General features: G+C 60.5%; 51 protein-coding genes, 9 tRNA genes, 2 pseudogenes and 1 other annotated feature (2 of these 63 running past the window's edge). Of the genes and pseudogenes, 35 read left to right on the forward strand and 27 right to left on the reverse strand.

Annotated elements, in window-relative coordinates; all coding sequences use genetic code 11:
- On the reverse strand, positions 1–609 hold the 5' portion of the coding sequence (locus PM3016_RS05255) for an FMN-dependent NADH-azoreductase (RefSeq protein WP_013917302.1). It extends 27 nt beyond the left edge of the window; the window shows 609 of its 636 coding nt (coding positions 1–609); the start codon lies at positions 607–609; its stop codon lies beyond the left edge, outside the window.
- Positions 610–853: 244 nt separating this feature from the next.
- Between PM3016_RS05255 and PM3016_RS05260 the strand changes: the two genes are divergently transcribed.
- Positions 854–1,831 carry an aldo/keto reductase gene (locus tag PM3016_RS05260; protein WP_014368665.1) on the forward strand — a complete coding sequence of 326 codons (978 nt, stop codon included), beginning with the start codon at positions 854–856 and terminating at the stop codon, positions 1,829–1,831.
- A gap of 184 nt (positions 1,832–2,015) precedes the next feature.
- Here the strand turns inward: PM3016_RS05260 and PM3016_RS05265 are convergent, their stop codons facing one another.
- Positions 2,016–3,020, reverse strand: a complete 1,005-nt coding sequence (locus PM3016_RS05265; RefSeq protein ID WP_041619034.1) for an oxidoreductase — start codon at positions 3,018–3,020, stop codon at positions 2,016–2,018.
- 489 nt (positions 3,021–3,509) lie between these two features.
- On the opposite strand from PM3016_RS05265, the gene PM3016_RS40685 reads away from it, so the two are divergent.
- Positions 3,510–3,635, forward strand: coding sequence for a hypothetical protein (locus PM3016_RS40685; RefSeq protein WP_013917306.1), 126 nt, complete (start codon positions 3,510–3,512; stop codon positions 3,633–3,635).
- A complete protein-coding gene (locus tag PM3016_RS05270; protein ID WP_013917307.1) occupies positions 3,632–4,429 on the forward strand; it encodes a lipid II flippase Amj family protein in 798 nt (265 codons plus the stop codon). Before PM3016_RS40685 ends, PM3016_RS05270 begins: the two co-directional genes overlap by 4 nt.
- A 130-nt stretch (positions 4,430–4,559) precedes the next feature.
- Here the strand turns inward: PM3016_RS05270 and PM3016_RS05275 are convergent, their stop codons facing one another.
- Positions 4,560–4,796 carry a glutaredoxin family protein gene (locus tag PM3016_RS05275; RefSeq protein WP_013917308.1) on the reverse strand — a complete coding sequence of 79 codons (237 nt, stop codon included), beginning with the start codon at positions 4,794–4,796 and terminating at the stop codon, positions 4,560–4,562.
- A 218-nt stretch (positions 4,797–5,014) separates the two neighbouring features.
- Entirely contained in the window at positions 5,015–7,102 is a 2,088-nt protein-coding gene (locus tag PM3016_RS05280; RefSeq protein WP_014368669.1) for a LuxR family transcriptional regulator, read from the reverse strand.
- Positions 7,103–7,228: 126 nt separating this feature from the next.
- On the opposite strand from PM3016_RS05280, the gene ilvB reads away from it, so the two are divergent.
- From ilvB to PM3016_RS05295, 3 genes are all read left to right on the forward strand, one after another.
- Positions 7,229–8,995, forward strand: coding sequence for a biosynthetic-type acetolactate synthase large subunit (gene ilvB, locus PM3016_RS05285; RefSeq protein WP_014368670.1), 1,767 nt, complete (start codon positions 7,229–7,231; stop codon positions 8,993–8,995).
- Positions 8,992–9,501: an acetolactate synthase small subunit gene (ilvN, locus tag PM3016_RS05290; RefSeq protein ID WP_014368671.1), complete on the forward strand. Its 510-nt coding sequence runs from the start codon at positions 8,992–8,994 to the stop codon at positions 9,499–9,501. Before ilvB ends, ilvN begins: the two co-directional genes overlap by 4 nt.
- 152 nt (positions 9,502–9,653) lie before the next feature.
- Complete coding sequence (locus PM3016_RS05295) at positions 9,654–10,016, forward strand: ArsR/SmtB family transcription factor (RefSeq protein ID WP_014368672.1); 363 nt, start codon at positions 9,654–9,656, stop codon at positions 10,014–10,016.
- A gap of 304 nt (positions 10,017–10,320) precedes the next feature.
- Here the strand turns inward: PM3016_RS05295 and PM3016_RS05300 are convergent, their stop codons facing one another.
- On the reverse strand, positions 10,321–11,232 hold the full coding sequence (locus tag PM3016_RS05300; RefSeq protein WP_014368673.1) for a LysR family transcriptional regulator: 912 nt from the start codon (positions 11,230–11,232) through the stop codon (positions 10,321–10,323).
- A 200-nt stretch (positions 11,233–11,432) separates the two neighbouring features.
- On the opposite strand from PM3016_RS05300, the gene PM3016_RS05305 reads away from it, so the two are divergent.
- Positions 11,433–11,900 carry a DinB family protein gene (locus PM3016_RS05305; RefSeq protein WP_014368674.1) on the forward strand — a complete coding sequence of 156 codons (468 nt, stop codon included), beginning with the start codon at positions 11,433–11,435 and terminating at the stop codon, positions 11,898–11,900.
- Between the two features lie 117 nt (positions 11,901–12,017).
- The gene (gene yunB, locus PM3016_RS05310) at positions 12,018–12,770 is read left to right on the forward strand and encodes a sporulation protein YunB (RefSeq protein WP_014368675.1); all 753 of its coding nucleotides are present in this window, start codon (positions 12,018–12,020) and stop codon (positions 12,768–12,770) included.
- 220 nt (positions 12,771–12,990) lie between these two features.
- Here yunB and PM3016_RS05315 read toward each other — a convergent pair whose 3' ends face one another.
- Entirely contained in the window at positions 12,991–14,043 is a 1,053-nt protein-coding gene (locus PM3016_RS05315; protein ID WP_013917317.1) for a M23 family metallopeptidase, read from the reverse strand.
- Entirely contained in the window at positions 14,040–14,264 is a 225-nt protein-coding gene (locus tag PM3016_RS05320) for a hypothetical protein (protein WP_041619035.1), read from the reverse strand. Before PM3016_RS05320 ends, PM3016_RS05315 begins: the two co-directional genes overlap by 4 nt.
- Positions 14,265–14,303: 39 nt before the next feature.
- On the opposite strand from PM3016_RS05320, the gene larC2 reads away from it, so the two are divergent.
- Positions 14,304–14,789 (forward strand): nickel pincer cofactor biosynthesis protein LarC2, encoded by a 486-nt coding sequence (larC2, locus tag PM3016_RS05325; RefSeq protein ID WP_013917319.1) that lies wholly within the window; start codon positions 14,304–14,306, stop codon positions 14,787–14,789.
- Between the two features lie 175 nt (positions 14,790–14,964).
- On the opposite strand, the gene larC is transcribed toward larC2, so the two are convergent.
- Complete coding sequence (gene larC, locus PM3016_RS05330; protein ID WP_013917320.1) at positions 14,965–16,005, reverse strand: nickel pincer cofactor biosynthesis protein LarC; 1,041 nt, start codon at positions 16,003–16,005, stop codon at positions 14,965–14,967.
- Positions 16,002–16,889: a nickel pincer cofactor biosynthesis protein LarB gene (larB, locus tag PM3016_RS05335; RefSeq protein ID WP_014368676.1), complete on the reverse strand. Its 888-nt coding sequence runs from the start codon at positions 16,887–16,889 to the stop codon at positions 16,002–16,004. Before larB ends, larC begins: the two co-directional genes overlap by 4 nt.
- Before the next feature lie 177 nt (positions 16,890–17,066).
- Here larB and lipA point away from each other — a divergent pair, with 177 nt between their 5' ends.
- From lipA to PM3016_RS05350, 3 genes are all read left to right on the forward strand, one after another.
- Positions 17,067–17,942 carry a lipoyl synthase gene (gene lipA / locus PM3016_RS05340; protein WP_013917323.1) on the forward strand — a complete coding sequence of 292 codons (876 nt, stop codon included), beginning with the start codon at positions 17,067–17,069 and terminating at the stop codon, positions 17,940–17,942.
- 21 nt (positions 17,943–17,963) lie between these two features.
- The gene (locus tag PM3016_RS05345; protein WP_014368677.1) at positions 17,964–18,692 is read left to right on the forward strand and encodes a YutD family protein; all 729 of its coding nucleotides are present in this window, start codon (positions 17,964–17,966) and stop codon (positions 18,690–18,692) included.
- Between the two features lie 197 nt (positions 18,693–18,889).
- Positions 18,890–19,117, forward strand: coding sequence for a hypothetical protein (locus PM3016_RS05350; protein ID WP_014649543.1), 228 nt, complete (start codon positions 18,890–18,892; stop codon positions 19,115–19,117).
- Positions 19,118–19,323: 206 nt separating this feature from the next.
- On the opposite strand, the gene PM3016_RS05355 is transcribed toward PM3016_RS05350, so the two are convergent.
- The 4 genes from PM3016_RS05355 to ylbJ form a co-directional block, all read right to left on the reverse strand.
- On the reverse strand, positions 19,324–20,139 hold the full coding sequence (locus PM3016_RS05355) for an NAD kinase (RefSeq protein WP_013917327.1): 816 nt from the start codon (positions 20,137–20,139) through the stop codon (positions 19,324–19,326).
- 28 nt (positions 20,140–20,167) lie between these two features.
- Positions 20,168–20,851 carry a PilZ domain-containing protein gene (locus PM3016_RS05360; RefSeq protein ID WP_013917328.1) on the reverse strand — a complete coding sequence of 228 codons (684 nt, stop codon included), beginning with the start codon at positions 20,849–20,851 and terminating at the stop codon, positions 20,168–20,170.
- A 199-nt stretch (positions 20,852–21,050) separates the two neighbouring features.
- Positions 21,051–23,585 carry an alpha-glucan family phosphorylase gene (gene glgP / locus PM3016_RS05365; protein ID WP_014368679.1) on the reverse strand — a complete coding sequence of 845 codons (2,535 nt, stop codon included), beginning with the start codon at positions 23,583–23,585 and terminating at the stop codon, positions 21,051–21,053.
- A gap of 225 nt (positions 23,586–23,810) precedes the next feature.
- Positions 23,811–25,058 carry a sporulation integral membrane protein YlbJ gene (ylbJ, locus tag PM3016_RS05370; protein ID WP_013917330.1) on the reverse strand — a complete coding sequence of 416 codons (1,248 nt, stop codon included), beginning with the start codon at positions 25,056–25,058 and terminating at the stop codon, positions 23,811–23,813.
- A gap of 487 nt (positions 25,059–25,545) precedes the next feature.
- On the opposite strand from ylbJ, the gene PM3016_RS05375 reads away from it, so the two are divergent.
- Both PM3016_RS05375 and PM3016_RS05380 read left to right on the forward strand, forming a co-directional pair.
- A complete protein-coding gene (locus PM3016_RS05375; RefSeq protein ID WP_014368681.1) occupies positions 25,546–25,926 on the forward strand; it encodes a globin domain-containing protein in 381 nt (126 codons plus the stop codon).
- Between the two features lie 36 nt (positions 25,927–25,962).
- A complete protein-coding gene (locus PM3016_RS05380; RefSeq protein ID WP_013917332.1) occupies positions 25,963–26,661 on the forward strand; it encodes a DUF2225 domain-containing protein in 699 nt (232 codons plus the stop codon).
- A gap of 182 nt (positions 26,662–26,843) precedes the next feature.
- Here PM3016_RS05380 and PM3016_RS05385 read toward each other — a convergent pair whose 3' ends face one another.
- A complete protein-coding gene (locus tag PM3016_RS05385; protein ID WP_013917333.1) occupies positions 26,844–27,089 on the reverse strand; it encodes a hypothetical protein in 246 nt (81 codons plus the stop codon).
- 8 nt (positions 27,090–27,097) lie between these two features.
- Positions 27,098–27,289: a YycC family protein gene (locus PM3016_RS05390; RefSeq protein WP_014368682.1), complete on the reverse strand. Its 192-nt coding sequence runs from the start codon at positions 27,287–27,289 to the stop codon at positions 27,098–27,100.
- A 211-nt stretch (positions 27,290–27,500) separates the two neighbouring features.
- Between PM3016_RS05390 and PM3016_RS05395 the strand changes: the two are divergent.
- The 3 genes and pseudogenes from PM3016_RS05395 to PM3016_RS05405 all read left to right on the forward strand — a co-directional run.
- A pseudogene (locus PM3016_RS05395) lies at positions 27,501–29,292 on the forward strand (M3 family oligoendopeptidase).
- A 129-nt stretch (positions 29,293–29,421) separates the two neighbouring features.
- Complete coding sequence (locus PM3016_RS05400) at positions 29,422–29,817, forward strand: VOC family protein (protein ID WP_014368683.1); 396 nt, start codon at positions 29,422–29,424, stop codon at positions 29,815–29,817.
- 157 nt (positions 29,818–29,974) lie between these two features.
- Positions 29,975–30,355, forward strand: a pseudogene (locus PM3016_RS05405) (KGG domain-containing protein); the annotation flags it as partial.
- A 433-nt stretch (positions 30,356–30,788) separates the two neighbouring features.
- Here the strand turns inward: PM3016_RS05405 and PM3016_RS05410 are convergent.
- Positions 30,789–31,016 (reverse strand): alpha/beta-type small acid-soluble spore protein, encoded by a 228-nt coding sequence (locus PM3016_RS05410; RefSeq protein WP_014368685.1) that lies wholly within the window; start codon positions 31,014–31,016, stop codon positions 30,789–30,791.
- 95 nt (positions 31,017–31,111) lie between these two features.
- On the opposite strand from PM3016_RS05410, the gene PM3016_RS05415 reads away from it, so the two are divergent.
- Positions 31,112–31,603, forward strand: a complete 492-nt coding sequence (locus PM3016_RS05415; protein WP_014368686.1) for a hypothetical protein — start codon at positions 31,112–31,114, stop codon at positions 31,601–31,603.
- Here the strand turns inward: PM3016_RS05415 and PM3016_RS38420 are convergent.
- The 5 genes from PM3016_RS38420 to PM3016_RS05435 form a co-directional block, all read right to left on the reverse strand.
- Positions 31,593–31,745, reverse strand: a complete 153-nt coding sequence (locus PM3016_RS38420; protein ID WP_013917340.1) for a hypothetical protein — start codon at positions 31,743–31,745, stop codon at positions 31,593–31,595. The genes PM3016_RS05415 and PM3016_RS38420 overlap by 11 nt on opposite strands.
- A 397-nt stretch (positions 31,746–32,142) precedes the next feature.
- Positions 32,143–33,342 (reverse strand): CapA family protein, encoded by a 1,200-nt coding sequence (locus PM3016_RS05420; RefSeq protein ID WP_014368687.1) that lies wholly within the window; start codon positions 33,340–33,342, stop codon positions 32,143–32,145.
- Between the two features lie 195 nt (positions 33,343–33,537).
- Complete coding sequence (locus PM3016_RS05425) at positions 33,538–34,491, reverse strand: aldose 1-epimerase (RefSeq protein WP_013917344.1); 954 nt, start codon at positions 34,489–34,491, stop codon at positions 33,538–33,540.
- Between the two features lie 89 nt (positions 34,492–34,580).
- Positions 34,581–35,570 carry a TIGR03943 family putative permease subunit gene (locus PM3016_RS05430; protein ID WP_013917345.1) on the reverse strand — a complete coding sequence of 330 codons (990 nt, stop codon included), beginning with the start codon at positions 35,568–35,570 and terminating at the stop codon, positions 34,581–34,583.
- A gap of 46 nt (positions 35,571–35,616) precedes the next feature.
- Entirely contained in the window at positions 35,617–36,774 is a 1,158-nt protein-coding gene (locus PM3016_RS05435) for a permease (RefSeq protein WP_014368688.1), read from the reverse strand.
- A 123-nt stretch (positions 36,775–36,897) separates the two neighbouring features.
- Positions 36,898–37,196: a binding site (T-box leader), on the forward strand.
- A 51-nt stretch (positions 37,197–37,247) separates the two neighbouring features.
- Between PM3016_RS05435 and trpS the strand changes: the two genes are divergently transcribed.
- Complete coding sequence (gene trpS / locus PM3016_RS05440) at positions 37,248–38,237, forward strand: tryptophan--tRNA ligase (protein ID WP_014368689.1); 990 nt, start codon at positions 37,248–37,250, stop codon at positions 38,235–38,237.
- A 652-nt stretch (positions 38,238–38,889) separates the two neighbouring features.
- Here trpS and PM3016_RS05450 read toward each other — a convergent pair.
- Positions 38,890–39,075, reverse strand: a complete 186-nt coding sequence (locus tag PM3016_RS05450) for a DUF5325 family protein (RefSeq protein ID WP_014368690.1) — start codon at positions 39,073–39,075, stop codon at positions 38,890–38,892.
- Between the two features lie 147 nt (positions 39,076–39,222).
- Between PM3016_RS05450 and PM3016_RS05455 the strand changes: the two genes are divergently transcribed.
- Positions 39,223–39,447, forward strand: coding sequence for an alpha/beta-type small acid-soluble spore protein (locus tag PM3016_RS05455; protein ID WP_014649553.1), 225 nt, complete (start codon positions 39,223–39,225; stop codon positions 39,445–39,447).
- Between the two features lie 170 nt (positions 39,448–39,617).
- Here PM3016_RS05455 and PM3016_RS05460 read toward each other — a convergent pair whose 3' ends face one another.
- The gene (locus PM3016_RS05460) at positions 39,618–40,601 is read right to left on the reverse strand and encodes a metal-dependent hydrolase (RefSeq protein WP_014368692.1); all 984 of its coding nucleotides are present in this window, start codon (positions 40,599–40,601) and stop codon (positions 39,618–39,620) included.
- A 105-nt stretch (positions 40,602–40,706) separates the two neighbouring features.
- Between PM3016_RS05460 and PM3016_RS05465 the strand changes: the two genes are divergently transcribed.
- From PM3016_RS05465 to PM3016_RS05475, 3 genes are all read left to right on the forward strand, one after another.
- A complete protein-coding gene (locus PM3016_RS05465; RefSeq protein ID WP_013917352.1) occupies positions 40,707–41,003 on the forward strand; it encodes a hypothetical protein in 297 nt (98 codons plus the stop codon).
- 91 nt (positions 41,004–41,094) lie between these two features.
- The gene (locus PM3016_RS05470) at positions 41,095–42,918 is read left to right on the forward strand and encodes an ABC transporter ATP-binding protein (RefSeq protein WP_014368693.1); all 1,824 of its coding nucleotides are present in this window, start codon (positions 41,095–41,097) and stop codon (positions 42,916–42,918) included.
- Complete coding sequence (locus PM3016_RS05475; RefSeq protein WP_014368694.1) at positions 42,915–45,053, forward strand: ABC transporter ATP-binding protein; 2,139 nt, start codon at positions 42,915–42,917, stop codon at positions 45,051–45,053. Before PM3016_RS05470 ends, PM3016_RS05475 begins: the two co-directional genes overlap by 4 nt.
- A gap of 163 nt (positions 45,054–45,216) precedes the next feature.
- Here PM3016_RS05475 and PM3016_RS05480 read toward each other — a convergent pair whose 3' ends face one another.
- Entirely contained in the window at positions 45,217–46,209 is a 993-nt protein-coding gene (locus tag PM3016_RS05480) for an AraC family transcriptional regulator (RefSeq protein ID WP_051044957.1), read from the reverse strand.
- Positions 46,210–46,525: 316 nt separating this feature from the next.
- Between PM3016_RS05480 and PM3016_RS05485 the strand changes: the two genes are divergently transcribed.
- The 12 genes from PM3016_RS05485 to PM3016_RS05540 all read left to right on the forward strand — a co-directional run bounded on the left by PM3016_RS05485 (position 46,526) and on the right by PM3016_RS05540 (position 53,274).
- A complete protein-coding gene (locus tag PM3016_RS05485) occupies positions 46,526–47,785 on the forward strand; it encodes a glycoside hydrolase family 1 protein (protein WP_014368696.1) in 1,260 nt (419 codons plus the stop codon).
- A gap of 39 nt (positions 47,786–47,824) precedes the next feature.
- A complete protein-coding gene (locus tag PM3016_RS05490) occupies positions 47,825–49,207 on the forward strand; it encodes an MFS transporter (RefSeq protein WP_013917358.1) in 1,383 nt (460 codons plus the stop codon).
- 44 nt (positions 49,208–49,251) lie between these two features.
- Complete coding sequence (locus PM3016_RS05495; protein WP_041619385.1) at positions 49,252–52,146, forward strand: alpha-L-rhamnosidase; 2,895 nt, start codon at positions 49,252–49,254, stop codon at positions 52,144–52,146.
- 354 nt (positions 52,147–52,500) lie between these two features.
- Positions 52,501–52,576, forward strand: a tRNA-Ala gene (locus PM3016_RS05500).
- Between the two features lie 16 nt (positions 52,577–52,592).
- Positions 52,593–52,664: transfer RNA gene (locus PM3016_RS05505), tRNA-Glu, on the forward strand.
- 12 nt (positions 52,665–52,676) lie between these two features.
- Positions 52,677–52,752: transfer RNA gene (locus PM3016_RS05510), tRNA-Val, on the forward strand.
- Between the two features lie 16 nt (positions 52,753–52,768).
- Positions 52,769–52,845: transfer RNA gene (locus tag PM3016_RS05515), tRNA-Asp, on the forward strand.
- Between the two features lie 17 nt (positions 52,846–52,862).
- Positions 52,863–52,938, forward strand: a tRNA-His gene (locus PM3016_RS05520).
- Positions 52,939–52,947: 9 nt separating this feature from the next.
- Positions 52,948–53,022, forward strand: a tRNA-Gln gene (locus PM3016_RS05525).
- A gap of 9 nt (positions 53,023–53,031) precedes the next feature.
- Positions 53,032–53,104, forward strand: a tRNA-Lys gene (locus PM3016_RS05530).
- An 8-nt stretch (positions 53,105–53,112) separates the two neighbouring features.
- Positions 53,113–53,199 (forward strand) — tRNA-Leu (locus PM3016_RS05535).
- Positions 53,200–53,202: 3 nt separating this feature from the next.
- Positions 53,203–53,274, forward strand: a tRNA-Gly gene (locus PM3016_RS05540).
- Between the two features lie 169 nt (positions 53,275–53,443).
- Here the strand turns inward: PM3016_RS05540 and PM3016_RS05545 are convergent.
- The 3 genes from PM3016_RS05545 to PM3016_RS05550 form a co-directional block, all read right to left on the reverse strand.
- Complete coding sequence (locus PM3016_RS05545; RefSeq protein WP_013917360.1) at positions 53,444–54,229, reverse strand: YheC/YheD family protein; 786 nt, start codon at positions 54,227–54,229, stop codon at positions 53,444–53,446.
- Between the two features lie 310 nt (positions 54,230–54,539).
- Entirely contained in the window at positions 54,540–54,698 is a 159-nt protein-coding gene (locus PM3016_RS38425; RefSeq protein WP_013917362.1) for a hypothetical protein, read from the reverse strand.
- Between the two features lie 335 nt (positions 54,699–55,033).
- On the reverse strand, positions 55,034–55,913 hold the 3' portion of the coding sequence (locus PM3016_RS05550) for an NAD(P)/FAD-dependent oxidoreductase (protein WP_014368698.1). The gene runs 557 nt beyond the window's last position; the window shows 880 of its 1,437 coding nt (coding positions 558–1,437); its start codon lies beyond the right edge, outside the window; its stop codon occupies positions 55,034–55,036.

A 55,913-nucleotide genomic window follows, 5' to 3' on the forward strand; every position in this document is an offset into this window, starting at 1 on the left:
GCGGGCCATCGCGTCTTCCTTGATTTGCTGCGCGCGGTCCTGGAACTGGTTGTGGCCTTCCACGAACAGACCGTCGAACGATGGGATGCCGAAGAACTGCATGATCACCCCGAGGTAGCGGTGGCCCATCTCCATCTGGGCTGCCGGCCCTTCGGAGTAGATGCCGCCGCGGGCCTGGATGTGCAGAGCTTTCTTGTCGGTGAGCAGGCCCACCGGTCCCTGCTCGGTATAACGGAACGTTTTGCCTGCCGTGCAGATCGAGTCAATGTAGGCTTTCATCACCGGTGGGAAGGAGAAGTTCCACATCGGCGTTACGAAGACATACTTGTCGGCGGCTACGAACTGGTCGGTGAGTTCGCCGAGACGGGCCACCTTCGCTTTCTCTTCCCCGGAGAGGGCGCCAAAGTCCTGCCCGGAGCGCAGCTTACCCCAGCCGCTGAATACATCTGCATCAATATGGGGGATATCCGCTTTGTAGAGATCCAGCGTCACCACTTCGTCTCCGCTGTGCGATTCCCGGTAGCTTTCGATGAAAGCCTGGCCTACCGCCATGGAGAAGGATGTCTGGTGATCGTGGGGATGAGCCGTAATATACAGGAGAGTTGCCATGAAATCCTTCCTTTGCTGTGAGGTTTTTGCGGCTTTGGAAGCACACCGTAACAGTATTCGCCTTGGGCGTCAGGCTTATTACAGCATTCCGCTGCCGTTAAGACCGGCGGGCCCAGTTACGCAAAGGTAAGCAGGTTACAAGCATTTCAGTTCTATTCAGGTCCGGGGGCTTGGTCTATACTAGGGGAGTCCGGTTGTCCGGGGAAATGTACATACAGGATTTCAAATAGATGGAGGATGGACCATGGGAAAAAGGTTGGCACTGCAGCATCACGGCATCGAAGCGAGCCGGCTCGTACTTGGCTGTATGGGGCTCGGCGGAGGCTGGGACCGGGAGCCGGTTACGCAAGCGCATGTGAAGCAGGCGCACGAAGCGGTGGAAGCCGCCCTTTCGGCGGGCATCAACATGTTCGACCATGCGGATATCTATACGCTGGGCAAGGCGGAGGAAGTGTTCGGCCGGGTGCTGAAGGAGCGACCGGGACTGAGGGAAGAGATCATCCTGCAGTCCAAATGCGGCATCCGCTTCGAGGAGGGGCCGGGCCGCCCGGGGCGCTACGATTTCTCGAAGGAGCATATCCTCTCCTCGGTGGACGGCATTCTGCAGCGGCTCGGCACGGAGTATCTGGATATTCTGCTGCTGCACCGCCCCGATCCGCTGATGGAGCCGGAGGAGGTGGCGGAAGCCTTCGCGCAGCTGAAGCGCTCGGGCAAGGTCAAGGGCTTCGGCGTCTCGAACATGAGCGGCGGGCAGATGCGCTTCCTGCAGTCGGCGCTGGACGAGCCTCTGCTCGTCAACCAGCTGGAGCTCAATCTGGCGAAGCTGGACTGGGTGGATGCCGGCGTGCATGTGAACCAGGCGGCGGGCACCGGGGTTTCGTTCCCGGACGGGACGCTGGAGTACTGCCGCAGCGAGAAGGTACAGGTGCAGGCGTGGGGCCCGCTGGCCCGCGGCCTGTTCACGGGACGCGACCTCGCGGGCGAGTCGGATGCGGTCCGTGCGACGGCCGCCCTGGTGGCGGAGCTGGCCGAAGCCCGCGGCGTGCCGCGCGAAGCGGTCGTGCTCGCCTGGCTGATGCGCCATCCGGCCGGCATCCAGCCGGTGCTCGGCACCGTGAAGCCGCAGCGGATCGCTGACTGCGCGGAAGCGCTGAAGGTGGAGCTGACGCGCGAAGAATGGTATTCGCTGTACGTGAGCTCCCGCGGGGAGCGGCTGCCTTAAGCGCAGCGCCGGACGGTGACATAGGAAAGGCCGGGTTCCGTAAGGAGGAACCCGGCCTTTTTTGGCGATGGCAGGAGACGGAGCGCTGGCGCTGGTTTGGGCGTGACACCACCGCGGCAGCCGCTTGGTTGGCGTGGCCTGCGGGGCATGTGCGCGTCCCCCTCGGGTTCGGGGTGCGACGCGGTCACGCCTCCCCGCCGGCCACGTTCACAAGATAGCGGCCCTGCACGCCGCCTTCGAGGACGCGCTCCAGCGCCGCGGGAAGCTCCTCGAGCCCGATCTCGGCGTGGACCATGCGCTCCAGCGCGGCAGGCTTCAGGTCCGAGGCCATCCGGAGCCAGAGGGCTTCGCGCAGCTCCCGCGGGCAGTAGACCGAGTCGATCCCCAGCAGGCTGACGCCCCGCAGGATGAAGGGGAACACCGAGGCGGTGAAGTCCGCGCCTCCGGTCATCCCGCTGACGGCCACGGAGCCGCCGTAGCGGATCTGCGAGAGCACGGCGGGCAGCTGCGCTCCGCCGACGGGATCGACGGCGGCGGCCCAGCGCTCGCCGCGCAGCGGCCGGCCGGCGGCGGCCAGCTCCGCGCGGTCGATGACCGCCGAGGCGCCGAGGGACGCCAGGTAGGCGTGGGCGGAGGCCTTGCCGGTGGAGGCGGTCACCTCATAGCCGAGGCCGGCCAGCATGGCGGCGGCATGGCCGCCTACGCCGCCGGTGGCGCCGGTGACGAGCACGCCGCCCGCCTCCGGGCGCAGCCCCGCCGCCTCCAGGCGGTGCACGGACAGGGCCGCGGTGAAGCCGGCCGTGCCGAGGATCATCGCCTCGCGCAGCGTCAGGCCTGCCGGCAGCGGGACGAGCCAGTCCCCGGGCAGCCGGGCTTCTTCGGCGAAGCCGCCGAAGCGGCCGGTGCCGAGCTCGTAGCCGGTGGCCAGGACAGCGTCGCCCTCGCGGAAGCGCGGATGGGAGGAGGCGGTGACCGTACCCGCCAGGTCGATCCCCGGGACCATCGGGTAGCTCCGGACTACCTTCCCTGATGGCGTGGATGCCAAGGCATCCTTGTAATTGATGCCGGAGTAGGCCACCTTCACCGTGACCTCACCCTCCGGCAGTGCTTCCCGGTCGATCTCCCGAAGTCCGGCCGTGAACGTGCCGTCCTCCGTCTTGCTGACCATCCATGCGCGCAGACGCGTCATCCTCTCCAACTCCCTCTGCAAGAATGAGTTACGTGTTTCTATGACCTGCTTGTATTGTACCACTTTTTGGGGTGGAGTGACTTTGAAAGGAGGGAGGGGAATGGAGAGGAAGATACGGTGGACGGTTCCGGCGAAGCCTGGCATATAGGTCATGGGAAACCGCTTGCCTCCAGGAGTGACGGTCACGTAACTTGTTACGATTCGTATCTGACCTGGGTCATGGTATACGGGAAAACCGGGACCATTCATCTAACGAAAATGGGTAAATAAGTAAATTAAGGACGTATTTCAGGATATATTCATAGAAAAACAGCATAATTCGACTTTTCTAAAGAAAATTTTAGTTGATGACGAACTGGGACTATAGTACGATTTGTATCATCCATATTACAGAGGTCTTGGATGAAAACAGGGCGCATTCATACCGAGATTTATGTTGTATATATGCGACGTTTGGACAGAGGACGAATACATACAAAGGGGTCGTACATGTTGAAACTGATCTTGTTTGGTGCGGTTGCGGTCATTGTTTTTGTAGTGGCAGTTTCCCTGGTTTCCATCTCCATGATGAAACGAAATAAAGACGACGGCTACGACTATGATATTTTCTCATGAGCCTGCAGATTATTATTGTTACCCTGCTGACTATGGCGATCCATGCTTCCGATACGGTCTCCTTCTCTGTGCGCCTGGCCGGAATTCGTGTCGGGAAGCTGGCCGTAGCGCTTTCCCTTAACAGTATCGTGGCTCTGGTGGCCCGGACCTCCAACCTCCTTCAGGCCCCGCTGACCGGCAATATGGTCGATAGTGCGAAGGCGGGCGGAGGAGAGACCCTGCTGGCCAGTCTGCAGACAATCCTGGTCGGGGCCACCTTGGGAACCCTGCTGGCCATCCTGCTCTCGCCCACCATTGTGTCGGGCGGCATGATGTTTCTCCGGCGTCTGGATACGGCCGGTTCCGTCTTCTCGGCCTTCAAGGGGTTCCTGCCGGAACTGCGGCAGGTCCCCTTCCGTATGCCGAGTCTGCGTATGCTTCGTTCCCTGGGTACCGGGGGGGTTCCGGTGAAGCTGCTGCTGCTCAATATGTTCATTACCGGAGCCTATACCGTGGGTGTTCTGTCTGCACAGTACGCTTCGTTCCTGGTTCCCGAGAACAGCACGATGGCCGCTTCCTCCGTGGGTTTGATCAACGGGATCGCCATTATTTTATTGACGGTATTTATCGACCCGAAGGTAGCTTTGCTGTCGGACAAGGTTAATAATGGGCAGTCCCCGGCCGCCGAGATTACCAAAGTGTTCGGATTGCTGATGATCTCCCGGCTGGCAGGGACGCTGCTTGCCCAGATCCTGCTTTTTCCGGCAGCTTACCTGATCACCACCTTCTGTTCCGTGATCTCGAGCCTGCTGTAACGACGGGACTTGGATGTCACTCCTCCACCTCCGCCGCACGAACCAAAAAACCTCCGTCCCGGGATGATCCCAGGATGGAGGTTTTATTATGCAGGCCGTACGGAAGCCAAGCCTCCTGGAGCATGCAGGATTACTCCGCGCTCAGCGCTTTCTTCAGACGGGTCGTGTTCATGCCGAGAATCTTGTGCTCGCCGATCACCGTGACAGGGACGGATTGGAAGCCCATGCCGGTCAGCTCGTCGAAGTACTGGTCGTTGTGGGCGATGTTCCGCTCTTCGAAATCCACGCCCTGCTCTTTCAGGAAGCCTTTGACCTGTTCGCAGAACGGGCAGTTTACGTTGGAATATACAATTACCGGGGTAGACATGGGAAAGATCGCTCCTTTTGCCATAAGTAAGGTTATTCAATATGCCTGATTATATCACGACGATTATAATAATCAATACTATTTTATAATCATTATAAATAACTCGACGATCTTGGGCCGCCGAGCTTCCCTCTTTAACTTGCTTGGGTGACGGCTTCCGGGGGATCGGCAGGGGACGCAGCAGATTAGCTTTCCAAGGCAAGCCTGCCTAACCTTCCTTACTTCTCCTGATCCAGCTGCGGAGCTTCCAGCAGGGCTTTGGCCAGCTGAGTACGATTCTTGGCGCCGTACTTCTGCAGCATGGCATTCACATGCTTCTTCACGGTCGCTTCGCTGATGAAGAGTCCGGCCGCGATCTCGGGGTTGGTGCGGCCCTGAATGAGCTGCTCGGCGACTTCCCGCTCACGTGACGTGAGCAGAGAGTGGGCCGGGCCGGGCTGGACGGCTGCGCCAGCCGGCGTATTCCGCGGGGTGAGATCCGTGCTCTCCATCATCCGGTGGAGGAAGCCCAGCTGCTTCTCCCGCCGGGTATCCAGCAGGTACGTATAAGAGGGGGTTACCCCGTCATGGTCCGTATGCACAACCCCCTCCGCCTGCCGGAAGCCGAGCGCTTCGACGGCCTGGATGAAGTAGGGGAGCGGCGGGGGCGAAGTGATGAGCAGCTGCCCGCCGAGGATCCACTCGAACTGCAGCCGGATCGAATCCGACCGGAGCTCCTCCGATTCGAGATTCTCGACATCCGTGGTGAAGAGGAAGGCGCCCGCCTTTTTCTCGGGCGGCACGTCGTAGGCCTGGAGCTGCTGGGGGGTCAGGGAGCGAAAATAAGCCCTGGAAAGCGGAGCCTCCAGCAGGAACGGCAGCGTGCCGGAGTGGATCGGCAGCAGCGCGGACAGCCCTGCGGTCTCCCCGCCGGGCCGGCGCAGCAGCTTCACGGCCCCCGGATCGAGCCTTACCAGCTCCTCCAGGCGAAGCCCCGCCAGCCGGTACAGCGTCTCCTCCGCCGAGAAGGAGAAGCGGTAGACGGACTCCAGTCCGGGGGTGGAGCAGCGCACGTTCCACCCCCGGGCCTGTTCCCTGCGCCGGCGGATGTAGTCTTCGGCCTCCGCGAGATTGTGGAGCCCCACGCTCTCGTAGTAGTTGAAGGTCGTTCGAGAATGGCGGTAGTGCGCGCGCAGCACCGGAGGACCGGCCGCCCGCAGCAGCTCGGCGATGTCCCAGGAGGCGTCCTGTCCGCGTTCCAGCGCTCGGCGTGCCGAGGCGTAGAAGGCGGCGGCCGTCCGCCGCCGGTACTCCTCGTAAGCCGCAGGCATCCGCGTCTGGAGCACGCGCGAGGCCGTCTCCCGGACCAGGCCGTGCAGCTGCCAGCCCTCCGCCGTTTCCTCGACGAACGAGAGGCGGATGAGCCTCTCGAAGAGCGGGGAGGGGACGGGCTCGCCCAGCAGGCCGGAGAGAAGCTCCTGGTGGAAGGACCGGGGAACGGAGGCGGCGAGAACCAGCTCGCGCAGCTCCACTCCGGGCGCCTCCCTCAGCCAGTCGGTCAGGAGCGATTCGAAGTCTCCGGCCGGAATATCCCCGGCCGAGGGGCTCTTCCGGGCCTCCCGGGTGAGGGGAGTGAAGAGCGACAGCGAGAGCGGATGGCCGAGCGTCCGCAGCCAGAGCCTGTCGATGTCCGCTTCGTCCGTCATCCCATGCAGCTGCGCGTAAGCCCGGCATTCCTCATAGCCCAGCTCCCGGAGCGGAATCGGAAGCACGAGCCGGCGCCAGCCCGGGAGCCGCTTCCACGGCCCTTCGAGCGGGAACCGTCCGGAGGTCACGATCAGCACGTTCGCGTGCAGCGCGGGCAGGAAGCTCTCCCGGAACCAGCTGTCGAGGCTTCCCGCCTCTTCGTAATGGTCGAAGGCCAACACAAGCGGAGCGTCTGCCGCCAATCGGTTCAAGGCCCTGACGCAGTGCTCCTGCTCAGGAAGGCCAGGGGCCGCCCCGCCTTCCCCCAGCAGCAGAAGCAGCCGGGCGCAGATGCGCTCGGGCGTATTGGTGTAGTCCCGCAGATCGGTGAGGAGGAAGGGGATGCCTTTCTCCTCCGCCGTCCGCCGGCAACGGGAGAGCAGGAAGGTTTTGCCCATCCCGCCGGTTCCGTAGATATGCAGAATGCGCTCGGTGTACATGGACAGGCTCTGCAGATACTGCCCGAAGAGCTGCAGTTCAAACGAGCGCCCCACAAAGGAAGCCTCGTTCCAGGCCAGCAGCTGATCCGCCAGGCTGGCCCCGGGCAACCCGCTGCGGTAAGTGATCCGTTCCAACGTCATCCGTCCCTTCCTCCCCCAAATGTAACCCAAAGTATACTACCAAAGTCATCCAATGGGTAGTGTTTCCCGGACAGGCCGCCATGCTAGGGTTAAAAGGGAGATGCGAACCAGAGGAGGCAGAGAAAGATGAGGATGTATACTACGAAGGATGAGGGTCTGGCCAGCCCGGCCGTCCGGACCGCCCTGCTGAAGGAGGACATTATCCCGGGCTCGGAGATCCTGCTGCGGACGCTGCTGCTCGAAGGGGTGGAATGCGTCTTCGGCTACCCGGGCGGCGCGCTTCTGTATATCTACGACGCCATGCACGGCAGCCGGCACTTCCGCCATATTCTCACGCGGCACGAGCAGGGGGCGATTCATGCGGCGGACGGTTATGCCCGCTCCACCGGGCGGACCGGCGTCTGTCTGGCCACCTCGGGTCCGGGGGCGACGAACCTGGTCACAGGCATAGCTACGGCATATGCCGATTCGGTGCCGCTGGTGGTCATTACCGGCAATGTCGCCACCTCGCTCATTGGCACGGACGCCTTCCAGGAGGCGGACATCATCGGCATGACCCAGCCGATCACCAAGCACAGCTACTTCGTCCGCCGGGCGGAGGACCTGGCGCAGACGCTGCGCTGCGCTTTCCACCTCGCGGGGACGGGGCGCAAGGGGCCGGTGCTCGTCGACATCCCGAAAGACGTCTCGGCGGAGCTGGCGGCGTTCCGCTATCCGGAAACGGTGGAGGTGCGCGGCTACGAGCCCTATCCGGAGCCGGATTCCGAGCGGATTGCGGAGCTGCTGGACGCCCTTGCTTGTGCGGAGCGGCCCCTCCTGCTGGCGGGGGGAGGCGCCGTGCGGTCGGGCGCGGAAGAGGCCCTGCTGGCGTTCGCCGGGCGGTCCGGTATCCCCGTGACGACCACGCTGCTCGGGCTGGCCGCCTTCCCCGGCGGGCATCCGCTGTGGCTCGGCATGCCGGGCATGCACGGCACGTATGCGGCCAACCGGGCGCTGCAGCACTGCGACCTGCTGATCTCCGCCGGCGCCCGCTTCGACGACCGCGTGACGATGAAGCTCGAAAGCTTTGCGCCCAAGGCTGAGGTAGCCCATATCGATCTGGATCCCGCGGAGGTGGGGAAGCTCGTTCCGGTGTCGATCCCCTTGATCGGGGATGTGCGATTGGTGCTCGAGGCGCTGCTTGATCGGATGCCGCAGCCGGCCGTGCAGACGCCGGCGAGAGAGGCCTGGCTCGCCCAGGTGCGCCGGTGGCAGGAGGAGCAGCCGCTGAAGTACACGGACTCGGACGCCGAGCTCAAGCCGCAGTATGTCATCGAGCTGCTGTCGAGGACCAGCGGCGGGGAGGCGATCGTCACCACCGACGTCGGACAGCACCAGATGTGGGCGGCGCAGTATTTTCGCCTGACGCGTCCCCGCTCCTTCCTCACCTCGGGAGGCCTCGGTACGATGGGCTTCGGGTTCCCCTCGGCGATCGGAGCGCAGTTCGGCAGCCCCGGCCGGCTCGTCATCTCGATCAACGGGGACGGGGGCATGCAGATGTGCGCCCAGGAGCTCGCCGTCTGCGCCCTGCACGGGCTGCCGGTCAAGATTGCCGTGATCAACAACCGGACGCTGGGCATGATCCGCCAGTGGCAGGAGCTGATCTATGAGGGACGGTTCTCGCATATCGATCTGGCGGGCTCCCCCGATTTTGTCCTGCTGGCGGAAGCGTACGGGGTCAAGGCCTTCCGCGCTTCGAGCCGGGAGGAAGCCGATGAGGTGTGGAGGGCGGCCCTTGCGCATCCGGGACCGGTTCTCGTTGACTTTGTGGTGGCGAAGGAGGAGCTGGTCTACCCGATGATTCCGCAGGGACGGGGGCTGGACGACATGATTCTGGGAGGGGATGTCCAATGAGAAAATGTACGCTGTCGCTGACCGTCCAGGACAGCCCGGGAGTGCTGCAGCGGATCGCGGGCCTGTTCGGACGCCGGGGCTATAATATGGACAGCATTACCGTAGGCGCCTCGGAAGAGGAGGGGACGGCGCGGGTCACGATTATTGTCCGCGAGGACGAGCGGAGCACGGAGCAGATCTGCCGGCAGCTCCGGAAGCTGATCGACGTGCTGGAGGTGAAGGAGCTCGGCCCCTCTTCCGGCGTGATCGGGAGGGAGCTCCTGCTCGTGAAGCTGCGTGCCGCTCCGGAGCAGCGCCCGGAGATCCTTGCGATGGCCGAGGCGTTCCGCTGCTCGGTCGTGGATGCCGGGCCGAACTCGCTGGTCCTGCAGTCAACCGGCGAGACCGAGAAGAATGACGCGTTCCTGCGGCTCGCCGGAGCCTACGGCATTCTGGAGGTGGCCCGCACGGGCGAAACCGCGATGTCCCGCGGGGAGAAAGAGGACGTGCGCCGTCTATCGTCCTGATCCGCCGGCTGGGCCGGCGGTCCCGCTGCATGCTCCCTCTGCATCCCCCGGTGAGGCATACACGGCCTCTTTGTTTCCCTGTCCGGCAGCCAGTTGCATTTTCTGCTATAATGTTCTGACAAAGGACGGGCAAAAAGGCGGGCGATGGATTCATGGAGAAACTGGCGGGAGAAGCGTGCGACGACACGTGTCAAGGCACCTCCTCTTTGGATGAGCTCAAAGAGGGCATGATTCAGGAAGGGACGGCGGCCTCTCTGGCGGACGTGTTCAAGGCGCTCGGCGATCCCACCCGGGTCAAAATCATCTATGCGCTGCTCCAGCAGGAGCTCTGCGTACACGATATCACCCAGGTGCTGGACATGGGCCAGTCGGCCGTGTCGCACCAGCTGCGGTATCTGCGCAATCTGCGGATCGTCAAACGGCGCAAGGAAGGCAAGACGGTATTCTATTCGCTGGACGACGAGCATATCGAACAGATCTTCGTGCAGATGCTGAAGCATGTGAAGCACGGTTGACGGCTTGAACTGCTGCAGGCTGCAGGAAGGCATACAGGGTACAGAGGATATTCCCGGCAGGGCCGGGGTACGGATTCGCGGTCAGATGACGACCGGGGGCCGGACCCCGGCCCTGTCTTTTTGGGACATATCCGTAAGTAACAACACGTATTAGCCCGTTACCGTTATCTGATAGGTTGGGTTAACGCGAATCGCCCTTACAAGGACGGCATCGGCGTTTACCACCTCACCGCCGGCTGAGATTCAGCCTCGAGGTCAACGGCCCGGGTAGTACGTGCCACGGACCGCCAACGGCGCAGCACCCTTACCCGAGCGACCGCTGGGTTCGGTCCATGACACCTTGAATGTAGGTCTGCAGGACCTCTATGAACAGCTTGGCCGCCTGCCCCATGAACCTGTCCGTGCGGTAGAGGATGCAGATGTCCTGGCTCGGCGTCGGATTCAGCAGCTGGACGGCAGAGATCTGCTCGCGCTGGAGATGATCCAGCAGCAGGCGGGGGAGAATGCACGCCCCGATGCCCTGTTCGACCAGGGAGAGCAGCGTGGACAGGGTGGAGGTGACGATCGGGTTGTCGATCGAGATCCCCTGCTGCTGACAGCAGGAATGGATCACCTTCGTGATCTGATGATCCGCACCGAACATCACCATCTTCAGCTGCTGCAGCTGTTCGAACGGAATCGCCTTCGCCTTGGCGGCCGGATGGTCCGACCGGATGGCCAGCGCAAACTCCTCATGGAACAAGGGGATGACGGCAATCCGGTCATCCGTTTTGTCGGGCACGGTGGTCACCCCGAGGTCCCGGGTCCCGGCCGCTACCTGCTCGTAGACATCCGTGCATTCCGTAACGCTGAGCGACAGCTTGGGATACTGTTTGTGAAAATCGACGAGCAGCGCGTCAAACAGCAGGTCGCCGTCTCCCGGGAGAATGCCGATGTCCAGCCTGCCGCCCTCCATGTGCTTCAGATCCCGGGTCGCCCCCCGGATATGATCGATGCGCTCGAAAATGAGCAGGCTCTGCTCCAATACGATCCGGCCCGCTTCCGTGAGCGCAATCCGCTTGCCTATGCGGTCGAATAGAGGCAGACCCAGCTCGTTCTCCAGGAATTTGATCTGCTGGCTGAGGTTCGACTGTGTCGTGCAGAGATTCTCGGCCGCTCTGGAAAAATGCATCTCCTTGCATACCGCGGCAAAATATTCAAGCTGTCTAAGCTCCATTCCTCGGGCTCCTTCCTGCTCACTTCGCTTCTTCTCCATTATAAAGGCGGATCGCCCCCAATCCCAGGTTTTTCCTGAGCTTCATTACTGAAACCGATTCTTATCATCGGAATTACGTGATTGCTGCCCGGGCAGGGGGAAGGTAATCTTAGGTTACGAAAGCGGATCACCAACTACCACTAAATCAGGAGGGATTTACCATGACGACCCAAGCGATATTCCACACCGCCAAAGTACTGCGTCAGATTGCGATCGGGCAGCTTCAGGGAGCCGAGGAGGAGAAGTTCGATGTGCAGCCTGAGGGATTCAGCAATACCGTCCGCTGGAATGCCGGCCATATGATTTATTTCCTGGATAAGTTCTCCACCCTCAGCTTCGGTACCCCGTCCGCCGTCCCGGATTCGTATGAGGCGTTCTTTACCTCCGGAACCAAGCCCTCCGATTGGACGCAGACTCCTCCGTCGAAGGAAGAGCTGCTCGGGCAGCTGTCGGCGCAGCTCACCCGCCTGTCCGAATGGACACCCGAGCTGCTGGAGCGTGAGCTGCCGTCTCCGGTGACCATGGGACCGTTCCAGTTTGGCACCGCCGCCGAGCTGTTCAACTTTGGCTTGATACACGATGCGATTCACCTTGGAGTCGTGAAAAGCCAGCTCCGTGCGATTCAGTAAGTTCTCGGGTGGTTAGCCGGCAGATGAGATCTCCCGCTTCCCGGGATGAATCAGGGCCGGTCCGCATACCTTGTAAGGTAGGCAGGCCGCCTCTGCGGCCGGGAAGGGGGAAGCCGGATGCTGAGGCGCCGCTGGAAGAGCAGCCCGTCGGGACGCACCCGGACGAAGCGCAATCTTCTGATTGCCCTTGCCGTGACCCTGCTGCTCCTGCTGCAGCTCTTTCTCTACCTCGAGAGGAATCTGAACCCGCCTCTTGCCGCACTGGCGAAGGTCCGGATGAAGCAGATGGCCACGGAAACCTTGAACGGCGCGATCTCCGAGCAGATTGCGATGAAGACGAGCTTCGATCGGCTCATGGAGTGGAAGACCGACCGGAACGGCAAGGTCACCGCCTTCATGCTGAACACGGCGGAGAACCTGCGGATTACCGGGGACACCGTGCGCGTCGTGCAGCAGCAGCTGGAGCGGATTGCGTCCATGCCGGAGGAGATTCCGCTCGGGCAGGCGATGCGATCGCCGCTGCTCGCCTCCTTCGGGCCGGATATCCCCATCCGCCTGGAGCCGGCCGGTTCGGCCAAGGTGGACCTCAGCACGCGGCACCAGAATGCGGGGATCAATATGGTGCTCGTGGAGGTATTCATCCGCATCCGGGTCGAGGTCAGCATCATTATTCCGTTCGATACCGTACCGGAGGTGGTTGAGACGGAGATTCCGATCTCTTACTCGCTGGTTGTGGGGGATGTGCCCACGTACTATTTTGACGGCAAAGGCAATCCTGTCGGCGGAACGAATGGGCCTGCGCCGGGACTTACGGTGCCGAACCTGAATCTGCTGCCCAAGGGAGCCCCGGCGGAATCGGCGGGAGGCTGATACGGACGGATGTTTCTTCCTCCCGCAGGCTTCGCAGGGAGCCCGAGCCCGCAGCATCTGCGTTCCGGAAGGTGTGGTGTGATAGCCGCCGCTGCCATGTCGGCGGCGGACGTGCCGAAGCGAAGAGCCCCGTGATCGCTCACGGGGCTCTTGATTCTCTGATATTTTAATTCGTCCTTAAAAGGCCGGCATTGGCGTTTATCTCAAAGCTGTGCCTGTATTACTTGCGGCGCCGCAGCCGTTCTTCCCGCTCCCACTTGCGCAGGTGCGGATAAGGGTCGAACGACCAGTCGGACAGCCCGTTATCCCGGTATAAGCCGTAATGCAGATGGGGCGGGAATTTGCCCGAGGTGCCGGGCTTGCCGTACCCGGAACTGCCGACCCAGCCGATCACCTGGCCCGGCTTCACGATCTCGCCCGGCTTGACTTCCTTTTTGTTAAAGCCGGAGAGGTGCGCATAGTAGTGGTATACATTGTTCAGGTCGCGGATTCCTATCCGCCAGCCTCCGTACGGATTCCAGCCCATGATCTCGACAATGCCGTAGGTCGCGCTGCGGACCGGCACGCCGTGACCGGCGAAGATATCGGTGCCTTCATGGATCCGGTAGCCGCCCCAGCCCCGGCTGGCTCCCCAGGTGCTCCGGTAGGAGTAGTCCGCGCCGAGCGGCATCACGAAGCAGTGCTCGTGAAGCTCCAGGGTATCAAAAGCGGCATAGATCCGCGCGAACTGGGTGATCCGGTCCACGCTCCGGCTGTTCTGGTAGTACTCCCAGAGGCCGATGCGGAGGTCGTCCTCTGCGGTCCCCTGCTGCTGAAGGTAGGAGGCCATGGAGAACAGGCGGTCGATATCGCTGGTGCGGTCGGCGAGCCCGTCGCCGTCGCCGTCCCGGCCGCGGCCGCCGAAGAAGCGGATGCTCTCGGGATTTTTGTCCTCGTGATCCGGATTCATCACACCGCCCCACTGCAGGTCGGTGTAATGAATCGCGATCCTGCCGTCCGGCGCCGGCCGCTTCTTCGCCAGATTCAAGGTGCGTTCGTACTGGTCCACGGCCGCCAAGTAATACCACGGAATGCCGGTCAGCGTACTGACCTTGTCGAACAGATCCCTGCGTTCGGCGAACATGGCTTTCATCCCGCCCCCGGCTTCGGGCTTGGCGGCCGAAGGGGCCTTGGCGGGCGCGCCGGCCCAGGCGTTCTCCGCTCCAAGCACGAGCCCGAGGAGCAGTGTGCCGGTCAGTACCGCAGCGCAGGCCCTGGTATGGATTGCCGTCATAGGTAAGCTTCCTCCTTCTGCTGGTCACGGATGCTTTGGCCGGCAGCTGTGCCGGATGGGCTCTGCCGGGAGGGGAGCCATCCGGTGCAGCAGCGCCCGACCCGGCTGCCGTAAGGGTACATTTCAATCCTTGGGGAGATGTCCAGCATCCCGCCGCAGGTGTTCATTCTTGGATAAGTCGCATGTGGGTAGGATGCACGCAGGGCCGGCTTTTTATCCATAGGGGAGTCTGCTATGATGAGGGCTGGGAGGGATGCGGCATGGGTTTCGAGCACCGTGAGGAGCATGTCGATGAGGGCATGCTGATGATCCAGGCGAACCTGGACGATATGAATCCGGAGATCACTTCGTATGTAACCGACCTGCTGTTCGAGCAGGGGGCGCACGATGTGTTTTGGATACCGATCATTATGAAAAAAGGGCGCCCCGGCGTCATGCTCAATGTCCTGACGGACGAGGCGTCGGCGGGCCGGATGGAGACGGTCATCTTCCGGGAGACGACGACGCTCGGGCTGCGGTACGGCCGCATGGCCTGCCACCGCCTGGGACGCAGCTTCCACGAGATCGAGACGCCTTGGGGAACCGTCTCCGTCAAGGCCGGCTTCCACCGGGGAGAGCTGGTCCAGTTCGCGCCCGAGTTCAAGGACTGCGAACGGGCGGCGAAAGCCGGAGGCGTACCTCTGAAGCGGGTCTATGACGAAGTGCGGCTTCGCTTCCTGCAGCAGGCTGCAGGCGGGCCGGATTGACCGGCCCCAGGTGCATCAGCATACGCAAAGAAGCGGCTCCCCGGCGGGAAGCCGCTTCTTTGCTGATATAGGGGCCATCCTCATTGGCACGCAGCGGAGCCGCCGGAATAACCCCTGGTGATATGCTGCCGGTCCTTCGCCACTTCCCGTGCGCCGGCCGCCGGCCTTCCGCCGTCTAATGCCGGTGGGTCTCCGGCTTCGGATCCCGGCCCTCATGGATATGCTCGGCCGGATGGCAGTGAGGATGAGCAGGAGCATGCGTATGCGTATGATCATGGGAATGATGCTCATGACCGTGCTCGTGAGGATGGTCGTGACCATGCTCATGATGATGCTCATGGGAATGTCCGTGGGAATGCTCATGATGGTGGTCATGCGCATGCGTATGACCGTGGTGATGGTGGTCCGGATCCTGGTGGTGATGGTGATGATGATCGTGCTCGTGATGGATTTCCTCATGATGCACGTGGTATTTGTTCAGGTACGGGTCGGACTGGCCCACCACTACGCGAAGCACGTTCGGCTGGTTGGGCAGGTCGCGGGTGCCCGCTCCGTAGCCGATCGTCTCGACGATCATCGGCGGCAGGCTCTTCGCGAACTCATCCACGAGGCCGGCGACAATGCCTGCGCCCGTCGGCGTCGTCATCTCCAGCGCATGGGAGGTAGGCAGGATCGGAAGGCCCCGCATCATCTCCAGCGTGGCCGGTGCCGGCACGGGATAGATCCCGTGGTCGCAGTGGACGGTGCCGGAGCCGAGCGGCACGGCGGACGAGAGGATTTTCTCGATCCGCAGGGAGTCGATCGCCAGCGCCGTGCCGATGACATCGACAATCGAATCGATGGCTCCGACCTCATGGAAGTGGACCTTCTCAATCGGAATGTTGTGAATCTTCGCTTCCGCCACGCCGATCTTCTCGAAGATCGAGAGGCTGAGCTTGACGACCCGGTCGTTGAAGCCGGCGCCTTCGATCATCCGTACGATCTCCGAATAGTGCCGATGCTGCTTCGGCGGGGTATTCGGATCGAGCAGCACATCCATCTTCAAGGACGAGATGCCGCGCTTGTTGACCCGCTTCCACTCGAGCGAGAAAGGCTCGATCTTGATGCGGCGCAGTTCTTCCTCAATGTATTCCCTGTCGGCTCCCGCATCGACGAGAGCGCCAAGCGTCATGTCTCCGCTGATGCCGGAGAAGCAATCGAGATACAGTAGTTTCATGGCTCATCCCTCTTCAGTTGGTTGTGGTGAATCAGCGCCGCATTGTAACCTGCCCCGAATCCGTTATCGATATTGACCACCGAGATGCCGGGAGCACAGGCATTGAGCATGGAGAGCAGGGCCGCCATGCCGTGGAAGCTGGCGCCGTAGCCGATACTGGTCGGCACGGCGATGACCGGCACCGACACGAGCCCGCCGACCACGCTGGCCAGCGCCCCTTCCATGCCGGCGGCGACCACGATAGCGCTTGCGCCGCGGATCTCGGGAAGGCGGCGGAACAGCCGGTGGATGCCGGCCACGCCGACATCATAGATGCGCTCGACGCGGCAGCCCATGCTCTCGGCGGTGATGGCCGCCTCTTCGGCCACGGGCAGGTCGGACGTGCCGGCAGCCAGCACGGCAATGTACCCGCCGCCTTCCGGCTGCGTTCCCGGCCGCGTCCAGGTGACGGCCCGCGCCTCGGGGTGGTATTCCGCGCCGGGCACCTGCTCGAGCACATAAGCGGCCTTGTCGGCATCGACGCGGGTGGCGAGCACCCGGGCGGTGTGGGGCGTCATGCGGGCGAAGATCTCCGCGATCTGCACCGCAGTCTTGCCTTCTCCGTAGATCACCTCGGGGAAGCCGGTCCGTGACGGGCGGCTGAGGTCGATGGCGGCGTAGCCGAGCGAATCGTCTACCTCCTGCGCTTCCAGGCTTGCAGCCTGTACGGGAGGCTTGGCCGCCGGGGCTTGCTTGCCCGGGGCCGTCTCTGCGCAGGCTTTGTCCATCTCGGCGGCATTGTAGACGGCCGATCCTGAGAAGCCTTCCTCCAGCAGACGCTGGGCTTCATCTATGTCAAGATCACCTGAACGAACGAGCTTTAGAATATGTAAGGAATTCATCATGGCTTCGGGACATCCTCCTTTAAACCTTTAAACACACATTCCTTAGTGTATCATACTTCCCGTCCTCTGCGTAATTTCAAAAGTGGATTGTTACGCCATTCGTGATATAATAAGTGGAACAGAGAAAAGTAATTTTTATCGGATAGATCCGCATTCTCGGAAAGCAGGGGAGCAGCCATGGCGACTTCATCTATAGAGCGCAAACCGGACTGGCTTAAAGTCAAGCTGGCCACCGGAGATAACTACAAGGAACTCAAAAATATGATGCGGAGCAAAACGCTCCATACGGTGTGCGAGGAAGCGAAATGCCCGAATATCCACGAATGCTGGGCAAGCGGAACGGCCACCTTTATGATTCTCGGCGATATCTGCACCCGGGCCTGCCGCTTCTGCGCGGTGAAGACCGGCCTGCCGACGGAGCTCGATTTGCAGGAGCCGGAGCGCGTGGCCGAGGCGGCCGAAGGCATGAGACTGCGCCACGTCGTCGTAACATCGGTGGCGAGGGACGATCTCAAGGACGGGGGGGCCTCGATCTTCGCAGAGACGATCCGCGCCATCCGCAGACGTCTGCCGCTGGCCGGCGTGGAAGTGCTCATTCCGGATTTTCAGGGGGATGAGGAATCACTGCGCATCGTGCTGGACGCGAAGCCCGACATCCTCAACCACAACATGGAGACGGTCGAACGCCTCTCGGATAAGGTCCGGGCCAAGGCCAAGTACGCCCGCTCCCTCGAGCTGCTTCAGCGCTCGAAGACGATCGCGCCGTCCATTCCGACCAAATCGAGCATTATGCTCGGCGTCGGCGAAGAGTGGAGCGAGATTCTGAAGACGATGGACGATCTCCGTGCCGTCGACTGCAATATCATGACGATCGGCCAATACCTGCAGCCGAGCCTGCAGCACCTGCCCGTATCGCAGTACTATACGCCGGAGCAGTTCTCCGAACTGAAGCAGGAAGGCCTGAAGCGTGGTTTCTCCCATGTGGAGTCCGGCCCGCTCGTACGCAGCTCCTACCACGCTCACGAACAAGTCCAATCGGCGCAGCATTCGTAAACCCCAGGGGAGGCAAGCATTGTGATCCATATTGCGGGCAAGAGTTACGAAGTGATCGTTGATCACAAGAACGGCTGGCGCTTTGAAGCATTCCGCGAGCGGTACAGCGAGGTGCTGGAGCGCTATGATTATATTGTCGGGGATTGGGGCTACAGCCAGCTCAGGCTGCGCGGGTTCTTCAAGGACAACCATCCGAAGGCCACCCGCGATTCGTCGATCTCGACCCTGCAGGATTATCTCAACGAATACTGCAACTTCGGGTGCGCTTATTTCATCATCGAGAAAGTGGCCAGCAAGCAGCTTGGTCCGGGTGAGAGCTATCCCGAAGGCATATACGACGACAGCGCACCCGTACCTGTCCCCGCAGCCGAAGGCGAAGGGACGGAGCGTCCCGCTGCGGAGGCCGGCAAGGGGAGCGATGCTCCGGCAGCTGCCGGGGCGGCGCCTTACCGGCAGGCTTACCAGCCGAACCGGCATGGCCCGCAGAACCGCGAGCGGAGTCACGGCGGCCGTCAAGGCGGCGGCGATCACCAGGGCGGACGCGGCCGGCAGGGCGGCGGTCGCGGCGGCGAAGGCCGTCAAGGCCGGCCGCACGGAGGCGGCGGTGGTCATCACGGCTCGGGGCCCAAGGGCCAGCAGAGCGGAGAATCCCGCGGTCATCAGGGCGGCGGCAAGCAGGGCCGGGGTTCTTCCCCGGGAGGCGGATCTTCATCCAAGCCGAAGTCCGAATCCTCCCGCGCGAACGTGTAATACCGGCAGCATTTACAGCTTCGTCTGCTTTTCGCACGGTTGTGCGGAGAGCGGGCGGAGCTTTTTTGATAAGAATGTAACTCTCGTGGAGGAAGGTACTGTAAAGCTAAAGTAAATTTTAGGTCTAGGGGCCCAGGACGGTGATATAATCAGTACAGCGATACAGCGTGAGATGAACAGAAGGAGTAGAGTGACCTTTGGAGCTGTGGATGGACATGCCGCTGACCTATGCTCTGTATGCCTCCGCCGGACAGCCTGCAGGGGTTGGTCTGGTGGCGGGTATCGTTGCTGTCATCATGGTCGGCGGAATCAGTGCGGGAATGGTCATGGGCCGCCGGGAGATCGATTCCGGAACCGAAGAAGAGAGCGCCTTCATGGAGTCGGAGCAGAGGCCCGGCGTTCCTCCCCGGCGGAAGGATGACTAGGATAAGATAAACGGCCCTGCCGATCTGTAAGGGCGGTGCGCGTTTATTACACATTTCAGATGTCGGAACAGCGCGTCTGCGGGTGCTCCTTTCTGACATATGAACAAGAAGCCGCTGCTTCCAGAAGCAGCGGCTTTGATTCGTAGAGGAGGATTGCCATGCAGCGCATCGATCCGCTTCTTAACACAAGCGGTGAAGCCTCCTGCTCACATCATATCGTACCCGATAAATGCCTCGCGGACCCGGCTCCAGAAGGGGAACGGGCGGAAGCGGGCGAATTTGACCTTCTTGCCGGCGGCTACCATGCTCCGGATTGAGACGATATCGCTACGCTGCATGTACACATGATCCAGAGAGAGCACGATGTTCTGGTTCGTCCGCGGTGTAATGTCGCAGTGATGGTGCTTCGGCAGCAGGATCGGCGATCCGAGCGTCCGGTAGACCCGGTTGTTGATCGAAGCGATCTCGGCGATCTGAATCGCATCCAGGGAAGGATGGACAATGGCGCCTCCTAGGCTTTTGTTGTACGCGGTGCTGCCGGACGGCGTGGAGATGCAGATGCCGTCGCCTCGGAATGTCTCGAGCAGCTCGTCGTTGATGTGCAGCTGGGCGACCAGGGTGGCGTCCACGCCCTTCAGCGTGAACTCGTTGAGTGCAAGCTCCGTCTCGATATGGCCGGCGCCCGTCGTGATCTGGATCTCGACCAGCGGATACTTGACGACCCGCAGATCGTTCTGCTTGGCGCTCTCTCCCATGAGCTGGGCGAGCAGCTCGACTTCGTCGGGCTTCCAGTCCGCGAAGAAGCCGAGGCGGCCGGTATGAATGCCGACGAAGGAGATATGGTCGAGCTGTTCCTTGTACCGGTGGAAGGCGTGCAGCAGGGTTCCGTCCCCGCCGATCGACAGGACGATATCCGGCTGCTCCTCCTCATGAATGAGCCCGTGCGCTTGAATCAGCTTGTGGAAAGTATGCATCAACTGGAATGAAATCTCATCGCCGCGGTGAACCACATTGTATTTCAAACGGTTGCCCTCCTATAAATACGCCCCGTCAGCCTTCGGCCGTCGTGGCGATGCAGTACTGGTCAATCAGAGCCGCCAGACTCTCCGGCACATGCCGGAAGCGGACGGCCACCCGGTAAGCGTCGCTCCCGAAGTGCGACACCCGGACGACTTCGCCGCCGGCGCTCAGCTTCTGTTCGAGCGGCGGCAGCACGAACGTGAAATCCAGCTCGAGTGCAGGGAAAAGCCGGACCGGCGTGACGAACGAGATGCCGCCCACGGACAAGTCGAGAATCTGCCCGGTGAAGGCGACGCCCTGCGGTGCCGTCTGTCCCCGGATGCCGACAATGCGGCAGGTCACCGGCGTGCGGACCCCTAGCGGGGCCCGCTCATGCTTCCGGTGGGAAGCCTTCCGGAGCACCTCGGGAGCGGACAGCGTCAGGGTGCACAGGCTGCGGCGCAGCTCAAGCTGCTGCAGCTCCACCAGGGCATGATGAAGAATGCCGTTCGCCCGGTAAGAGAATTCAACGAAGCTGACGTGATGCAGCTTCTCCAGAGGGTGGACCGCCGGAGTTTCGAGGGTGACGGTCATCCGTTCCCCGTCGGCCCGGACAAGCCGAAACTCGTCCTCATAGCAGAAGGGCAGCCCTTCCTTCGTCTCGCCGACGAAGACAAGGGTGCAGCTCCCGGGGACCGGCAGTGTGCCGGTCTCTAATGCTTGGTTCCATTTCATGAGCGATCACCTGCGTGTTCATTAGTGGGAACCCCTCTGTCTCTTTGTTAGTTCCATCATAATTTATTATGGGGGAGAAAACAAATGCCTTCCGTACTGGAATCCCCGTCCGCTCAGCCGCCGGATGACCGGTAAGCGCCTTCCTCAGCGTGCAAAAAACCAAGCTGCCGGCGGCAGCTTGGTTGAAGGGACACGGGGGTTACAGTGAGGTCAGCAGCGGCAGCTCGAAGCGCCGGATGAAGTTCGCCGAGACGGGGTGAACCCGCACGGAGAAGTGCGCTCCATGCTTCAGGTGTCCCGGAATTCTCGCCCGGTAGAGCACCGTCCGCTCTTCGAGCTCGCGGGCGGGCTCCATGGGGACGAGCACCGGCTCCCAGCCCCCGGGACGCTCTTCATAATACAGAATTTCTACGGCCGTGTCCTTGTACCAGACGGGACCGAATTTGACGGTGGCCGTCACTTCCTTCTCCGCGTTCTGGACCGTCCCCCCGTCATTGACTTCGACGATGCGGACATGGTGCCAGTTCTCACGGATGAACCGCTTGTAGTCGGCCACCTTCGTCGCTTCCTCATGCTCGTTGGCGACGAAATGCTGGGTCCGCTGCAGGGAAGGGACATAGGTCACGTTGGTATAATCCATCACCATCCGGTCGGTGTTGTACATCGGCGCCAAGGTGACGATCGAGCGCTTCATCCGCTTTACCCATGGCGACGGCACGCCGCTCTCGCTGTAGTACAGCGGTACGATCTCTTCCTCGAGCACACGGTAGATCGATTCGGTATTCTCCCGCTCCTGGGTCTCGAAGTCCGCTTCGTTGTTCGCTTCGATGCTCCAGCCGTTGGTGCCGTCGTAGCCTTCCTCCCACCAGCCGTCGAGTACGCTGAAGTTGATGACGCCGTTCATCGCCGCCTTCTCGCCGCTGGTGCCGCTGGCTTCATAAGGACGGCGCGGGTTGTTGAGCCAGACGTCGACGCCCTGTACGAGATATCGGGCCAGGTTCATGTCGTAATTCTCGAGCAGCACGACCTTGCCGCGGAAACGGTCCATCTGGGAGACCCGGTAGATCTCGCGGATGAGCTCCTGGCCGGGGTGGTCCGCCGGATGGGCCTTGCCCGCGAAGAGGAACTGCACCGGGCGCTCCGGATCATTCACCAGCCGGTCGAGCCGATCCAGGTCACCAAAGATCAGATTGGCCCGCTTATAGGTCGCGAACCGTCTTGCGAACCCGATGGTCAGGGCATCGGGGTTCAGGTACTCGCGCACTTCCTCGATCCGCTCCGCGGTCATGCTGTTGCGGCGCCGGTGCTCGCGCAGGTTCGCACGGGCGTGGAGGACCAGCTTCTCCTTCAGACTCTTGTGGACAGACCACAGGGATTCATCCGGGATGAGATTGATTTTCTCCCAGAGATCCGGATTCGCCTGGTTCAGGGTCCACGTGCCGGGCAGGAAGCGGCTGTACAGCTCCTTGAGCTCGGGGGCGAGCCAGGTCGGCAGGTGAATGCCGTTGGTGATATGGCCGATCGGGACCTCACGCACGTCGATATCGCCGTGGAAGGCTCGGAACATCTCCCGGGAGACGTGCCCGTGCAGCTTGCTTACCCCGTTGCGCAGGGCCGCCGCATTCATGGCGAGGTACGTCATGTTGAACGCATTCTTGCCCTGGTCATAGCCGAGCTGCCTGAACGCTTCCCTGTGCTGGGCATAGTCATGGAACAGGCGGCTGAAGTAGTAATCGAACATCGCCATCGGGAAGGCGTCATGGCCCGCCGGCACCGGCGTATGGGTCGTGAACACCGTCGAGGCCCGGATGATCTCCAGCGCCACATGAAAGGGCAGACCCTTGTCAAGCTGCTCCCGGATCCGCTCGAAGGCCAGGAAGGCGGCATGCCCTTCGTTGATGTGGTAAGCGCCGGTCGGCAGACCGAGGGCCCGCAGCGCCTTGACCCCGCCTACGCCCAGGAGAATCTCCTGCGCAATCCGTGTATCCTGGTTGCCCCCGTAGAGCTGCGCGGTCAGTTCGCGGTCCCACGGGCTGTTGACCTCGAGGTCGGCATCGAGGAGGTAGACCGGGTTGCGGCCGACCTGCACCTGCCATACCTTGAGGCGGACCTCCCGGTCGGCGACCGCGACGGTAACATACAGCTCTTCGCCCGGGGCAGCGCCGTTTTCTGCGGGCACATAGGCCGGGATGATCGGGAGTTTGTCAAAATCATAGGACACGCTCTCGGCGAATTGGGCTCCGTGTCCGTCCAGCTTCTGATTGAAATAGCCTTTCTTGTAGAGGAGCCCGATGCCCGCAAGAGGAATCCCCAGATCGCTGGCGGACTTGCAGTGGTCCCCGGCCAGCACCCCGAGGCCCCCCGAGTAGATCGGGAGCGACTCATGGAAGCCGAACTCGGCGGAGAAATAGGCGATCGCCTGCCGCGTATGCTGCGGATACTGCTGGCTGAACCAGGTCGAAGCCGCCATATACTCGTCGTACTCGTTCAGTACGGCGTCCATCGTTTTGAGGAAGCCGCTGTCCTGCGCCCGCTTCTCGAGTACGGCGGGATCGATCTCGGTCAGCAGACGGACCGGGTTGTGCTGATACTGGTTCCAGAGTACCGGATCAATCCGCGAGAACAGGGACAGGGCGCTGTCATTCCAGCTGAACCACAGGTTGTAAGCGAGCTCCGACAAGCGGCGGAGCCGGGCCGGAAGCTTGATATTGCGGGCTTGGAACTTCGTAAGCATAGGTTTCACCTCTACCCCCATTTTTACGTTCCCGGCTTCGGGAGGCGCGGGACACGTTGAACTGTTCCGGGTCGGACGGACTCGGCTCGGGAGCATGCCGGCCCGGAGTGAACTTGAGCGGACAGATGCGGCCGTTGTCAGGCTGCCCTTCGGTTCGGAGCCCGGCCGCGGCCGGAGGCTGACCGCCCTGCAGGCCCGTTCCTTGGCATTCAGTACAGTAGTATTTTATCTGGAGCGGGGGTTCATACCTCGTTTGCCAAAGGAAAGCAGGAAGGATAGCAGCAGCAGGACACCGAGCATGGCGGCGAACAGAGATCCGGCCGCAGGGAGCGTATGGCGCAGCAGGGTGCTGACCGGCCGGGTGACTTCAGGCTCGGGCAGGACGGACCAGACCGAGAGGGCGGGGGAGAGCGGCTCCCAGAGCAGCAGCACCAGCAGGGCGGCGAGCACGCCGTGCAGCAGCCGGGCGGCGGCAAAGGGAGCGTAGCGGAGATCGGTCTGATGAAGCAGGGAGACGATCTGGGCATGGACCGAGAGACCGCCCCAAGAGAGCACCCAGGCGGCGATGGCCGCTTTGTAAATCTCGGGGATGCCCGCTGCGCCGCCGGCCGCTTTGGAGCCGATCGTCACCTCGAAGAATCCGCCTACCACGGCCTCGGCCAGCGGAGCCGGAAGAGCGAACAGCCGCAGGATCGATTCGGCTCCGGCATAGAGCAGGTTCATGATATGGGCGGAGCTCATGACCTCCATGACGACGGAGAAAAACACGACCAGCCCGCCCACCACGAACATGAGCTGCAGCCCGGAACCCAGCGCTTTCTGCAGCATGACGCCAAGCGGCCGTCCGTCCTTCATCCTCGCTTCGTGCATGGCATCGAACGCGCGCTGCCACAGCCCCCTCCCGGAGATCGGCCCGGAAGAGCCGGCAGGCACGGGTTGAGCGTTATTACCCGCCCCCGGCTTGCCATGAAACCGCATCAGGAGGCCGATCAGCACCGCTGACCCGTAATGCGCGGCGGCGAGGACGCCGGCCAGGGCGGCGTCATGGAAGAAGCCCACGGCCACGGCGCCGATCAGGAAGATGGGGTCCGAGGAGGTGGTGAAGGCGACGAGGCGTTCGCCTTCCTCCCGGTTTACGAGCCGCTGCTCCCACAGCTGGGCGGTCAGGCGGGCGCCGATGGGATAACCGGAGGCGAACCCCATGGCCATGACGAAGCCCCCGATGCCGGGGACACGGAACAGCGGCCGCATGAGCGGATCGAGCAGGGTGCCGAAGAAGTGAACGATGCCCACGCCAAGCATCATTTCGGAGATGACGAAGAAGGGGAACAGGGCGGGAAACAGCACATCCCACCAGATCGAAACGCCCTTGAGCGAGGCGCGCAGGGCCTCCGAAGGAAAGATCAGCATCAGGCCCGCAAGCGTGACTGCGAACAGCGTCGCGGCATAGAAGGGTAACATTCGGCGGCGCACAGCACCCACATCCTTTCCGAGTAAGCCTGTCATTCTGATATATGTAGGGGAGGGGGGAGACATGCCGGAGGACCTTCGTGAAAAGCTCATGAAAATAAGGCAAGGCCGCCGGAAAAGTGCTGAATTTTCGGACTATTCGTGGTACAATTGTACCAATATGAGAATGGGAGTTGATCCTTATGATGGGTGTCATTGCTGGAATTCTCGTATGTGCTTTTGTATATGTCATTAGGGAGACGCTGATGACTTCCGGTGAAGAGGATATGTAGCGTCAGCTGCATCGAACACGCTTTTGGGGCACAATAAGACCTTGCTAAATGACGATGCTAAGGCAGCTTGCAGTAGCATCTTTTTTTCGATAGGATGGTTTCCTGAGCTCACAGAGCTGCGTACCGGCGGTCCGCCTGCGGACGGCCGGGAAATTTTGAGTTCATTTAAGAATGAGTTATTCACCGGGAACCATCGGCGCGGGAGAGGAGAGACAACGTTGTCCGAACAGCAGGGAATTACATTTTTTGAAGCCATGGGAGGCGAAGAGGGCATCCGCCGCATCGTGGAGGCCTTTTATCCGAAGGTGCAGGCACACCCGCTGCTGGGTCCGCTTTTTCCGGAGGACATCACTCCGGTGATGGAGAAGCAGAGGCAGTTCCTGACCCAGTTCTTCGGGGGGCCTCCTTTGTATTCGAACCAGTACGGCCATCCGATGATGCGGGCCAGACACCTCCCGTTCGAGATTACGCCCGCCCGTGCGGCCGCATGGCTCGGCTGCATGGAGAAGGCGCTGGAGGAGACGGGCATGGCGAAGGAGCTGCGGCAGGCGGTGCTGCAGCGGCTGGAGGGCCCGGCCTACCATTTTGTGAACAGCTGAGAATAGATACACACGAATTAAAGGAAGTGGCTTAGCATGGTGGAACCCTTATTCCAAGTCAAAGTGGCCTGTCCCCAGTGCGGCCAGGAATTTCAATCTTCCCGCGTGAGACCGAGCTTTAAGAAGACCATCCGTACCGATACGGACTTCTGCCTGCATTACAAGGATATCAATCCGGAGTATTATGTGGTACGGATCTGTCCTTCCTGCGGCTTCGCGGGCACGGAGAATTCCAAGACGAAGCTCACGGCGGCGGAGAAAGAAGCGTTCCACAGCAAGATCGGTTCGCAGTGGAACTATAAGGAGTACGGCGGGGAGCGTTCCTGGGGCGATGCCTTGTACAGCTACAAGCTCGCTCTGCTCTGCGCGCAGATCGTGAAGGAGAGCGCCCGGGTGACGGCGGGGCTGCTGCACCATATCGCCTGGCTCTACCGGGAAAAGGGAGATGAAGCGCAGGAGAAGCGCTTCCTGCAGTTCGCGCTGGACGAATATACCCGGGCCTTCGAGACCGAAGGCGGAGAGATGAACAACGCCCGGCTGATGTATCTGCTGGGGGAGCTGAACCGGCGGCTGAAGCATTACAAGCCGGCCGTCAAGTGGTTTACGCGCGTCATTAACGACAAGTCGATCAACGATGCCGGCATGATCCGCGCCTGCCGGGAGCAGTGGGCGGTTGTCCGCGAGGACATGCAGGCGGACAAGCTGGAGCCGATCGACGAGACCGAGCTTACTTAGGCATTCCGCTCTACCGATTCATGCAGAGGGAGCTGACTCCCCAATCAACAAAACGCACAGAGTACGCTGCGGCAGCGGTCCGCAGGCTCTGTGCGTTTTGTTGTTGAGCGGCGTTAAGCTATTCTTGGCGTCTGAGCCTCCCTCTTCGTCAGGCCTACCTGCCCCGGGGGGAAGGCTGGGAGTCAGCGGCCGCCGGAACGGCTGAGCGCCCGGGAAGCCAGCAGGTAATCGGAATCGGCTCCGACAAGCGTGAGCTTGCCCCGGCAGCAGGGGAAAATGAGCAGCTTCTTGACCCCGTCCTTGAGATCCTCAAGCTCTCTGGGTTTGAGGGCGAGCAGCACGTTATCCGCTCCGCAGAACGGGCAGTTCTGCACATAGACATCCTGCCCGATCCTCTCATAGGGCCACGTATTCTGGAATGGAATCATGGCCTTCGTTACTCCTTGGCGCCGTCGCCTGCAGCCGGCTCCTTGGCGGCTTCTCCGGCAGGGGACGCTTCTTTGCGCGCGAGTTCACCGAGTTTCTGCAGCAGGATGTGCTGCGGCATATGCATCAGGTGCTCGAGCGGGACGCCGAGCTCCTTGGCCAGTTTTTGCGCCGTGTCGGGCGATATTTGCAGGGGTCTCATGGATAGGGCCTCCTTATTATACGTTCGGGGTAGTATACCGGTCTTCCCCTCATTTAATCACTTACCGCTGGAAAGTTCAATCCTAACGGAATAATCCGGGGGAGGGGGCTTTGGCTCCGGTGGCAAAATGTGGTTTAATGAAGGGGCAAGCTCATATCATACACTAGGACGTGCTCTTATTACATAACCTTAAGAAAGGTCGTGCAGCCCCATGAAAACCCCGCTTCCGCAAACCTGGAACCTCGAGAGGTTCTTCCCGGGAGGCAGCGCTTCCGCCGAGTTCGGCGTGTTCCTGGACGGGCTCCGGCAGTATATTGCCGAGGCTGAGGAGCTTCTGCGCTCCACCCCTGTGCCGGCTTCGCCGAACGACGTGTCCGCGCTGCTCCCGCTGATCGCCCTGCTGCAGAAGGCGGCGCTTCAGATCCGGGAGGCCGACTCCTTCACCGGGTGCCTGGCCGCCGAGAACCAGAACGACAAGCGCGCCGTTATACTTGGAGGCCAGGTCCGTACGCTTGGTGCAGCCTATGCCTCCGCCCTGACGCGGTTCGACGATCTCCTGACCCGGATTCCGGAGGAAGCCTGGGAGGCGCTGCTGGCGCTCCCGGAGCTGCAGGAGATCCGCTATCCGCTCGCAGAGCGCCGGGAGCTGGCGGCCGAGAAGCTGCCTCCGGAGCAGGAGGCGCTGGTGAACGAGCTGGCCGTCGACGGCTACCACGGCTGGGGCGAGCTCTACAACACGACGGTGAGCAAGTTCCGCGTGCCCTACGAGGAGAACGGCGTCGTCACCGAGCTGTCCGCAGGCCAGGCGGCCAACAAGATGGACAGTCCCCAGCGTGAGATTCGGGAGAAGGTCTTCCGCCGCTGGGAGGAGCAGTGGGGCAGGCATGCCGACTACTGTGCGGATGCGCTCAATCACCTCGGGGGCTTCCGGCTGAAGCTGTACGAGCGCCGGGGCGTGGGAGGGCATCCTGAAGGAGCCGCTCAGCATCAACCGGATGTCGCAGGAGACCCTGGATACGATGTGGAAGGTCATCGAGGACAGCAAGGACGTCTTCGTCCGCTACCTGGAGCGCAAGGCGAAGCTGCTCGGCCTCTCTAGGCTGAGCTGGTTCGATGTCGATGCCCCGGTGGGTTCGGGGGCCGGAACGATCTCGTATGACGCGGGGGCCGAGCTGATCGTCGGCCAGTTCCGCCGCTTCTCGCCGAAGATGGCCGACTTTGCCGTGAAGGCGTTCGAGAATGCCTGGATCGAAGCCGAAGACCGGCCGGGCAAGCGTCCCGGGGGCTTCTGCACCTCGTTCCCGGTGGCGGAGGAGACGCGGATCTTCATGACCTATGCGGGCTCCGCCTCGAACGTCTCTACGCTGGCCCATGAGCTGGGCCATGCCTACCACCAGCACGTGATGAACGACCTGCCGGCCTTCGCCCAGGAGTATGCGATGAACGTGGCGGAAACCGCCTCCACCTTCGCCGAGATGGTGGTCTCCGATGCGGCGGTCAAAGGGGCGGCGACCGAAGCGGAGCGCCTCGCGCTGATCGAGGACAAAATCCAGCGCTCGGTGGCCTTCTACATGAACATCCATGCCCGATTCCTCTTCGAGACACGCTTCTATGAAGAGCGCAGCCGGGGGCTGGTCAGCGTAGACCGGCTGAACGAGCTTATGACCGAAGCCCAGCGCGAAGCGTACCGGGGGGCGCTGGAGGAGTACCATCCGCACTTCTGGGCTTCGAAGCTGCACTTCTACATTACGGAGGTTCCGTTCTACAACTTCCCGTACACCTTCGGCTACATGTTCAGCGCCGGCCTCTACGCCGAAGCCCTGAAGCGCGGGGAAGCGTTCGAGGACCAGTACGTGGCGCTCCTCCGCGATACGGGACGCATGACGGTTGAAGAGCTCGCGCAGAAGCATCTGGGCGTGGATCTGCGCCGGCCCGACTTCTGGCAGGGGCGATGGTCCATGTCGGTCGGGGATGTCGAGGAATTCCTGCGTCTGACGGAATAAGGAGTAAGAAGTAAGAAGTAAGAAGTAAGAAGTAAGCCGCATCCCTAAGCAGCATGACGGAAGCCGGCCCGGCAGACACGGGGCCGGCTTTCTTGTTACGACCCTAACTACCCGAAGGAGAGGATCCCCATGATAGACATTCAATTCATTCACCACATCAGCCTCAATGTCAGGAAGCTGGAGCCCGCGGTGGCGTTCTACCGGGATGTGCTCGGACTGAAGGAGCTGGAGCGGCCTCCGTTTGATTTTGAAGGAGCCTGGTTCGCCGTCGGGCCGGCAGGGCAGCAGCTGCATCTCATCGTACATGAGGGAGAGGTGCTGCGGGAGGGCGGCATGCATTCGCGGGACGGGCACTTCGCCCTCCGGGTGGCCGGCTACCACCGGACTATCGAGTGGCTGGAGCGCTGCGGAGCGGCCTATGACGCACGGCCTCGTCCCCGGGCGGGCTTCCCTCAGATCTATGTCATGGACCCCGACCGGAATATCATTGAACTGAACTGCGATCCGGCGGAACTGGAATCGTGAATGGAAGGAGCCTCGCTCAGACGCTGCGTTCCTTCCGAGGGGGAGAATCTGGTCCGGTTCCCAGATGTTTCATGCCCCGGACAAGCGTTTAAATAAGGAGCGTACAAGTAAAGTACAAAGCAAAACAGATAAAAATCATGTAGAGGAGATGAGTGTAATGGCACGCAACAACGATGAGAAAATGAGCCGTGAGGAAGCAGGTCGTAAGGGTGGCGAGGCCAACGCAAACAAACAGGACAAAGAATTCTTCCAAGAGATTGGCCGTAAAGGCGGCGAAGCCAACGCGGAAGCCCATGACCGCGAGCACTTCCAGGAAATCGGCCGTAAGGGCGGCGAAGCCACTGCCGAAACGCATGATAAGGAGTTCTACCAGGAAATCGGCCGTAAAGGCGGCGAAGCCACTGCCGAATCCCATGGCAAGGAATTCTATCAGGAGATCGGCCGTAAGGGCGGCGAAGCCACTGCCGAATCCCATGACAAGGAATTCTACCAGGAGATCGGCCGTAAGGGCGGCGAAGCCAACGCCGAATCCCATGACCGCGAGCACTTCGAGGAGATCGGCCGTAAGGGCGGCGAAGCGCGCGGCAACAACCGCGATGGTGATGAGGAAGAGGATGGCAAGATGAGCCGCGAGGAAGCCGGCCGCAAGGGCGGCAGCCGCTAATTTCATATAGATGTTCGGGAGCAGCCGGTCCGCTAAGGACCGGCTGTTTTGCTGCGAGTATAAGAAGTTCTATCTCGCCAGAGCTCGATTCTGTCATCATGTATTTCTTACAAATGCGCCTCGCCCGTAAGCACGGCGAAGCCGGTTATCTTAGCGCGGCGTATTCACCGCTTTTCGGATCGGAATGGATTCGTTATAATGGGGGGAACGAAAGAGGGCGGAAGGAAACGAGTGGAACCCTTGAAGGACAGAAAAAGACGGCCCGCTTGGGACCGTCTTTGAAGAGCTAAGTATTCGGGAGGTTGCATTATCTGGAGAACTTGCCAGCCAGCTGCTGCTCGGCGATTTGAACCAGACGACGTGTGATATGGCCACCGATTGCCCCAGTGTCGCGGGTTGCCATGAAACCATAGTAACCGTCCTGAGGAATTTGGATGCCCAGCTCTTGAGCTACTTCGTACTTCAGTTGGTCCAGAGCTTGGGAAGCTTGAGGAACGACCAATACGTTGCTGTTGCGGGATTGTCCTGCGCCCATCGTAATCACCTCCGTTCTTGTAAGGTAGTATGTGACAAAACCGTGATTATACACGCGTTTATAATTGGTAATTATGTCCAAAGGGAGGGGTCGTCTTGTCGGAGCTTGTTTTGAAGTACAGCGGGTGGGGTCACGATGCGGATCTGCAGGTCATTCATGCAGATGTACTTATGGAGATCGACGGGGAAGTGCTCATCGATGAGCCGATGTGTGTCGATGTGGGCCTGCCGGCTCTGCTGCTGAGTATCGTGGAGGATGTGGAGCCCGACCGCTGGGCCGAGGCTTCCGAGTGGCACCGGGTCCCCTTCGTCATCTGCGGCTGCGGGGATCCGGAATGCCGGGGGTATTCCTTCCGGGTCAGGCACCGGGAGGGGGGGCTCCTGGAGCTGACGGAGCTCGACGAACGGCAGGGGCGCTCTCCGCGGGAGCTGGACAGCTACCTGATTCCGCGAGCCCAGTATGCAGCCCAGGTCCGGGCGATCGGGGAGCAGTTCCTCCGGTTCACCGAAGGTCTCGACTACCGGCCGTATTATGCCGATACGGTGAAGACCGTCAAGGAGCTCCTGCAGCGCACCGTCAGTATTTGATTTTGAACGAAGCGGCCAGCTTCTTGAGGGCCTCCACGTCCTTCTGCAGCTTCTCCATATCTTTGAACATCTTCTTCATGTCCTTGTTGTCGCCAAGCAGGGACATGACTTCCTCCAGAGGGGAGATGCGGGGAGTCTTCATGGAACACCAACCTCCTTCCGGGCAGGCATCGCCGTTCCCTGTATCGTATGTACGGGGCTTACGGCGCCGTATGTGCGCCTGTCTCGGGTTATGACTGCCCCCGGGAAAAAGAGATCGATCCCAGGATCATCGGATTCGCCGTCCTTTAAGACCCTGCGGGGTTTTATGAGAAATCCAAGATGACAGAATCGAGCCCCTCTGACAGATGAATCCTTATATTCGCACAAAAGAGCTGCAGCCGGCTTTTCGGCTGCAGCCTTTTTATGGTTAGAGCCTGCGCATGAAGGGATCCGGCATAACGCCGTACGGTCTTCACGGACAGAGACGCGGAGTCCCCTTGGTCAGGCGGCCTGCCACTCATGCTGCCAAGCTGCCGTCGAAGTCGCCCCCGGAGACCTCAGCGCACGATGAGGTCGGGCATCCAGCGCTGCAGGTGCGCCTGCAGACTCCGGCGGACCCCGTCTGCCTCCGGGAGGTCCGCTTCGCCGGCTTCGGCCAGCGGCACGACGCGGAAGCTCCGCCAGCCGTGGAAGCGGATGAACGTCGTCTGCAGCCGGACATTCCCGATCCGGACGGCCGGCGGGACGCCGTTCACCCCGGCAGGGGGAAGCTGCAGCTCCGCGTGCAGGATGGCGCCGATCCGCGTGTGGGGATCGGGCTGCCGCTGGGCTGCCAGGAAGTTGCCGAGCGAGTAGACGACCAGCGTGCGGCCCCCGCGCCGGTTGGCGATCCATTCCGGCGGCTGCAGCACGTGCGGGTGATGGCCAAGGATGAGGTCGGCGCCCGCATCGGCGGCCTGCCTGGCGAGCCTGCGCTGCGCGGGGGAGGGTAGACGCTCGTACTCCCGGCCGAAGTGCAGCGAGACGATGACCGCATCGGCGGCCCTGCGCGCTTCGGCGATCTCTTGTTTCATCCGGCGTTCCTCCAGCCGGTGCACGAGGTAAGAGCGGCCCCTCGGGGAAGCGATGCCGTTGGTGCCTTCGGTGAAGGCGAGGAACGCCAGCCGGATGCCGCTGCGCTCCACAAGGCGCAGGCGGCTGCGGTCCGCTTCGGAGTCGCTCGCTCCCGCATATTCCACGCCGAGCTCGCGCCAATGCCGGATGGCCGAGCGGAGCGCCTTCTCCCCGCGGTCGAGCGCGTGATTGTTGGCCATCGTCACGACGTCGATCCCGGCTTGCTTCAGCGCATCGGCCGCTTCGTGCGGGGAGTTGAAGGAAGGGTAGTCGGAGAGGCCCAGTGCGGTTCCGCCGGTCACGCTCTCCTGGTTGGCTACGGCGATATCCGCCGTCTCGAGCTCCTCCTTCACCGCTTCCAGCATGGGGGTGAAGTTGAAACCGGTCCTTGTTCGTGCATCCTCATAGAGCGAACGGTGGATGAGGACATCCCCGACCGCCGCCAGGGTGACCCGCCGGCTTGCGGCCGGGATGGGCGGACCCTCTGCGGAGAGGGCGGCGCTTGGGGCCGGACCGGTTGCAGGGCTCCCTTGGAGGCCCGCAGGCTTATCCGGCTCCGCAGCACTGCAGCCGGCAGCCAGGAGGAGCAGGGCGGCCAGCACGCCGCAGGATCGAACAGGGCGCCGCCGGTTGGCTTGTGTCATGGATGGCCCGCCTCTCTGCCGTCATTCAAAAAACCAATAACTACTATGTACCGGTTGCAGGGAAAATATAACGGAGAGGGCAGGGTGGGAATTATTGGGCGGGTTCGTAAGTGAGGGGGAGGCGCGGCTGCTGACGGCAAAAAGCCCCTGAACCGCCTTGATGACAAGGGGCTCAGGGGCAGGCAGGCTGCCCGGTCAGGTATGAATGACTTCCAGCTTAACCTCCAGGTTAAGCTCTTCGCCCGGCGCGATGCCGCGCAGGCCGGTCACTTCCGCCGGGTGTCCGGTAATATTCGGGGCGTTCGTCACCCAGGTATAGGGCTCGAGACAGATGTAGTCGCGGGCTTCCCCCTTGGTGAAGACGACCCACTGCTTGAAGGCTTCGGAGGCGCTGTAGCGCAGCTCGACGCCCTTCCTGCAGAGAACGGCCAGACGGGGATAATCCCCGATCTGGAATACGGTGTCCATGTCGTACCCTTCTAGCGTGTCGCCGCGCAGCAGGCGCGTGTAGGCTTCGCCCAGCGGGACCATCTCCCCGGTCGGCACCTTCGTCTCGTCAAGCTCCCAGATGCCGCTGGACGGCAGCTGGAGCTTCCACTTCTCCGGCTCGCCGTCCAGCCGGAACCAGGTGTGCAGCCCATAGCCGAATGGGGCCGTGACATCCCCGCGGTTGACCGCACGCAGGCTGTGGCGGAGCAAGCCGCCCTTCAGCTCGCAGGTCAGTTCGAGCTCCAGGGCGTGTGGATACTGCCGCTGCACGTTCTCGTCCTCGGCGAGCCGGAGCACGCAGGTGATGTAGGTCGTATCTTCCCGGTGCCCCGTGGCGGTCACGGTCCAGGCCTGATTCCGCAGCATCCCATGGACGTGATGCCCATGGCTGTTCGTGACGTCGAAGCGGTACTCCCGGCCCTCGAAGGTGAAGCGGGCGCCGCGGATGCGGTTCGGCGGCATGAGGATCGGGGTGCCGTACTGCACAGGCGCCTCTTCGAGTTCCTGCGGCCCTGAGGGGGTGCGCAGGAGCTCGCGGCCGAGCTTTTTATCCCAAATGCTGTATACGTTGCTTCCAAGGGCGGGGCAGATCCGCACGATGAGCTGGTCGTTCTCCATCTCATACGCCGGTGTGCCTTCCCAGTCGATTCGGTTAATCATGGTGAGACTCCTTCGGTAAGGATGATGGACACGCACAGGGCGGTCAGGTTCCTATTGTAGCAGATGCCGGCCAAGAGCCAAAGCCCGGATCAGTTTCCAAATTCCGCATTCGGGTATACATACGGGGTTTTGGCGGGTTCCGCCTTCTCCACCTTCTCCACCTGCAGCTGCATGATGTCCATATCGTTGAACTTCGTCTTGCGTATCGTTCCCGTCACGGTTACCCAGCTGTCCGCCGCGAGCGTCTCGGCCCGGGCGTACTCGGCGAGCACGCCGAACGGGGCGGCATCGGCGGAGCAGCATTGGATCGAGAAGCGGCCGACGACGAACTGCTTCGGGGTCATCTCGTCCTGGCGGTAGACGAAGCCCGTCAACTGCAGCTTCCTGCCGACGAATTGGTCCAGATACAGGTCCAGGGTCGTCAGCGTCTCCATGTAGAGATCCTCGCGTATCGTGATCAGCTTCTGGTTGTAGAGCTCTTTGGCCTGCTTGGCGTAATGCTGGGTGAACTTGTCGGCAGGGAAGAGGGCGTCGAGCGCATCTCCTGTTCCGGCAGCGGGATCAGGGGCTGCAGGCGAAGCTGCACTGTCGGGTGTGCCTGTACCGGTTCCGGCGGACGGCGGTGCGGCTTCCGGAGACGGGGCGGGCAGTGCCGCCCGGTCGGCCCCCGCTTCAGCACGGCTCTCCTTGACGGCGCTGGCGCTGCTGAGGTTCATGCCCTTCTTGTCGGCCAGCGAGCTGCCCATAGAGGCGTCGGGGAGCAGGAACCCGAGCGCCAGCGGCAGAGCGAACAGTCCGTAGACCACCGTATTCTTGAGCAGGGAGCGGGAGGGGGTGTGGTCATGATCGCACCCGCAGTCCTCGGCGGAGCTGCCCCGGAACATCCGGATCGCAAGATAGAGCTGATAGGCCGCCACCGCATAGAGCACGAGGGCCGACCATTTCACGTAGTCCACCATCCGCGGGGCGATGTAGAGAAGGATGAGCTCGCTGCGGACCAGATAGGCGATATAGACGGCAAAGCCGAGAAGGATCAGCGTTTTGAGCAGATGATGAAGGCCAAGCGTTCGGGAAGACATTCGTTGGATTCGCTCCTTTGGTAGGGAATGGTGCCCCGGCGGTCCGCTACAGGATGAAGGCCTGGAAGGCCAGGGAGACGCCGAGGACAATGAAGGCCGTCAGGACGGACAAGAGCAGGACGAACCTCGCCCGGAAAGCCGAGAGAAGCATCAGCGTGCTCTTCATGTCGATCATCGGCCCGAACACGAGGAACGTGAGCAGGGACCCTGCCGAGAACGTCGTAGCGAAGGACGAGGCGACGAAGGCGTCCGAGGTGGAGCACAGCGACAGCACGAAGGCGAGCCCCATCATGAAGAGATGCGAGGAGAGCTCGCCCTGCCCGATCGACACCAGGCTTTCCCGGTCGAGCACGGTCTGGATCGCGGCCGTCAGGAAGGCGCCGAAGATGAGATATTTGCCCATATCGAAAAATTCGTCGGAAGCGTGCCCGAATACGGAGAGGGCGCGCATGATTCTGCTTCCGGAAGCAGGCGCCCCGTGAGCATGGTGATGGTCATGATGGTGGTCGTGATGATGGTCGTGGCCGTGGTGCCCCCTGTGGCTGTGCCCGTGGGAATGATGCGTGTGGCCGCAGCTTCCGTCTTCGCAGTGCCCGTGCGCATCAGGATTGTGGGCCTGTACGACGGCTGCGGCGCTGTCCGGAGGATGTCCCGCTGCCGAACGCAGCGGATTGCGCTTCACGAAGCGGTACACGAGCAGGCCGACGGCGGCGGCTGTGATGAAGGCCATCCCCATCCGGGAATAGGCGATCTCGGGGCGGCTGCGGAACGCCATATACGTCGACGCGTAGACCACCGGGTTGATGATGGGCCCGGCGAGGATGAAGACGACCGCCACGTAGGCGGGCATTCCCTTTTGCATCAGCCGCCGGATGACGGGGATCATGCCGCACTCGCACAGCGGGAAGATCAGCCCGAGCACGCAGGCGAACAGGATGCCGAGCACGGGGTTCTTCGGCGTGAAGCGGCGTACGGCCGCCTCGGAGACGAAGCGCTGCAGCAGGGCGGCGACGAATACGCCGAGCAGCACGAACGGCAGGGCTTCCAGGATGATGGAGATGAATAGGGTCTTGAAATTACCGAGCGCGTCCCCCGTCAGGAAGATCATGTCCGGCGCTTCCCGCTGCGTGAAGATGAGGATGAGCATCATAATGCAGAGCAGGGCCAGAATATTGGTCAGCCATCGTTGAATAAGAATAGGCAACGGTCATTTCTCCTTCTTTATCGTAATTATTATTATAGTCTATGTCCCAAAAAACGGATATAGGACAAAGCAGAGCCAATTCGGGAGTTGACATGGGAGGGCGTACTTCGGTACAATGACGCTTAATAAGCGATGACAGGAACAAGTAAGCGGAAGGGCGTTCTCCAGAGAGCCGGTGGGTGGTGCGAACCGGCGGGCGGCATCTGTCTGAATGGATCCTTGAGCTGACGGTTGAAGGTGCGCAGCGGGGCCGGGGCCCAGGCCATAGTTTCAAGAGCCGCTGTGATCAAGGTAGGCCGTTCCGGTTCGCTCCCCGTTACAGGAGCCTGAAGGTTCGCATACATCCTTCTGCTGCAGCTGCAGCGGTTGGGATACGCTTTTGCGGATAAATTAGGGTGGCACCACGGTCTCTCGTCCCTTGCGGCGGGAGGCCTTTTTGTATTTTCGGAAATTCAAAGGAGGATTCGTTTCCCATGTCCAAATTGAGGGTATTGTCGGGGATGCAGCCCAGCGGGCAGCTGACGCTCGGGAATTATATCGGGGCGCTCAAGAACTATGTCAAGCTCCAGCATACGCATGATTGTTACTTTATGGTGGTGGATCTGCACGCGATCACGGTCCCTCAGGATCCTGCGGCGCTCAGGGAGCAGTCGGAGTCCGTTGCGGCGGTCTACCTCGCGGCGGGCATTGACCCGAACACGGCTACCGTGTTCCTGCAGTCCAGCGTGAAGGCTCATGCGGAGCTGGGATGGCTCCTGACGACGCTCACGTATATGGGTGAGCTCGAGCGGATGACACAGTTCAAGGACAAGTCGGAAGGCAAGGAGTCGGTGGGCGCCGGACTGTTCACCTACCCTTCCCTGATGGCGGGAGACATCCTGCTCTACAACGCGGACCTTGTGCCTGTGGGCGAAGACCAGCGCCAGCACCTGGAGCTGACCCGAGACCTGGCGCACCGGTTCAATACGCGCTTCAGCGAGACGTTCAAAATCCCGCAGGGGTATATCCCTGAGGTGGGAGCCCGGATCATGTCGCTCGACGATGCGTCGAAGAAGATGAGCAAGAGCAGCCCGAACGCGGGCAGCTACATCGCCCTGCTCGATGCGCCGGATGTCATCCGCAAGAAGATCTCACGCGCGGTGACCGACTCCGGGCGCGAGGTCAAGTACGACCCGCAGAACAAGCCGGAGGTCAGCAACCTGATCTCGATCTACACGCAGTGCACCGATCTCTCCATTGCGGAGGTTGAAGCGAAGTACGAAGGCCAAGGCTACGGTCCGTTCAAAAAGGACCTGGCGGAAGCCGTCGTCGGCCTGCTCGAGCCGATCCAGCAGCGCTACCGCGAGATCCGCGAGTCCGGCGAGCTGCATGACATCCTGCGCAGCGGGCGGGACCGTGCCGAGGCGGCTGCTGAGGCCACGATCCGCGAAGTGAAGCAGAAGATGGGCTTCGTGCAGCTGTAAGGCGACGCAAGCAAGCGAAAGCCCGTCCACCGGGTAAGGTGGACGGGCTTTTGCGGGTTAAGGCCCAGGCGCCGGAAGTGCGCTCATCCGAGGGCGGCCTCCGGAGGGCCCTGGCGAACAGCCGCGAGTCCGCAGGCTGCCATGACATCCTGTGCAGCGGGCGGGACTTGTACCGCATCCGAAGGCTTCCGGCGGACTCAATGCAACCCTGGGAGCCGAAAACAGGCTTTATTGGATTAAGGGCTATGAAAGGGCTATGAAGCCCGCCATAAGGGCCGGTCACCAGGCTTAAAAGGGTCAGGCAGAGTTTGTCTGCCTTCTTTGCACACCTCCGAGGCCTGGGTTCGGGCCCATCCTTCCGACGCAATTGCGAAATAGAGGAACCTGGATGCCTTATTCGGAACTTTCCCGTCATTTCCCGCTAAATAGCGGAACTCAGATGCCTTATCGGCCCCAGATCCATAGAAAAGAGGCCTCCTTCCATCAAATAGCGAACCTTAGTTCCTCTATTTGAAAAAAGAGCCCTCAGGCGAAGCACATAGCGCATCAGAGTTCCGTTATTTCTTTTAGGCCCACCCAAGCGGCACTTGGTCTGTTGCAAGGTTGTCTCAAGAAGCGAAGCGGCCTGTCCATGAGGACGGGCTATTCGTGTTTATTCCTGCTGCTCGCTGCGTTTGCGCTGCTTGGCCTTGACAATGAAGCCGGCCCCGATGAAGAAGAACGAGATGACAGAGAAGAGAACGGCCATCCCCGTGCTGCCTGTGGCCATGCCATATGAGATTGCTGCGAGAAGCGCCGTGCCGACGACGGCCCACAGCAGGGCTAGTCCTTTGTTCATGCGGTATCCACCCGCCTTTCCGAGTAACATTTGAAACTCACGAAGTTTTTTCAAAAGTTGCGTATAGTTCCGGGCATGAGGCACATAATAACTTTGCAAGCTTGCAACTACACAAAGACATCATTCAATTGAAAGGAGTGCTGGAACATGGGTGCAGGTCAATCCCGTAATAGCAACGTTTTGGTAGTACCACAAGCTTCTCAAGCATTGGATCAATTGAAGTATGAGGTCGCTCAAGAACTTGGGATTCAAATCCCGCAAGACGGTTACTATGGCTACATGGCTACTCGCGACACTGGCGCAATCGGTGGTCACATCACACGCCGTCTGGTCCAAATCGCTGAGCAAGCTCTTGCCGGCGGCCAACGTTAATCTCGAGTTCATCGGGATCAGCGGATTCATCAATGGAAGCTCAAGGAGAAATCCTTGAGCTTTTTTGACATATCTGAATAGTAAAATTCGCTTAAGCCCGTTCCATTGAAGGGAACGGCACAGGCGTCTCCATTGTACCATATTGTGAACACGCCCACGAGCCGGATTTATCAATAAACGCCGGCCCGGAGCTTCTTGCCAAGATTGGTTTCGCTGACCCAGCCCACATAGGAATCCAGGGTGTTGTATTCGTGGTCCATAAGCAGAACGGCGACGAACGGATAGTTCTTGCGGTGGCGGTAGCGGACATCCGCCCAGATGACCTCATATCCCCAAGGCTTCTCCTTGACTTCGGCACAGGCGTACGATGAGAAATAGACCAGCGCCTTGACGTTCGGATGGTGCTTGGATTCATCGACGGCAGGGTGGGCGTGGCAGGTGGTCCGGTCGACCCATTTGATCGTGCCGCCCCGGTATTCGCCGAGCTCGAACCACCCGTTCTCCTTGCGTTTGACGATCTGCCACTGGTACGGATGGATTGTGGGGATCAGCGTATACCGGTCGCCGGGCTCATACCCGATGTCCTTCTGATACAGGTTCTTCTCCAGGTGGTAATGAAGCCAGGACCTCCAGATGTAATAGAGGGCAAGCGCCGCATACAACAGGGGAAAGAGCACCTCGGGACGCGCCAGCTTCAGCGACCACAGGAAGATCGCGAGCACGTGGGACAAGAAGATGAACGGGTCGAAGATGTGAATGATATTCCACGAGACCCATCGCTCCGAGAGCGGACGCAGGGCCTGCGTGCCGTACGTATTGAAGAGATCCGTGAAGACGTGAAAGGCGACGGCACCGAACACCCAGGCGGTGACGTGCAGCATTGGCAGCTCACCGAAGGAGAGGCGGAGCAGGCCCGCAATGAGCAGCGTCCACAGCACGAGCGCCGGAAGAGAATGGGATAAGCCGCGATGGTTCCGTACATAGACGGCGTTCCCCCGCAGCCTGAGCAGCGTGTCCGCATCCGGGGCCTGCGAGCCCGCGACCGTGCCGATCAGCACGGCTGTGGAGACGACCGGGTCCGCGGCGACGACCGGGTCGATGTAGGCGAGCCCCGCGAGTCCGAATCCGATCACCAGGTGCGTTCCAGTGTCCATGGACCTTCCTCCCCAACCTGATAGTTTTCTCCCTATTGTATTGCAGTTCATTACCAATAGTGTATCATTTTCTACATCAAAATAAAGCTGGAGGGGGCCTAAAAGATGAGCATGGTGTTCGTCGAGTACAAAATTGCGGAGAGCCGCCGGGAAGGGTATCTCGCCTGGGCCGGGAAGCTGCAGGAGGACCCGCGGGTGGAAGTCTATGAAGGGGAGGGCCAGCCGAACCTGTTCGTGGAAGTGTGGAGGGGGCTGCCGGGGGCTGCAGTGGAAGGGTTTCATGCCGTAAGGGAAGGCAGAAGTCCGCAGCCGGACCTGCCGCAGCCGTGGAGGGAGCTCCCCTCTTTCGTAGAGGGAGGGATGCCGAAGATCCGGATCTGGGCGTTCCGAAAAGTAAAATAGTCCATATTTTGCGGCATGGAAGTCCATGGTTTCTTTCTTGCTTACAGGGTAATCTTACTTATAGTCAAGATTACCTCTCGGGAGGAGTGCCATGGTACGCAAGGATATCTTCTGGTCCCACATCAAACGCAACCGCTGGGCCTATGTCATGGGTTTTGCATTATTGTCCATCTCCTCCGTGCTGCAGCTCGTCATTCCATGGCTGCTCGGCCGGTTTACCGACAGTCTTCAGGTCGGAGGCTTGACGTACCAGGGGGCGGTCCAGCTTGCGGTGTGGATGACGGCCGCCGGTTTTGGTATCGCTTTCTTCCGGTCGGTCTCCCGGATTTATCTCTTCCGCCTCTCAAGGCAGCTCGAAATGCGGGTGCGCGGCGAGCTCTTCGAACACTGGGAGAAGCTGTCCGCCCAGTACTTCAACAACCGGCGGATCGGCGATCTCATGTCGCATGCGATCAGCGACGTGGGCGTCGTCCGCGAGGTGACGATGCAGGGCTACTTCAACGTGATGGAGGCCGTCTTCCTCATCGTGGTGTCGGTCGCCGCCATGGTCACTTCAGTCAATCCGTGGCTGACGCTGCTCACGATGCTGCCGCTGCCGCTTCTGTCCCTGCTTGCCTACCGTTTCAACAAGCGGATCATGCAGCAGTCGGCGGACATGCAGGCCGCGATCTCGGACCTGACGAGCCGGGTGCAGGAGTTCACTGCCGGGGTCCGGGTGGTGAAGGCGTTCGTTCAAGAGAAGGCGGAACGGGCCTTGTTCACAAAGGACAATCAGAAGGCGGTCGATATGAACCGGCGGTTCGTCCGCTCGAACTCTCTGTTCGGCGCGCTCAGCACCGGCATTGTCGGATTCTCGTTCCTGGTGTCCGTTGTCCTTGGCGGGATTATGGTGCTGCGCGGCACGATCACGCTCGGGGAGTTCGTCGCCTTCAACACGTACTTATCCCTGCTCATGGGACCGATCGAGAACCTCGGCAAAGTCGTGAACCTGCTGCAGCGCGGGCGCGCCTCGGAGCTGCGGCTCCTCGACATCTTCAACACCCAGCCGGATATCGTGGACGACGTTATGGCGAAGGAGGAGATTACGGAGATTCAAGGGGAGATCGAGATCCGCAATCTCACCTTCTCCTATCCGGAAGCGAAGCGGCCGACCCTCCGCGACATCTCGCTGAAGGTGCCGCGCGGCTCGAGCCTCGCGATCGTCGGACGGGTCGGCAGCGGCAAGAGCACCCTGGTCCACCTGCTCGTGCGGCTCTATAATCCGCCTGCCGGAACCGTGTTCATCGACGGGCATGACATCCATGAAATTCCGCTGCGGACCCTGCGCGGGCAGATCGGGATCGTGCCGCAGGATCAGTTCCTCTTCTCTTCGACGATCCGGGACAACATCGGCTTCGATCCGAAGCCGTACAGCGACGAGCAGGTCGTGCAGGCGGCCAAGATCGCCCAGGTGTACGACAACATCGTCGAGTTCCCGAACCAGTTCGATACGGCCCTTGGGGAACGCGGCATCTCCCTGTCCGGCGGCCAGCGCCAGCGGGTATCGATCGCCCGGGCGGTGATCAAGAAGCCTTCCGTGCTCATCTTCGACGACAGTCTGTCGGCAGTCGACACGATTACGGAGGATCTCATCCTCGAAGGGCTGCAGACGGTGATGACGCAGCGGACGACGATCATTATCGGCCACCGCATCTCCTCCGTACAGAATGCCGACCAGATCATCGTGATGGATCAGGGGCGGATCGTGGAGCGGGGCACCCATCGTTCGCTCGTGGCCCAGAGCGGCATCTATGCGGATATGTACCACAAGCAGCTGCTTGATGAGGAAGCGGAACGCCAGGAGAGCGAAGGGGCAGGAGCAGCGGATGCCGCATCGCAGGCTTCGCTCAGGCTGAAGGGGGGAGCGGGGGCGTGAACATACATACCGAAGCGCCGGAAGGCAGCAAAATGAAGGACTCGCAGCTGCTCCTGAAGCTGCTCTCTTACGCCAAGCCTTACTGGCGGATGATCCTGCTGTGCATCTCTTTGGCTTTTCTGATCGTGGTGGCCGACCTGGTCCGGCCCTACATCTTGAAGGTGGCCATCGACGGGCACATCAACGGCCTCGGGCACCCGATGCTCTCGGCGCCGGCCGGACAGCAGGCCGCCGCCGAGCTGGAGAAGTACGGCCGTGTGACCGAATGGAACGGCCGGGAGTATGTCCGCCTGGCGCCGGAGGAAGCTGCCGCAGATCGGGCGACAGCGGCAGCCGCCGGAGCGCAGCCCGCGCAGATCGTCTCCGCCGGGGGCCGGCCGTGGCTGATCGACGGCTGGCTTCCGGCAGAGGCCGGAGAGGATGAACCGGCCGTCACGGTGCGCGGCGAAGGGTCCTCGGCGGTGCTCTCGGCCGGCGGCCGGGAGTTCCCGGCCCGGCAGCTCGACGAGGCGGCGGTCGGAGCGTTCCGCGCCCAGGATTACCGCGGCTTCCTCGAGCTGGGAGCCGTCTTCCTGGCCGCCGTCCTCGGCAGCGCCCTCCTCGGGTACCTGCAGAGCAACCTGCTGCAGTATACGGGGCAGACGATCATTTTCAACATCCGGCAGCAGCTCTTCCATCACCTCAGCCGGATGTCGATGTCCTACTTCGACCGCAATCCGGTCGGCCGTCTTGTCGTGCGCGTCACGCAGGACACGGAGTCGCTCAACCAGCTGTACTCGCAGGTGGTCGTCAATCTCGTCAAGGATATAATCGTGCTTATCGGCATTATCATCGTCATGCTGCAGCTCAGCGTCAAGCTGGCGCTGCTGTCGTTCGCGGTGCTGCCATTCCTGGCGGCGCTCACCTTCTGGTACCGGTCGGTGATCCGGCAGGCGCAGCGCCACTCGCGGGTCATTCTCTCCCGGCTGAATTCGTTCCTCGCGGAGAACCTCTCGGGCATCCGTATCACCCAGCTCTTCATCCGCGAAGAGCGGCAGTGGGAGCAGTTCGACCGGCTGAACACGGACTACTACCGCGCCGGCATGCGCGGCACGGTCATCAACTCGATCTTCCAGCCGGCCATCGGGTTCCTCGGCAATCTGGCCATCGCGCTGCTGCTGTGGTACGGCGGGGCCAGCGTCATCGAAGGCGGCATCACCTTCGGGATCGTGTACGCCTTCACGCATTATGTGCGGCAGTTCTTCCAGCCGCTGCTGTCCCTTGCGGAGAAATATAACCAGATTCAGACGGCGATGGTCGGGGCGGAGCGGATCTTCGAGACGCTCGGCGAGAAGCCGGCCATTGTGGATGCGGCGCAGCCCTGTAAGCTTCCGGCCGAGATCCGCGGCGAGATCCGCTTCGAGAACGTCTGGTTCGCCTACAGCGGCGAGGATTGGGTGCTGAAGGATGTGTCGTTCACGATCCATCCGGGCCAGACCATCGCGTTCGTCGGGGCCACCGGGGCCGGCAAAAGCTCCATCATCCAGCTCGTGGGCCGCTTCTACGATATCCAGAAGGGCAGCATCAAGCTCGACGGCGTCGACATCCGCCAGATTCCGCTTGATGATCTGCGGCGGTATATCTCCATCGTGCAGCAGGATGTCTTCCTGTTCACCGGGGATATCGCCTCGAACATCCGGCTGAACAACACGGAGATCACGGACGAAGAGATCCGTCAGGCTTCGCGGATGGTGCACATGGACGACTTCGTCCGCTCCCTGCCGGACGGCTACGGCACGCTGCTCGGCGAGCGGGGCATCAACCTGTCGCTGGGCCAGCGGCAGCTGCTCTCCTTCGCCCGGGCGATCGCCTTCCGCCCGCAGATTCTGATCCTGGACGAAGCGACGTCCAATATCGATACGGAGACGGAGCTGATCGTGCAGGATGCCCTGCACAACATCTCCGAAGGCCGTACGACAATGATCGTCGCGCACCGTTTATCCACAATCCAGCATGCCGACCAGATCATCGTCATGCACAAGGGGCGGGTGCGTGAGACGGGGAACCATTACCAGCTGCTGGCACAGCGCGGGTACTATTACCGGCTGTATGAGCTGCAGTACAAGGAGCAGAAGCCGGTCCCGAAGGCGCGGTAAGCGGTGGGGTTTGGGGCTTGCTAGTACGATGAAAAGAATATAAATATCAAGGTGTAATCTCCGGACGTACTTTTGGATTTCAATAGTACGTCTTTTTCGTTTGGCTTGATGCGAAATAATCCAATCCATCGACCCCGGCATTCCGTTTTGCAAATGTCTCTATTCACTCCCCTTTTCTATTGCGGTATTCACTTGGCGTTTCGCCAAAGACCTCTTTGAATTTCTTATGAAAGAAGGACATGCTGGAATAGCCGACTTCCTCGGCAATGTCGGTAATGGGCATCCCTGTATTTTTGAGATAAAGGGCCGCCTTGTTCAACCGCTGGAGCTGAAGCAGATCCTTGAACGACTTCCCGGTAGCCCGCTTCAGAATGGCGGATAGGGCGTTCGGATGAAATTTGAACTGGGCGGCCATCTCGACAAGGGAGCAATCCCGGTAGCGTTCTTCAATGTAGCGCAGAAAATCAATGATCGAGGCGTCCTCTTGACGGCGGCCCGGTGACGCTGCGCCCCGGATGTCAGCATGTCGGACGAGCTCCGTAAACAGGATGACCAAGTAGGAGTTGATGATGTCGTGCGAGCAGACGCCGCGGTCGAAATATTCGCACATCAGCTGCTCCATGATTTGGCCGGTCTTCTTGACACCATCCAGAGGAAAATAGAGAAACTGGTTCGTTCTGCGCTTGTCGATCATGGAGTTAATGAGAAATTGAGAAATAATACTTTTGCCGGTGAGCCGGTTCAGAAAGCTGGAAGACAGATAGTCGTGTCTTAATTTCATGTCGATGACCATGTCGCCGGGTCTTGTCTCCAGTACGGTGTGAGGGGTCATCTTATCGATCAAGATCATGGCGCCTTGAGCCAGCTCGATCGGCTGTTCGTTGATCTGAACGGTGCAGGTCCCTTGATAGACATAAACGAGTTCGATATAAGGATGAACATGCATCGGTACGGTGGCAAAGGGCCGCTGCAGGGAGATGACCAATTGATCGTCAATGAGCTGATTGGCAATGTTAAAGATCAGGTCGAACAGAAACACGGGAATCCCGTTGATGGTCAGCACTTTGGGCTGGAGTCTTTCCTTGATTTCTTCCCAGTCCACGGCAAGCTTGCTTTGGTCCAATAAAAAATCATGCAGTTCGGAGGTTTCCATCATTCCTGCCCTTTCCCGTATTCAGCGGATGAATTTGATTTGAGCATAGCTGCAGCAGGGTTGGTAAGATTCACCACCCCATATTCGATTTGATTCGAGCACACAATCGATTTCATATTAGCATTATCAGCACCGGAAAGCATTGCTATGATGAATCCAGGGGAACGAATCCAAAGAGCGGGCAACAGGGGAAGCAAAAGTGGAAACGAAAGCAAAAGTGGAAACGAAAGCGGAAACAAAAACGTTTCGGCGACATCCCTCCAAGGCCGCACCCGGTCTACGTCAGCCCTTTTCCAATTTCAAGACAGGAGTGATCCAGATGGAATATATTTTTCCACAGCAATTTATGTTCGGCTCGGCCACGGCGGCTTATCAAGTCGAAGGCAACAATACCAACAGCGATTTTTGGGCGGAGGAGCATGCGGAAGGCTCTCCGTACCAAGACAAGTCCGGAGATGCAGTCGATCATTACCGTCTCTATAGAGAGGATATCGCACTCATGGCCAGCCTCGGGCTGAAGGCTTACCGCTTCTCGATCGAGTGGGCAAGAATCGAGCCGGCTCCCGGACAGTTTTCCCTGTCGGCCATCGCGCATTACCGGGATGTACTGCAGGCCTGCTATGAGCACAGGCTGACACCTGTCGTCGCTATGCATCACTTCTCATCCCCGCAGTGGCTGATGCGATTCGGAGGGTGGGGGAGCGAGGAAGTTCCGGAACGCTTCGCGAAGTATTGCGAATTCGTGTTTCAGGAGCTGGGCGACCTTATTCCCTACGTGCTGACATTCAATGAAGTCAATCTTCCGGTTATGCTCCGCGAGGTGTTCAGCAGCATCGGCATCATACCGCCGGTCGGCATTGACGGCGCAGCCTGGACGGCACCCGGATGGCGGGCATCCGCAGCACAGCTGTGCGGCACGACGGCGGATCGATACGTCACCTTCCACATGATCTCGGACGAGCCGAAGATTGCGCTGCTGATGGAAGCCCACCGCCGCGCAAGGCAGACGATCAAACGTCTGCAGCCGAACGCCAAAGTCGGGCTTTCGATGGCCTTATCCGACATTCAGTCCGTTCCGGGCGGAGAAGCATGGGCCCAGCAGAAATGGCAGCAGTATTTCGAACAGTATTTGCCTGCCTTGGAGGGCGACGATTTCTTCGGTCTGCAGAATTACACGAGGGAAGTCTACGGACCCGAGGGCCGGGTGACACCGGCTGCCGACGCCGAGCTGACCCAGATGAAATATGAGTATTACCCCGAAGCTCTGGGGCAGGTGATCCGCAAGGTTGCCAAAGCGTTGACGCTTCCGATATTCGTCACCGAACATGGCGTGGCTACGGATGACGACGAGCGGCGGATTGAATTTATCCGGCGCGGCCTGCAGGGGGTTCATGCTTGTCTCGAAGAGGGCATTGATGTAAGGGGCTATCTGCACTGGACGACCTTCGATAACTTCGAATGGAATGCCGGTTATTCGATGCGGTTCGGCCTGATCGGGGTGGACCGGACGACTCAGGAACGGACCGTGAAAGAAAGCGCACGTTATTTGGGACGGATCGCATCCACGAAAGTGCTGTAATGCAAGCGTTTGCACCAAATCATCTTAGGGGGTTCAGCCATGAGCAGCTCAGCGGGTATCGACAACGGGAATACGGGGTATGGGGAGAAGCTGTCGCTGAAGGAACGATTGGGGTATGCCGTGGGCGATTTATCGACGAATATCATCTTTACCGCGATCTCGACCTTTCTCACGTTCTTTTATACGGATATTGCCGGCATCTCGGCAGGCGTGGTGGGGACGATCTTTTTGATCACCCGGATCGTGGACGGTATCATTGATATTGGCATCGGCGCTTTGGTCGACCGCACGAAAAGCCGGCACGGCAAGGCCCGTCCCTGGATCAAATGGATGGCGGTTCCGTTCGGCTTGTCCGTCATGGTCTTGTTTACGGCTCCGAACCTGGGAGAGACCGGAGCGATCATATACGCGAGCGTTACCTATTTCGTATGCATGATGATCTATTCCGCCATCAACATCCCCTATAGCGCGATGAATTCGCTGATGACGCAGGACCCGTATCAGCGGACTGTGCTGAACATTACGCGTATGGTGCTGTCGCTTACGGGAGGCGTGGCTATCAGCATGTTCACAATGCCGATGGTGCAAGCCTTTGGCGGGGGCAAAATGGGCTGGGCGATCACCTTCGGCATCATTGGAGCGGTATCTCCTTTACTTTACGCGATCACCTACAAAACAACGAAGGAGCGGGTCAAACCCGTTGTCGTGCAGAAGGACATCCCCTTGCGAAAAGGCGCGAGGGCGCTGCTCCGCAACAAATACTGGATCATTGTCCTGCTGTTCTCAGTCATTCTTTTCTTGAACACCGGCATCAGCAGTGCGCTGAATATTTACTATGCCCAATATATTCTGCACGACCCCGGCCTGGTAGCGGCACTCGGGATCGGGAGTATACTTCCGATCATTGTCGGGATCCTGCTCTGTGCGCCGCTGATGAAACGCATCGGGAAGAGGAATACCATATTGGTCGGATGCTTCGTTACGCTGGCCGGTTCGCTTCTGATCCTGGTCGATCCCTCCCATTTTGAAATTGTCCTGATCAGCACGATTCTCAAAACACTCGGCGTTGCTCCGGCGGTTGCTACGGGCTCCGCTTTGCTGGCCGATACGGTGGAATACGGCGAATGGAGAACCGGAGCGCGCACGGAAGGCCTGATCTTCAGCGGAGCCTCGCTCGCCTCGAAGATCGGTAGCGGCTTCGGCGGCGCGATCGTCGGCTGGGCGCTCGCGATCGGCGGTTATGCCGGCGGGCTGAGTGAACAGAGCGATTCGGCGATTACGGCCATCAAGCTGCTCTACATTGGGTTCCCGATCGTCCTGGTGCTGCTGCAGATCGGGTTCATGTTTATGTATACGCTGGAGAAGAAGCTGCCTTCGATTGTGGAGGAGCTGCAATCCCTGTCCGTTCCGTCGGAGAAGTAAGGAGCTTCACAGCGGAGTAGGCGATGAGAAAGGATACCGAAGTGATGAATCCATTGAATGTATATTCATTATCCTGCGAATACAGGACGAACCCGCTTGGGCTGGACGTGGATCGGCCGCGAATCAGCTGGAAGCTCCAATCGGACCGCAAGGCAGCGATGCAGTCGTCATACCGTGTGCAGGTGGAAGCCTCGGGCCGTACCTTCGACAACAATCCCGTCTGGGATTCCGGAGTCGTAGCCTCCGAGCAGTCCATTCATGTCGAATACGCCGGCCCCGAGCTGGCGCCGCGGACACGTTATTATTATCGTGTCAAGGTTTGGGATTCCTGCGGAAGGGAATCGGACTGGAGCGAAGCGGCCTGGTGGGAGACCGGCCTGCTTGGACGGGAGCCGTGGAGAGCGGACTGGATTACCCCGGCCGCGGATGGGCTGGATGCTGCCTCGGAGGCCGTATTTCTTCTCCGCAAAAGCTTTTCCTTACAAAGCCGCATCACATCGGCAAGAATATACGCATCGGCGCTTGGGCTCTATGAGCTCTATCTGAACGGCAGCCGTATAGGAGAGGAACTGCTCGCGCCAGGCTGGACCAGCTACGGGCACCGCATCCAGTATCAAACCTATGATGTCACGGCGCTTCTACGGAAGGGCGTCAACGGAATCGGTCTTATGCTGGCGGACGGCTGGTATAAGGGCGGTATGGGAGAGGGGAAATTCCGGTACGGGGACCGGCGGGCCGCCTTGCTCCAGCTGTGCGTCCGCTATGAGGACGGCTCGGAAGCGTGGATCGTCACCGATTCCTGCTGGAAGGCCGCAGCCGGACCGGTGCTTTATTCCAATATCTACAACGGAGAGAAATACGATGCCCGGCTGGAGCGGGAGGGCTGGAGCACGGGAACATTCGAGGATAACGATTGGAAGGCCGTCGAGGTGCTGGACGGGCCGAAGGACAAACTGGTGGCTCAGGAGAATGAACCGGTTCGTGTCACGGAGGAGATCCGTCCCGCGGCTGTTCTTCTCACGCCGAATGGCAATACGGTGCTGGACATGGGCCAGAATATGGTCGGCCGAATCCGGCTGACCGTGAAGGCGCCCGCCGGCACATGCATTAAGCTAAAGCATGCCGAGGTGCTTGACAAGGAAGGCAATATCTACTTCGGTAATTTGAAAGAGGCCCGGCAGGAAGTCGAATATATTGCCAAAGGGGAAGGGACCGAGGTGTATGCGCCCCGTTTCACCTTCCAAGGCTTCCGCTATGTCCGGGTCGAGGGCTATCCGGGAGAAGCGGGCGTGCTCCCGCCGGACAGCTTCGTCGGCCAGGTCATGCATACGGATATGAACCGGACAGGCGGCTTCGAATGCTCCGACCCGCTGGTCAATCAGCTCCAGCGCAATATTGTCTGGGGACAGCGCGGCAATTTCATCGACGTGCCGACGGACTGCCCGCAGCGCAGCGAGCGGTTGGGGTGGACGGCGGATGCGCAGGTGTTCGTCTCCACCGCCCTGTTCAATTACCAAGGCGGGCCGATCTTTACGAAGTATATGCGCGACCTCAAGGCGGACCAGCTGCCGGACGGCGGGATTCCCTTCATCATTCCGAACGTCCAGGACGGCGATTCCGCCGCAGGCTGGGGGGATGCCGCCGTCATCATCCCGTGGACGCTTTATCAATATTACGGCGATAAGCGGATCCTCGAAGAGCAGTACGCCAGCATGAAGGCCTGGGTCGAATATATACGCGCCCAGGGAGAGAACGAGTATGCCTGGAACACCGGCTTCCAGTTCGGTGACTGGCTGGCGCTGGATGCGAAGGAGAACAGCTACGTCGGGGCTACCCCGCGCGACCTCGTGGCAACCGCTTATTACGCTTACTCCACCCGGCTGCTGCGCAGCAGCGCCGAGATCCTCGGGCGAGGGGAGGATGCCGAGGAATACGGCAGGCTCCTGGACGGCATCCTCTCGTATTTCCGCGGGGAGTATGTGACGCCGTTCGGGCGGATGGCCGCACCGACGCAGACCGCTCACGTGCTTGCGCTCGTGTTCGGGCTGGTCGACGGTTCCGCCCGCAAGCGGATCGCCCGCGACCTGAACGAGCTGATCGTCGAGAACGACTACCATCTGACGACCGGCTTTGTCGGGACGCCTTATCTGTGCTTCGCGCTGTCGGATAACGGATACCACTCGACGGCCGTGAAGCTGCTGCAGCAACAGAGCTATCCCGGATGGCTGTACCCGATTACGAAGGGCGCCACGACGGTTTGGGAGCATTGGGACAGCATCAAGCCGGACGGCTCGTTCTGGAGCGATAACATGAATTCCTTCAACCATTATGCTTACGGCTCCATCGGGGACTGGCTGTACCGGAAGGTGGCCGGACTCGATATGGACTTCTCCGCGCCGGCCTATAAGAAGCTCAGGCTTCACCCGAAGCCGGCGGCAAGGGGGCTGCGGTCGGCCTCCGCTTCGTTCGAGTCGATGTACGGTGAGATTCGCTCCGGCTGGCGTACGGCCGACGGGCGGATCGAAGTTACCGTTCGCGTGCCGGCCAATACGCGCGCGGAAGTGCTGCTGCCCGGGGCACAGGCGGCACACGTGCTTGCAGGCGGCCAGCCGCTCGCCGGGACAGAAGGCATTGGACCGGGCTTCGAGACGGAGGAGGGCTTGCTTCTCACGGTCGGCTCCGGCGATTACACGTTCACGTATAAGAACGACGATCTGTTCCGGGTGGCCTATACCGAGGAGAGTCTCGTCAGAGAGCTGCTCGCTTACGAAGAGGACAAGGAGCTGCTGGTGAAGCATCTGCCCGAGGTCGACCGGCCGCCGCTGAAATTCTACGTCAAGAACTTAAGCCTCAAGCAGCTGATGAAGGACAAGTCCAAAGGGATTACCGCAGAGCGGGTTGCCGGCCTGCTGCAGGAGCTGAACCGGATCGTTTATTAATTCCTACACATGAACCGCCTGGATCCGCATCGACGAGGCTTCCAGGCGGTTTGCCGTGAGAGGCGCAAAGTCTAGAATCTGTTCCTGTTGGGTCGAAGCCAGACAAAAAAAGAGAAGCTTGCATCTTTCGACAGAATATGATAGATTACTCCTCGCGGCAAAACACGTTGGGTGAATTCGCAGCCGAACGGGAGATACCGCCTGTAACAAATTGGATTGAAATTAGAGGTTGCACCGGTCGACGAAATATGCTAAATTAGATTCTCGTCGGGGCAAGCTAGCAGATTAGCAAGCGGCATATGGTAGAGAATAGAGAGCTTCCGTACGTATGCAGACATCCGATACTTAATGCATGGGGCCATAGCTCAGCTGGGAGAGCGCCTGCCTTGCAAGCAGGAGGTCAGCGGTTCGATCCCGCTTGGCTCCACCATGATTTCCTGACACAGGGCCCGTTGGTCAAGGGGTTAAGACACCTCCCTTTCACGGAGGTAACAGGGGTTCGAATCCCCTACGGGTCATCTTTATCCCATGGAGGCTTAGCTCAGCTGGGAGAGCATCTGCCTTACAAGCAGAGGGTCGGCGGTTCGATCCCGTCAGCCTCCACCATGATTGTTTTTGGCTTGGAGCCGTGGTGTAGAGGCCTAACATGCCTGCCTGTCACGCAGGAGACCGCGGGTTCGAATCCCGTCGGCTCCGCCATTACTTATTTCTTTGCGGCGGTCGTGGCGAAGTGGTTAACGCACCGGTTTGTGGATCCGGCATTCGAGGGTTCAATTCCCTTCGACCGCCCCATATGTCTTTTGGGGATTAGCCAAGCGGTAAGGCAACGGACTTTGACTCTGTCATGCCTAGGTTCGAATCCTAGATCCCCAGCCATTTGAGTTTGAGCCATTAGCTCAGTCGGTAGAGCACCTGACTTTTAATCAGGGTGTCGTAGGTTCGAGTCCTACATGGCTCACTTTATATGCGGTCGTGGCGGAATTGGCAGACGCGCTAGATTCAGGTTCTAGTGGTGTAACAGCCGTGGAGGTTCGAGTCCTCTCGACCGCACCACCTGCGGAAGTGGCTCAGCGGTAGAGCATCGCCTTGCCAAGGCGAGGGTCGCGGGTTCGATTCCCGTCTTCCGCTTACGTAAGCTTGATAGGTGAATACAAAAAAGAGACCATGATCTGGTCTCTTTTTTGTTATATTCGCAGATGGAGACGGACGATACTTCATCCGGCTTGAAGAGCTGTCCTTCTAGCGAACCCGATCATCTTAACAAAAACAACCATGCCACGGAGCCCGAAAAGGCAGCTTACACCCGCGGCAGCTTTCTGCTTTTATACCGCCCGTTCGCCTTGGCGTACAGCAGCACCCGGCGGAAGATGCGCTTGTTCTTCAGCTCATTGAAGATGCGCGCGTCCGGTGCGGTATTGACTTCGAGCACCCAGGGGTGCAGCCTCGCATCCATGCCGACATCGACGCCGAGCTCCCGGAAGCCGGGGTACTTCCTGCCGAGATCATGGGCGATTCTCAGCCCCAGTCTCGCGAGGGAAGCGGTCAGCCGGCGTCTGCGGGCGGGAGAGAGGCGGGAGGCGAAGAGAATGCGAAGCGGCAGCGGCCGGCCCTGGCTGTGATAGTTCGTCACAGCCCGTTTCGGGTGGGCGAGCCGCCCGATGATGCCGGTGGTCCGCCATCTCCGGGTGGCCGTACGCTGCACCATGACCCGGATATCGAACGGACGCCCCTGCAGGGTCAGGAGAGGGATGCCCTGCTGGACGAGATACGGCCGGGGGAACTTCGTCCGGTACAGGGAAGCATAGAAGGCGCCGAAGGAGGTGAATGTGCGGATCGTCGTCCCCTGCTGATAGCGCAGCAGTGTTTTTCCGCGTATCCGCCTTACCTCGGCCCGGATTACACCTTTGCCGCCGGAGCCCTTGACGGGCTTCACATAGATCATGCGGTATTTCTTTAATAGATAGAGCAGGTTCGTGCGGCTGAAGAGCCGCGTCTCCGGAATGAACTTCCGAAGACCGCGGTTTTGGAGCAGTCTTTTGGTTTTCGTCCACTTGCTCACCAAGGTCCGTTTGGCCGGCTTCATGGGCTGATGTCTCCTTCACGGATAGATTGGGAAGGCGTGCTCCTCCTTCCCCAGTGACATGCCAAACCCATTGTATTCATGGCGCGGCGGGAACACTTGGACGAGAGCCTGCCCGCCTCCGGTCCGGCGGAAAATGGTGTTTTCGCACAGCCCCAAAGCATGCAGGCCAAAAAGCCCCCCTTCTGTTCATGAACAAGAGAAGCGGCTTCGAAGTATAAGAAGTTATATCTCATCAGGACTCCCGAAGACGCAAAGGGCCAGGCGCCTTCCGAAGGAAGCCGAACCTGTCCCGGATTTTTTGGATATGTGGTCAGCGCTGTTCCTCGTCTTTGTCCTCGTCTTCTCTGCCTTTCTCCCTTTCCTTATCCCGTTCGGACAGTTCCTTGCCCAGTTCGTGATAGAGGAAAAAGGCCTCATAGCTGATCCCCATCTGGCGGAGGATCTCTTCGACTTTCAATGTAACTTTCATAATACCTCCGGGAATCGGTGGGGTGGTGGTGCGGGGCGAATAAGGAAGGTTGTCTGAAACGGTTGTAAGAGAAATATACCAGATGAACTTTGAAAAGTATGTCGAAAGACCTTAAAAAAACTTTAGGTGAAATCACGGAAGATCAAGCAGGAAATGAAGAGAAAGCCGCGGCATCGGCTGCATTCGATGAGAAGGACGGTCGATGCCCCATGCCGCGGAATGGATGAAGGGATCAGGGCGATCCGCCCGATGGCTTGGCGGACGATTCAGCCGCGGCATAGGTTCTCCCGAAGACCAAACGGACGATGTCCCGTGCCGCGGCATAGATGCAGGGATCAGCCGATCCGGTCGACGACCTGGCGGGCGATCCATACGCCGGCGGCTCCGGCTTGGGCCAGGCCGCGGGTCACCCCGGCGCCGTCTCCGCCGCAGAAGAGACCGCGGATCTCCGTCTCAAACTGCTCGGTGAGCTTCGGACGGGCGGAGTAGAACTTGGCTTCCACGCCGTAGAAAAGCGTATGCTCCGCCGCGATGCCCGGGGTCACCTTCTCGAGCGCCTGGATCATCTCGATGAGGCTCTTCATCGTAATATAAGGCAGCACGAGACCGAGGTCGCCCGGAACCGCTTCCTTCAGCGTGGGCTCGAGGAAGCCTTCCTTGATCCGGTCCGGCGTGGAGCGGCGGCCGCGCATGATATCGCCGTACTTCTGGATGATGACCCCGCCGTTCGAGAGGTCGTTGGCTCTGCGGCAGATTTCTCTGGCGTACTCGTTCGGCTTGTCGAACGGCTCCGTGAACTTGTGGGATACGAGCAGCGCGAAATTCGTATTGGGCGATCCGAGATTGGCATCCTTGTAGGAATGGCCGTTGGCCGCCATCACGCCGCTGTGGTTCTCCACCACGACATGGCCCGAAGGGTTGCTGCAGAAGGTGCGCACCCGCGTGCCGACCGATGTATTGTAAATGAATTTGCCTTCGTAAAGATGTTCATTGATCTCGCGCATGACGATATCCGAGGTTTCGACCCGCACCCCTACATCGACCTGGTTGTTGAACATCCGTATCCGGCGCTTCTTGAGCACCTGGGCGAGCCAGGCGGAACCGTCGCGGCCGGGGGCGATCATCACGTTATCGCTCTCACAGGTGTCACCGCCGGACAGGACAATGCCCTTGACGACCTGCGAGTCGCCGTCCTTCACTGTCAGGATGTCCTCG

This window comes from Paenibacillus mucilaginosus 3016 (assembly GCF_000250655.1).
Classification (GTDB): domain Bacteria; phylum Bacillota; class Bacilli; order Paenibacillales; family NBRC-103111; genus Paenibacillus_G; species Paenibacillus_G mucilaginosus.

Excerpts from the sequence above, each read along its gene's own strand:
- PM3016_RS05485 (WP_014368696.1), top strand. The coding sequence starts at position 46,526 with ATGGAATATATTTTTCCACAGCAATTTATGTTCGGCTCGGCCACGGCG.
- PM3016_RS05360 (WP_013917328.1), bottom strand. The coding sequence starts at position 20,851 with ATGAAATGGAACCAAGCATTAGAGACCGGCACACTGCCGGTCCCCGGG.
- PM3016_RS05390 (WP_014368682.1), bottom strand. The coding sequence starts at position 27,289 with ATGAGACCCCTGCAAATATCGCCCGACACGGCGCAAAAACTGGCCAAG.
- PM3016_RS05450 (WP_014368690.1), bottom strand. The coding sequence starts at position 39,075 with ATGAACAAAGGACTAGCCCTGCTGTGGGCCGTCGTCGGCACGGCGCTT.
- larC (WP_013917320.1), bottom strand. The coding sequence starts at position 16,005 with ATGAAACTACTGTATCTCGATTGCTTCTCCGGCATCAGCGGAGACATG.
- PM3016_RS05275 (WP_013917308.1), bottom strand. The coding sequence starts at position 4,796 with ATGTCTACCCCGGTAATTGTATATTCCAACGTAAACTGCCCGTTCTGC.
- PM3016_RS05410 (WP_014368685.1), bottom strand. The coding sequence starts at position 31,016 with ATGGGCGCAGGACAATCCCGCAACAGCAACGTATTGGTCGTTCCTCAA.
- PM3016_RS38425 (WP_013917362.1), bottom strand. The coding sequence starts at position 54,698 with ATGAAAGTTACATTGAAAGTCGAAGAGATCCTCCGCCAGATGGGGATC.
- PM3016_RS05400 (WP_014368683.1), top strand. The coding sequence starts at position 29,422 with ATGATAGACATTCAATTCATTCACCACATCAGCCTCAATGTCAGGAAG.
- PM3016_RS05280 (WP_014368669.1), bottom strand. The coding sequence starts at position 7,102 with ATGACGTTGGAACGGATCACTTACCGCAGCGGGTTGCCCGGGGCCAGC.
- PM3016_RS05455 (WP_014649553.1), top strand. The coding sequence starts at position 39,223 with ATGGGTGCAGGTCAATCCCGTAATAGCAACGTTTTGGTAGTACCACAA.
- PM3016_RS05495 (WP_041619385.1), top strand. The coding sequence starts at position 49,252 with ATGAATCCATTGAATGTATATTCATTATCCTGCGAATACAGGACGAAC.
- glgP (WP_014368679.1), bottom strand. The coding sequence starts at position 23,585 with ATGCTTACGAAGTTCCAAGCCCGCAATATCAAGCTTCCGGCCCGGCTC.
- PM3016_RS05490 (WP_013917358.1), top strand. The coding sequence starts at position 47,825 with ATGAGCAGCTCAGCGGGTATCGACAACGGGAATACGGGGTATGGGGAG.
- yunB (WP_014368675.1), top strand. The coding sequence starts at position 12,018 with ATGCTGAGGCGCCGCTGGAAGAGCAGCCCGTCGGGACGCACCCGGACG.
- PM3016_RS05295 (WP_014368672.1), top strand. The coding sequence starts at position 9,654 with ATGGAGAAACTGGCGGGAGAAGCGTGCGACGACACGTGTCAAGGCACC.
- PM3016_RS05545 (WP_013917360.1), bottom strand. The coding sequence starts at position 54,229 with ATGAAGCCGGCCAAACGGACCTTGGTGAGCAAGTGGACGAAAACCAAA.
- lipA (WP_013917323.1), top strand. The coding sequence starts at position 17,067 with ATGGCGACTTCATCTATAGAGCGCAAACCGGACTGGCTTAAAGTCAAG.
- PM3016_RS05420 (WP_014368687.1), bottom strand. The coding sequence starts at position 33,342 with ATGACACAAGCCAACCGGCGGCGCCCTGTTCGATCCTGCGGCGTGCTG.
- PM3016_RS40685 (WP_013917306.1), top strand. The coding sequence starts at position 3,510 with ATGTTGAAACTGATCTTGTTTGGTGCGGTTGCGGTCATTGTTTTTGTA.
- PM3016_RS05380 (WP_013917332.1), top strand. The coding sequence starts at position 25,963 with ATGGTGGAACCCTTATTCCAAGTCAAAGTGGCCTGTCCCCAGTGCGGC.
- PM3016_RS05465 (WP_013917352.1), top strand. The coding sequence starts at position 40,707 with ATGAGCATGGTGTTCGTCGAGTACAAAATTGCGGAGAGCCGCCGGGAA.
- larB (WP_014368676.1), bottom strand. The coding sequence starts at position 16,889 with ATGATGAATTCCTTACATATTCTAAAGCTCGTTCGTTCAGGTGATCTT.
- PM3016_RS05425 (WP_013917344.1), bottom strand. The coding sequence starts at position 34,491 with ATGATTAACCGAATCGACTGGGAAGGCACACCGGCGTATGAGATGGAG.
- PM3016_RS05315 (WP_013917317.1), bottom strand. The coding sequence starts at position 14,043 with ATGACGGCAATCCATACCAGGGCCTGCGCTGCGGTACTGACCGGCACA.
- PM3016_RS05260 (WP_014368665.1), top strand. The coding sequence starts at position 854 with ATGGGAAAAAGGTTGGCACTGCAGCATCACGGCATCGAAGCGAGCCGG.
- ilvB (WP_014368670.1), top strand. The coding sequence starts at position 7,229 with ATGAGGATGTATACTACGAAGGATGAGGGTCTGGCCAGCCCGGCCGTC.
- ilvN (WP_014368671.1), top strand. The coding sequence starts at position 8,992 with ATGAGAAAATGTACGCTGTCGCTGACCGTCCAGGACAGCCCGGGAGTG.
- PM3016_RS05320 (WP_041619035.1), bottom strand. The coding sequence starts at position 14,264 with ATGGATAAAAAGCCGGCCCTGCGTGCATCCTACCCACATGCGACTTAT.
- larC2 (WP_013917319.1), top strand. The coding sequence starts at position 14,304 with ATGGGTTTCGAGCACCGTGAGGAGCATGTCGATGAGGGCATGCTGATG.
- trpS (WP_014368689.1), top strand. The coding sequence starts at position 37,248 with ATGTCCAAATTGAGGGTATTGTCGGGGATGCAGCCCAGCGGGCAGCTG.
- PM3016_RS05480 (WP_051044957.1), bottom strand. The coding sequence starts at position 46,209 with ATGATGGAAACCTCCGAACTGCATGATTTTTTATTGGACCAAAGCAAG.
- PM3016_RS05460 (WP_014368692.1), bottom strand. The coding sequence starts at position 40,601 with ATGGACACTGGAACGCACCTGGTGATCGGATTCGGACTCGCGGGGCTC.
- PM3016_RS05430 (WP_013917345.1), bottom strand. The coding sequence starts at position 35,570 with ATGTCTTCCCGAACGCTTGGCCTTCATCATCTGCTCAAAACGCTGATC.
- PM3016_RS05385 (WP_013917333.1), bottom strand. The coding sequence starts at position 27,089 with ATGATTCCATTCCAGAATACGTGGCCCTATGAGAGGATCGGGCAGGAT.
- PM3016_RS05265 (WP_041619034.1), bottom strand. The coding sequence starts at position 3,020 with ATGACGCGTCTGCGCGCATGGATGGTCAGCAAGACGGAGGACGGCACG.
- PM3016_RS38420 (WP_013917340.1), bottom strand. The coding sequence starts at position 31,745 with ATGAAGACTCCCCGCATCTCCCCTCTGGAGGAAGTCATGTCCCTGCTT.
- PM3016_RS05305 (WP_014368674.1), top strand. The coding sequence starts at position 11,433 with ATGACGACCCAAGCGATATTCCACACCGCCAAAGTACTGCGTCAGATT.
- PM3016_RS05300 (WP_014368673.1), bottom strand. The coding sequence starts at position 11,232 with ATGGAGCTTAGACAGCTTGAATATTTTGCCGCGGTATGCAAGGAGATG.
- PM3016_RS05270 (WP_013917307.1), top strand. The coding sequence starts at position 3,632 with ATGAGCCTGCAGATTATTATTGTTACCCTGCTGACTATGGCGATCCAT.
- PM3016_RS05470 (WP_014368693.1), top strand. The coding sequence starts at position 41,095 with ATGGTACGCAAGGATATCTTCTGGTCCCACATCAAACGCAACCGCTGG.